The sequence below is a fragment of the Loigolactobacillus iwatensis genome, from assembly GCF_003950295.1.
Classification (GTDB): Bacteria; Bacillota; Bacilli; order Lactobacillales; family Lactobacillaceae; genus Loigolactobacillus; species Loigolactobacillus iwatensis.
Window position 1 is genome coordinate 1 of the sequence record NZ_RHNP01000003.1, and the last position, 57,671, is coordinate 57,671.

At 41.2% G+C, this 57,671-nt stretch carries 46 protein-coding genes; 27 read left to right on the plus strand and 19 right to left on the minus strand.

Going from position 1 to position 57,671, the window contains the following annotated elements; genetic code table 11:
- The first annotated feature begins 374 nt into the window (after positions 1-374).
- The 3 genes from EKM98_RS01285 to EKM98_RS01295 all read left to right on the plus strand — a co-directional run bounded on the left by EKM98_RS01285 (position 375) and on the right by EKM98_RS01295 (position 9,066).
- Positions 375-1,184: an ABC transporter permease subunit gene (locus EKM98_RS01285; protein ID WP_404802932.1), complete on the plus strand. Its 810-nt coding sequence runs from the start codon at positions 375-377 to the stop codon at positions 1,182-1,184.
- A gap of 10 nt (positions 1,185-1,194) precedes the next feature.
- A complete protein-coding gene (locus EKM98_RS01290) occupies positions 1,195-1,935 on the plus strand; it encodes an ABC transporter ATP-binding protein (protein WP_125980128.1) in 741 nt (246 codons plus the stop codon).
- Positions 1,936-2,163: 228 nt separating this feature from the next.
- Entirely contained in the window at positions 2,164-9,066 is a 6,903-nt protein-coding gene (locus EKM98_RS01295; protein ID WP_125980130.1) for a mucin-binding protein, read from the plus strand.
- A gap of 541 nt (positions 9,067-9,607) precedes the next feature.
- Here the strand turns inward: EKM98_RS01295 and EKM98_RS01300 are convergent.
- Positions 9,608-10,798, minus strand: a complete 1,191-nt coding sequence (locus EKM98_RS01300) for an NAD(P)/FAD-dependent oxidoreductase (protein WP_125979966.1) — start codon at positions 10,796-10,798, stop codon at positions 9,608-9,610.
- Between the two features lie 229 nt (positions 10,799-11,027).
- On the opposite strand from EKM98_RS01300, the gene EKM98_RS01305 reads away from it, so the two are divergent.
- The 4 genes from EKM98_RS01305 to menC all read left to right on the plus strand — a co-directional run bounded on the left by EKM98_RS01305 (position 11,028) and on the right by menC (position 16,817).
- Complete coding sequence (locus tag EKM98_RS01305) at positions 11,028-12,347, plus strand: isochorismate synthase (protein ID WP_164512645.1); 1,320 nt, start codon at positions 11,028-11,030, stop codon at positions 12,345-12,347.
- An 800-nt stretch (positions 12,348-13,147) separates the two neighbouring features.
- Positions 13,148-14,881, plus strand: coding sequence for a 2-succinyl-5-enolpyruvyl-6-hydroxy-3-cyclohexene-1-carboxylic-acid synthase (gene menD / locus EKM98_RS01310; RefSeq protein ID WP_125979970.1), 1,734 nt, complete (start codon positions 13,148-13,150; stop codon positions 14,879-14,881).
- The gene (gene menH, locus EKM98_RS01315; RefSeq protein ID WP_125979972.1) at positions 14,878-15,687 is read left to right on the plus strand and encodes a 2-succinyl-6-hydroxy-2,4-cyclohexadiene-1-carboxylate synthase; all 810 of its coding nucleotides are present in this window, start codon (positions 14,878-14,880) and stop codon (positions 15,685-15,687) included. The genes menD and menH overlap by 4 nt, the downstream gene beginning before the upstream one ends.
- Positions 15,688-15,689: 2 nt before the next feature.
- Positions 15,690-16,817, plus strand: a complete 1,128-nt coding sequence (gene menC / locus EKM98_RS01320) for an o-succinylbenzoate synthase (RefSeq protein WP_125979974.1) — start codon at positions 15,690-15,692, stop codon at positions 16,815-16,817.
- Positions 16,818-17,502: 685 nt separating this feature from the next.
- On the opposite strand, the gene mazE is transcribed toward menC, so the two are convergent.
- The 3 genes from mazE to EKM98_RS01335 form a co-directional block, all read right to left on the minus strand.
- Entirely contained in the window at positions 17,503-17,727 is a 225-nt protein-coding gene (mazE, locus tag EKM98_RS01325; protein ID WP_191983359.1) for a type II toxin-antitoxin system PemI/MazE family antitoxin, read from the minus strand.
- Between the two features lie 186 nt (positions 17,728-17,913).
- Positions 17,914-18,312: a hypothetical protein gene (locus EKM98_RS01330; protein ID WP_125979976.1), complete on the minus strand. Its 399-nt coding sequence runs from the start codon at positions 18,310-18,312 to the stop codon at positions 17,914-17,916.
- A gap of 15 nt (positions 18,313-18,327) precedes the next feature.
- Positions 18,328-19,320, minus strand: a complete 993-nt coding sequence (locus EKM98_RS01335) for a hypothetical protein (RefSeq protein ID WP_125979978.1) — start codon at positions 19,318-19,320, stop codon at positions 18,328-18,330.
- A gap of 823 nt (positions 19,321-20,143) precedes the next feature.
- Here EKM98_RS01335 and EKM98_RS01340 point away from each other — a divergent pair.
- Complete coding sequence (locus EKM98_RS01340; protein ID WP_125979980.1) at positions 20,144-22,531, plus strand: phosphoketolase family protein; 2,388 nt, start codon at positions 20,144-20,146, stop codon at positions 22,529-22,531.
- A 347-nt stretch (positions 22,532-22,878) separates the two neighbouring features.
- Complete coding sequence (relB, locus tag EKM98_RS01345; protein WP_125979982.1) at positions 22,879-23,106, plus strand: type II toxin-antitoxin system RelB family antitoxin; 228 nt, start codon at positions 22,879-22,881, stop codon at positions 23,104-23,106.
- A 451-nt stretch (positions 23,107-23,557) separates the two neighbouring features.
- Here relB and EKM98_RS01355 read toward each other — a convergent pair whose 3' ends face one another.
- From EKM98_RS01355 to EKM98_RS01380, 6 genes are all read right to left on the minus strand, one after another.
- Positions 23,558-24,391, minus strand: coding sequence for an alpha/beta hydrolase (locus tag EKM98_RS01355; protein ID WP_125979986.1), 834 nt, complete (start codon positions 24,389-24,391; stop codon positions 23,558-23,560).
- Between the two features lie 138 nt (positions 24,392-24,529).
- Positions 24,530-25,372 (minus strand): alpha/beta hydrolase, encoded by an 843-nt coding sequence (locus EKM98_RS01360; protein ID WP_225418503.1) that lies wholly within the window; start codon positions 25,370-25,372, stop codon positions 24,530-24,532.
- Between the two features lie 25 nt (positions 25,373-25,397).
- Positions 25,398-26,912, minus strand: coding sequence for a sodium:solute symporter (locus tag EKM98_RS01365; protein WP_125979990.1), 1,515 nt, complete (start codon positions 26,910-26,912; stop codon positions 25,398-25,400).
- 12 nt (positions 26,913-26,924) lie between these two features.
- Positions 26,925-28,112, minus strand: coding sequence for a cation:proton antiporter (locus EKM98_RS01370; protein WP_125979992.1), 1,188 nt, complete (start codon positions 28,110-28,112; stop codon positions 26,925-26,927).
- Positions 28,109-28,855 carry a sugar phosphate isomerase/epimerase gene (locus EKM98_RS01375; protein ID WP_125979994.1) on the minus strand — a complete coding sequence of 249 codons (747 nt, stop codon included), beginning with the start codon at positions 28,853-28,855 and terminating at the stop codon, positions 28,109-28,111. The genes EKM98_RS01370 and EKM98_RS01375 overlap by 4 nt, the downstream gene beginning before the upstream one ends.
- Positions 28,856-29,352: 497 nt before the next feature.
- Positions 29,353-30,213 carry an ROK family protein gene (locus tag EKM98_RS01380; protein ID WP_125979996.1) on the minus strand — a complete coding sequence of 287 codons (861 nt, stop codon included), beginning with the start codon at positions 30,211-30,213 and terminating at the stop codon, positions 29,353-29,355.
- Between the two features lie 258 nt (positions 30,214-30,471).
- Here EKM98_RS01380 and EKM98_RS01385 point away from each other — a divergent pair, with 258 nt between their 5' ends.
- Both EKM98_RS01385 and EKM98_RS01390 read left to right on the plus strand, forming a co-directional pair.
- On the plus strand, positions 30,472-31,341 hold the full coding sequence (locus EKM98_RS01385) for an N-acetylneuraminate lyase (RefSeq protein WP_125979998.1): 870 nt from the start codon (positions 30,472-30,474) through the stop codon (positions 31,339-31,341).
- 317 nt (positions 31,342-31,658) lie between these two features.
- The gene (locus EKM98_RS01390; protein ID WP_125980134.1) at positions 31,659-32,345 is read left to right on the plus strand and encodes an N-acetylmannosamine-6-phosphate 2-epimerase; all 687 of its coding nucleotides are present in this window, start codon (positions 31,659-31,661) and stop codon (positions 32,343-32,345) included.
- A 176-nt stretch (positions 32,346-32,521) separates the two neighbouring features.
- Here EKM98_RS01390 and EKM98_RS01395 read toward each other — a convergent pair whose 3' ends face one another.
- A complete protein-coding gene (locus EKM98_RS01395; protein WP_125980000.1) occupies positions 32,522-33,283 on the minus strand; it encodes a DeoR/GlpR family DNA-binding transcription regulator in 762 nt (253 codons plus the stop codon).
- Positions 33,284-33,563: 280 nt separating this feature from the next.
- On the opposite strand from EKM98_RS01395, the gene EKM98_RS01400 reads away from it, so the two are divergent.
- From EKM98_RS01400 to rpe, 6 genes are read left to right on the plus strand one after another with little or no spacing between them, the layout of a single operon-like run.
- On the plus strand, positions 33,564-34,655 hold the full coding sequence (locus EKM98_RS01400) for an alcohol dehydrogenase catalytic domain-containing protein (RefSeq protein WP_125980002.1): 1,092 nt from the start codon (positions 33,564-33,566) through the stop codon (positions 34,653-34,655).
- Between the two features lie 37 nt (positions 34,656-34,692).
- Positions 34,693-35,112: a PTS sugar transporter subunit IIA gene (locus EKM98_RS01405; RefSeq protein WP_125980004.1), complete on the plus strand. Its 420-nt coding sequence runs from the start codon at positions 34,693-34,695 to the stop codon at positions 35,110-35,112.
- A gap of 23 nt (positions 35,113-35,135) precedes the next feature.
- A complete protein-coding gene (locus tag EKM98_RS01410; RefSeq protein ID WP_125980006.1) occupies positions 35,136-35,612 on the plus strand; it encodes a PTS sugar transporter subunit IIB in 477 nt (158 codons plus the stop codon).
- Positions 35,613-35,632: 20 nt separating this feature from the next.
- Complete coding sequence (locus EKM98_RS01415; protein WP_125980008.1) at positions 35,633-36,397, plus strand: PTS mannose/fructose/sorbose/N-acetylgalactosamine transporter subunit IIC; 765 nt, start codon at positions 35,633-35,635, stop codon at positions 36,395-36,397.
- A complete protein-coding gene (locus EKM98_RS01420) occupies positions 36,394-37,263 on the plus strand; it encodes a PTS system mannose/fructose/sorbose family transporter subunit IID (RefSeq protein WP_125980010.1) in 870 nt (289 codons plus the stop codon). The genes EKM98_RS01415 and EKM98_RS01420 overlap by 4 nt, the downstream gene beginning before the upstream one ends.
- Positions 37,264-37,290: 27 nt before the next feature.
- Positions 37,291-37,941: a ribulose-phosphate 3-epimerase gene (gene rpe / locus EKM98_RS01425; RefSeq protein WP_125980012.1), complete on the plus strand. Its 651-nt coding sequence runs from the start codon at positions 37,291-37,293 to the stop codon at positions 37,939-37,941.
- A 317-nt stretch (positions 37,942-38,258) separates the two neighbouring features.
- Here the strand turns inward: rpe and EKM98_RS12280 are convergent, their stop codons facing one another.
- On the minus strand, positions 38,259-38,588 hold the full coding sequence (locus EKM98_RS12280; protein ID WP_125980014.1) for an SdpI family protein: 330 nt from the start codon (positions 38,586-38,588) through the stop codon (positions 38,259-38,261).
- Positions 38,589-38,840: 252 nt separating this feature from the next.
- On the opposite strand from EKM98_RS12280, the gene EKM98_RS01435 reads away from it, so the two are divergent.
- Genes EKM98_RS01435 through EKM98_RS01465 form a run of 7 tightly spaced genes read left to right on the plus strand, consistent with a single transcriptional unit; the run spans position 38,841 to position 45,766 of the window.
- Complete coding sequence (locus EKM98_RS01435; RefSeq protein ID WP_125980015.1) at positions 38,841-40,913, plus strand: BglG family transcription antiterminator; 2,073 nt, start codon at positions 38,841-38,843, stop codon at positions 40,911-40,913.
- Positions 40,914-40,930: 17 nt separating this feature from the next.
- Positions 40,931-41,548: a bifunctional 4-hydroxy-2-oxoglutarate aldolase/2-dehydro-3-deoxy-phosphogluconate aldolase gene (locus EKM98_RS01440; RefSeq protein WP_125980017.1), complete on the plus strand. Its 618-nt coding sequence runs from the start codon at positions 40,931-40,933 to the stop codon at positions 41,546-41,548.
- A gap of 17 nt (positions 41,549-41,565) precedes the next feature.
- Positions 41,566-42,027, plus strand: a complete 462-nt coding sequence (locus EKM98_RS01445) for a PTS sugar transporter subunit IIA (protein ID WP_225418504.1) — start codon at positions 41,566-41,568, stop codon at positions 42,025-42,027.
- Positions 42,028-42,032: 5 nt separating this feature from the next.
- Positions 42,033-42,335 carry a PTS sugar transporter subunit IIB gene (locus EKM98_RS01450; RefSeq protein WP_125980021.1) on the plus strand — a complete coding sequence of 101 codons (303 nt, stop codon included), beginning with the start codon at positions 42,033-42,035 and terminating at the stop codon, positions 42,333-42,335.
- Positions 42,336-42,375: 40 nt separating this feature from the next.
- The gene (locus EKM98_RS01455; RefSeq protein WP_125980023.1) at positions 42,376-43,659 is read left to right on the plus strand and encodes a PTS galactitol transporter subunit IIC; all 1,284 of its coding nucleotides are present in this window, start codon (positions 42,376-42,378) and stop codon (positions 43,657-43,659) included.
- A gap of 37 nt (positions 43,660-43,696) precedes the next feature.
- Positions 43,697-44,842, plus strand: coding sequence for a galactonate dehydratase (gene dgoD, locus EKM98_RS01460; protein WP_125980025.1), 1,146 nt, complete (start codon positions 43,697-43,699; stop codon positions 44,840-44,842).
- 18 nt (positions 44,843-44,860) lie between these two features.
- Positions 44,861-45,766, plus strand: a complete 906-nt coding sequence (locus EKM98_RS01465) for a phosphotriesterase family protein (RefSeq protein ID WP_125980027.1) — start codon at positions 44,861-44,863, stop codon at positions 45,764-45,766.
- A 163-nt stretch (positions 45,767-45,929) separates the two neighbouring features.
- Here the strand turns inward: EKM98_RS01465 and EKM98_RS01470 are convergent, their stop codons facing one another.
- Positions 45,930-46,694 carry a MurR/RpiR family transcriptional regulator gene (locus tag EKM98_RS01470; protein WP_125980029.1) on the minus strand — a complete coding sequence of 255 codons (765 nt, stop codon included), beginning with the start codon at positions 46,692-46,694 and terminating at the stop codon, positions 45,930-45,932.
- Between the two features lie 138 nt (positions 46,695-46,832).
- Between EKM98_RS01470 and EKM98_RS01475 the strand changes: the two genes are divergently transcribed.
- The 3 genes from EKM98_RS01475 to EKM98_RS01485 are packed head-to-tail and all read left to right on the plus strand — an operon-like array spanning position 46,833 to position 52,431.
- On the plus strand, positions 46,833-48,830 hold the full coding sequence (locus EKM98_RS01475; protein ID WP_125980030.1) for a fructose-specific PTS transporter subunit EIIC: 1,998 nt from the start codon (positions 46,833-46,835) through the stop codon (positions 48,828-48,830).
- The gene (locus tag EKM98_RS01480) at positions 48,827-51,424 is read left to right on the plus strand and encodes a glycoside hydrolase family 38 N-terminal domain-containing protein (protein ID WP_125980032.1); all 2,598 of its coding nucleotides are present in this window, start codon (positions 48,827-48,829) and stop codon (positions 51,422-51,424) included. Before EKM98_RS01475 ends, EKM98_RS01480 begins: the two co-directional genes overlap by 4 nt.
- Positions 51,425-51,447: 23 nt before the next feature.
- Positions 51,448-52,431, plus strand: a complete 984-nt coding sequence (locus EKM98_RS01485; RefSeq protein WP_125980034.1) for a Gfo/Idh/MocA family protein — start codon at positions 51,448-51,450, stop codon at positions 52,429-52,431.
- A 742-nt stretch (positions 52,432-53,173) separates the two neighbouring features.
- Here EKM98_RS01485 and EKM98_RS01495 read toward each other — a convergent pair.
- The 6 genes from EKM98_RS01495 to EKM98_RS01520 all read right to left on the minus strand — a co-directional run bounded on the left by EKM98_RS01495 (position 53,174) and on the right by EKM98_RS01520 (position 57,359).
- Entirely contained in the window at positions 53,174-53,416 is a 243-nt protein-coding gene (locus EKM98_RS01495; protein ID WP_125980038.1) for a DUF2922 domain-containing protein, read from the minus strand.
- Between the two features lie 242 nt (positions 53,417-53,658).
- Complete coding sequence (locus tag EKM98_RS01500) at positions 53,659-53,874, minus strand: hypothetical protein (RefSeq protein WP_125980040.1); 216 nt, start codon at positions 53,872-53,874, stop codon at positions 53,659-53,661.
- Positions 53,875-54,436: 562 nt separating this feature from the next.
- On the minus strand, positions 54,437-54,844 hold the full coding sequence (locus EKM98_RS01505) for a hypothetical protein (RefSeq protein ID WP_125980042.1): 408 nt from the start codon (positions 54,842-54,844) through the stop codon (positions 54,437-54,439).
- Entirely contained in the window at positions 54,834-55,031 is a 198-nt protein-coding gene (locus EKM98_RS01510) for a type II toxin-antitoxin system Phd/YefM family antitoxin (protein WP_125980044.1), read from the minus strand. Before EKM98_RS01510 ends, EKM98_RS01505 begins: the two co-directional genes overlap by 11 nt.
- A 137-nt stretch (positions 55,032-55,168) precedes the next feature.
- Positions 55,169-56,506, minus strand: coding sequence for a DnaB-like helicase C-terminal domain-containing protein (locus tag EKM98_RS01515; RefSeq protein ID WP_125980046.1), 1,338 nt, complete (start codon positions 56,504-56,506; stop codon positions 55,169-55,171).
- A complete protein-coding gene (locus EKM98_RS01520) occupies positions 56,496-57,359 on the minus strand; it encodes a conserved phage C-terminal domain-containing protein (RefSeq protein WP_125980047.1) in 864 nt (287 codons plus the stop codon). Before EKM98_RS01520 ends, EKM98_RS01515 begins: the two co-directional genes overlap by 11 nt.
- Positions 57,360-57,671: the final 312 nt, after the last annotated feature.

The following is a 57,671-nucleotide window of genomic DNA, read 5'->3' on the forward strand; positions in this document are numbered from 1 at the left end:
ATCGCAGCCTAGCTTGCCGAATGATTCGCGCAGCGGATCGTTTGGTGAGCGTAGCTAAGCACAGGGGGCTGCCTTTTAACGCACGTTCCAGAATAGAAGGAGTGGCACAAAAAGGCGTTTAGGCTCCGAGCATTACTGACGATGTCGATCGGACTAGGATGAACCAAAGTCCGAATCGCAGCCTAGCTTGCCGAATGATTCGCGCAGCGGATCGTTTGGTGAGCGTAGCTAAGCACAGGGGGCTGCCTTTTTAGCGCACGTTCCAGAAAAGAAGGAGTGTTTGGAAAGGCGCCCAGGTTCCGAGCATTAACCAAAAGATACGACTAAAAGTATTTCCAGATCTAGCGCCAAATAACCCCCAAAAAAGCAAGGAGATGATGAGTATGCAAACATTAACGGCGACGGAACACGCACCAGTTAAAAAAGTACACTTCACCGGTCGGAAATTATTACCGTGGTTGGTGCCAGGCCTACTAATTATCGGTTGGCAGGTTGCCAGCATGTTAAACGTTTTACCGGCATCAATTTTGCCTTCACCGGTGGATGTTTTGAAGCAAGGTGTGAAACTTTGGCAAACAGGTGATTTGCAGACTAACTTAAGTATTAGCCTGTACCGTGCCAGTATTGGATTTTTGATTGGTGGGAGCCTTGGCTTTGGTTTAGCGTTACTCACGGCTTTGTCGAAAACCGCCCGGGCACTTTTGGATTCTTCAATTCAAATGTTGCGGAATATCCCTCATTTATCGTTAATTCCGTTAATTATTATCTGGTTTGGAATTGGGGAGACAGCCAAAATTTCGTTGGTCGCAATTGGCGTGCTATTTCCAATCTACATTAATACTTACCAAGGGTTAACCACCGGCGATAAATCGCTGCTAGAGATGGGTCGTTCTTACGGCTTGTCGAAAACGAAGCTGTTTACCCGAATTATTTTCCCCGGGGCACTACCGAGCATCTTAAACGGGGTACGGTATGCGCTGGGCGTGATGTGGACGACGTTGATTGTTGCCGAAACAATCGCTTCAAGTTCTGGCATTGGCTATATGTCAACGAACGCACAGGATTTTCTCGATATGAAAACAATCTTGCTCTGTATAGCGATTTACGCACTACTTGGCAAATTATCCGATTTGATGGCCAAATGGTTGGAAGGCATCTTACTCGATTGGCAACAGAAGGGATAGTGAGTTAATGTTGCAAAAAAATTTAATTGAAGTACGTCACATTCAAAAAGTTTACAGTGAGCGCCTTGTTTTGAATAACATTGACTTCACCATTGCGGCCGGTGATTTTGTCGCCTTAGTCGGGATGAGTGGCGGTGGTAAAAGTACCTTGCTACGCTTGTTGGCAGGACTAGAAGCGCCAACTAGTGGTGAAATTTTGCAAAATGATGTTGCGGTAACTGGTCTGAATACGAAGTGCCGCGTGATGTTTCAGGAGGACCGTTTGCTGCCGTGGTTCAATGTTTTAGAGAACGTTACGCTAGGTGATAAGCAACCTGAACAAATTGCCAAGGCCACTGAATTATTGGATTTAGTCGAGCTGGCCGATTTTTTGGCGGCTTATCCACAAAGTCTTTCTGGTGGTCAAAAACAACGAGTGGCCTTGGCTCGTGCATTAATGGCTGATCCAGAATTGCTTCTTTTAGACGAACCACTGGGAGCTTTAGATGCGCTGACCCGCCAGAAAATGCAAAAATTAATTCTAAAAATTTGGCAGAAACGGCAAGTGACAATTGTTTTAGTTACCCACGATGTCACCGAAGCAGTCAGAATGGCCACCAAGGTATTGGTCATTAAGGACCAAAAAATTGCTTGGCAAACGGCGATTGATCTGGCTTATCCAAGGGAAAATCTGGTTGAAGTTGATCAGGCTGCCCAGCAGATAACCCAAGTGATTTTGAACGAACATGAACATCAGGAAAAAGAAGCTTAGGTAAAAAATTAAAACTGAAACTCACACAAAAATAACTCAGATCATATCTGAGTTATTTTTATGTCTACTAAATCAGGAAAGTCAGATTTTGTAAGAAAGCGCTCAAAAGTTGGGATTAATTTATATAATTATTGGTATATAATTTAATTGTGTATACGTTATTTTATTTTAATGAGATAAATGAACAATAAATGACATAATTACAAAACAAAAGGGGAGTGCGTTTAAATGGTGAGTCGTTATAGGATGTATAAAGCTGGTAAATTTTGGGTCTTTGCTGGAATTACAACGGCTGGCCTATTAAGCGGCATGATTCTTGGCGGAACTAAGGCCGATGCGGCGACGGTCCAAGCTAGTTCGACTGCTGCACAAGAAGTAACGGCTGGCTCGGCGGCCACATCTGGTAATACCTTGATCTTAGCTAACTCAACAGCAACTAATTCAGTGAGCAATACTTCAGCGGAAACTAGCAGTGCTGTTACGTCTACTAGTAGTGCGGCCGCCAGTCCAAGCACGGCTGGTACTGGTAGTTCTGCGGCGGCCACAAGTAGCGAAAGTTCTGCGGCGAAATCCGACAGTAATACAATCGCCAGTATAAATTCGGCGAGTGATAGTAGCTCTGCAACGGCAAGCAATAGTGGTACCGCGACCAAATCGGCTGCCAGTACTGCATCTGGAGCGGTGGCGACAAGCACGGCCACAAGTGATTCAAGTACGGCAGCTAGTCAAGCAGGTACTGGCGTAGTAGATTCAAATCCGACTAAGCAGGAAACTTCGGCCGGTAGTGCAACTCCAGATAGCACGGCTTCTAATAGCACAACTTACGATGGTGCAACAACTGGTAGTACCACAACTGACGCTACTTCATTAGCAGGTTCAACTAACTCAGCAACAAATTCTGCACCAAAAGCAGTTACTGGGCAAACTAGTGCGATAAACGCTAAGTCAACAGCAGTTTCAGCAGCCATGGCGGCCAGAATTTTAGCGCCACAGCTGTTAGCGGCGGCAGTTAAACAAGCAACCGACGTTGATTTGAAGTTATTAAGCAATAAATCAACAACGACGGATTTTCCAGCTACTTATACTGCGCCAAACTATAATTCATACGTTTTTTTAGGGGTTTCTGGCACCTTTGATATTGATAGCACCGATTTAGCTAAAGGTGATACAGTTCTAATTCAAACGTTGACCCATGACCTAGATAATACGTTGTCTGGTTTTAAGGCGGATGGACCAAAGCCAGCAGTGACCTTAAAAGATGGTACGGAAATTGGTTATTTGACTTATGATGCAACGGCCGGTGGAATCGTGCTTAAAGTTGATAATGATGTGACTAGTATTGGTACGCAAGCCTTCACAATTTCAGCGCCTTGGCTCGCTTATTATCAGCAAACAAGCGCATCTTACGCAACTGGTTCAACTGATACGTTACATTTCGGAGATACAAATTATACCGTAATCTATAACAAAATTAACTTAACGGATGCGCAAAAATTAACGGGTAATTATTTAAGCGTAGCAACATCAGCGACTGGTGCAAGCTTACTGGCTAATAATTTTCAAATTTCGATTGCGACAGATACTGATTTTACCACTTTGCAAAACAGTGAGGGACAGACTGGAACTGTTGCTAGTGGGCCAGTCGAGTTTGCTCAAAAAATTAATAACTCAAGTGCCTACACAATGGGTTCCCGGGTAGGCTATTCCTTATCTTATGGAACGGTTGGTCAAGATGGCAAACTACAAGGTACGCCTGCTAATACCGTTTTAGCGAGTATGGTCAAAGGTGGGTATGTTTACATAACAAATACCAACTATGGTGCAGGATTAACGCTGGATCAAATGCGTGCGAGGGCCGAGGCAACACCTGATGTCAGCACTGCCGGTTACTCTTTGCAAGCAGATGGCAGCTACTTGACGTTTACATATATTGCCGCGGCGGACCTTAAGCTTGATCAGGCGGCCTTTAGTGCATTAATGACGGCCAGCTCTCCATTGGCGGAGACTGATTCAGGATTGCAAGATGCGCTTGACTATCATTATGGTGTCTTAGACGGCCGAGCGTTAGGGGTAACTATTTCTAATTCGATCAACTTTGCCGATTCTACCATTGCTAATGACGCGACAGAAGAAACGATAAACCCAGTAACCGGGGCACCCCTTCTTAATGCTACTGGAACTTCAACGCCTAACACAGTCAGTGTAACTGGTAAATCTAGCGTCATTGTCCATTACGTTGATGAACAAGGCAATGATTTGACTGTACCAGTCACGACTACTGGTGCGCCTGGAATTGCAAACACGGCTGAAGTTCAACCTTTTGCTGGTTATGAAGTGACGCAAGTTGCGACGATTCCTGGGGCGAACGTTGTCAGCGGTTCGATTAATGGTGGGACTACTAATTATGAAGATGTTTTTCCGGCCGATGGCACTGAAATGAATATTTACTACGTTTATAAGGCTCTTCCCCAAGCGGCAACAATCACTTATATTGATGACACGACTAAAGAGACATTGGATGACGTTGATACGGTTGATGGTGTGACTGGGGCTGCTATCGATTATTCAACGGCTGATCGGATTACTGACTATGAAACAGCTGGCTATGTGCTGGTCAGCGATGGTTTTTTGACAGGGGCAACGTTTGATACTGATACAGCAACGGATCAGGCTTTTGTAGTGCATTTGAAACACGATACTACGAGCAAAGATGAAACTGCCCAAGTGACGCAAACTGTTCATTATCAATACGCTGATGGCACGCCGGCTTTTGATGACGTGACTGATGCGGTTAATTTTAGCTGTGTTGCAACCACTGATAAAGTGACTGGCGAAGTTAGTTACTCAGATTGGATAGCTGCCAATGGTGACACTAGTTTTGCGGCCAAATCATCACCAGAGTTGGTTGGGTACACGCCTAGTCAAAGCGAGATTGCAACGGTCACTGGGATAACTGCGACTGATAAAGATTATGAGTCAACAGTAATTTATACAGCCGACCTGCAAAAGGCCAGTGTTACTTACATTGATGACACAACTGGAGACATCCTAGCAACTGTTCCTTTACAGGGTGACAGTGGTAGTACCAGCGATTATCAAACAACGGCTGCTAAAGATACTTATGTAGCGCAAAATTATAAAGTTGTCAGCGATGATTTTCCAGCAGCTGGATTAACTTTTGATACAGATAAAGATACGGATCAGGCTTATGTAGTGCATTTAGCTCATACCTTCACTACCGCGGACGAAAATCAGACTGTCAATCGAGTAATCCATTATGTTTATGCAGATCAAACAACGGCCAAACCGGATGCGACCACTAGCGTAACTTTCACGCGAACGGTGACAACGGATGAGGTAACTGGTTTACCGACCGCTACTACTGACTGGGTTGTTACTACTGGCAGCGCTGCTTTTGCTGCAGTGGCTTCACCAACGATTGCCGGTTATACGCCTGATAAGGCAACGGTGGCGGGACAAACCGTGACCGTTGATAGTGATGATATTGAAGATACCGTGACCTATAAGGTTGACCTACAAAAGGCCAGTGTTACCTACATTGATGACACAACTGGAGACATCCTAGCAACTGTTCCTTTACAGGGTGACAGTGGCAGTACCAGCGATTATCAAACGGCAGCGACCAAGGCTACTTATGTAGCGCAAAATTATCAAGTTGTCAGTGATGATTTTCCAGTAACTGGATTAACTTTCGATACAGATAAAGATACGGATCAAACTTTTGAAGTGCATTTAGCCCATACCTTCACTACGGCGGACGAAAAGCAAACTGCCAGTCGCGTGATCCACTATGTCTATGCAAATGGCAATACGGCAGCTCCTGATGCTACTGCTAATGCCGATTTCACGCGGGTAGTGACAACGGATAAGGTAACTGGTCGCCAGACATATACTGACTGGGGGACTGCTGCATTTACTGCAGTGGTTTCGCCGGCGATCACTGGCTATACGCCTGACAAGGCAACAGTCGCTGGACAAACTGTGACTGCAGATAGTGGCAAAAATGAAATCACGGTTACTTACAACGGTGCTGCACAGCGCGCCACGGTCAAATATGTTGATGACACAACGGGACAACAGTTAGGTGCTGTTGATACGATTGATGGTGTTACCGGTGCGGCTATCGATTATTCAACGGCTACCCGGATTGGCGACTATGAAGCTGCCGGCTATGTGCTGGTTGGCGATGGCTTTTCAGCTGGGGCAACGTTTGATACTGATACGGCAACCGATCAGGCTTTTGAAGTGCATTTGAAACATGGGACGGCCACTACTTCAGAAACTGATCCGGTCAAACGTGTAATCCATTATGTTTACGAAAATGGTGATAAAGCGGCCAATGATGTTACTGATAACGTCACTTTCACGCGCAATGTAACGACTGATAAGGTAACTAATGTGAAAACACCGACTGCATGGATCGTATCTACTGGTAATGCGAATTTTACTACAAAAATTTCACCAATAATTGCTGGCTATACACCTAATGAGACGGAAATAGCCGGACAAACCGTTACGGCTGGCACAGCTGATATTGAAGATACCGTGACCTATAAAATTGATGCGCAAAAAGCGAGTGTCACTTACGTTGACGACACGACTGGACAAACATTGGCAACTAAAACTTTGACTGGTGACAGTGGTAGTACCAGCAATTACCAAACGGCCGCAACCAAGGCCGCTTATGTGGCGCAAAATTATCAAGTTGTCAGTGATGATTTTCCGGTCGCTGGATTAACTTTCGATACAGATAAAGATACGGATCAAACTTTTGAAGTGCATTTAGCCCATACCTTCACTACAGCGGACGAAAAGCAAACTGCCAGTCGCGTGATCCACTATGTCTATGCAAACGGCAATACGGCGGCGCCTGATGCTACTGCTAATGCCGATTTCACGCGAACGGTGACAACGGATAAGGTAACTGGTCGCCAGACATATACTGACTGGGGGACTGCTGCTTTTACTGCAGTGGTTTCACCGGTAATCACTGGCTATACGCCTGATCAGGCAACGGTTGCGGGACAAACTGTGACTGCGGATAGTGGCAAAAATGAGATCACGGTTACTTACAACGGTGATCTGCAGCACGCCACCGTCAGCTACATTGATGACACGACTGGAAAAACACTGAAGCAAGATTTCCTTACTGGCCAGTCTGATCAGTCCGCTGATTATTCGACGGCAGCGACGAAGACGGCTTATATTACCGCCGGCTATGCAGTTGTAAGTGATAATTATCCGGGCACCGCGTTTGTTTTTGATGAAGTTACGGGGACGACCCAAAATTATGCAGTTCATTTGACTCACGCCACGACGAGCAAAGATGAGTCCGCCCAGGTGACGCAGACTGTTCATTATCAATATGCTAATGGTAAACAGGCCTTTGCCGACGTGAATGATGCGGTTAATTTTAGTTGCACTGCAACCACTGATAAAGTGACTGGCGAAGTTAGTTATTCAGTCTGGACGGCCACCAATGGTGACACTAGTTTTACGGCTAAATTATCACCGAAGTTGGCTGGCTACACCTCTAATCCAGGCGAGATTGCGGCGGTCACTGGTTTAACGGCGACTGACGCAAATCGTGAAACAACGGTTATTTACACGGCCGACCAACAAAAGGCGACGATCACTTACGTTGATGACACGACTGGAAAGACGTTAAAAGTTGATGGAATCGAGGGCGCTACTGGGACTGCGATGAACTATCAAACTGCTACACAGATCAATCAGTACACGGCCATGGGTTATAAGTTTGTTAGTGATAATTTCCCAGCCGCAGGTATGTTTGATGCTGATACGGCAGCTGATCAGGCCTATACGGTTCATTTGGCACACACGTTTAGCGAGGTTAGTGAAAATAAAACAGTTAACCGTACGATTCATTATCAATTTGCTGACGGTACGGCCGCGGCGGCTGATGTAACTGATGGTGTGACTTTCACCCGAAATGGTACGAAAGATGCAGTAACGGGTGGCACAACATTTTCAAACTGGACGACTAAAAATAATGCCTTTGCTACCAAAATTTCACCAACGATTACTGGTTATACACCAGATCTGTCAGAAGTCGCCGGGCAAACGGTTACCGCTGCTAGTGCCGATGTTGAAGTCACTGTTAAGTACACGGCCGATCAACAAAAGGCGGTGGTCAGTTACATTGATGACACCACGGGTAAGGTTTTGACGGTTGAAACGCTGACCGGCAATAGTGGCAGCACCAGCGATTATCAAACGACAGCGACTAAGGCAGCTTACGTTGCGCAAGGTTATGCAGTTAGCAGCGATAATTTTCCGGCTACTGGATTGATATTCGATCAAGACAAAAATGTTGACCAACACTATGAAGTTCATCTGGTTCACGGTACGACAGCAACGGACGAAAATAAGACGGTCAAGCAAACCATCCATTATGTTTATACCGATGGGAAAACGGCCGCTCCTGATAGCATTGATACGGTGGCATTTACGCGGACTGCAACGACGGATAAAGTAACCGGCGTCACGGTAGATACTGCGTGGACGGCCAATAATGGTGATGATCGGTTTGACGCTAAAGTTTCGCCAACAATCACTGGTTATGTTCCCGATCAGGCAGAGGTGGCCGCAGTAACTGGGCTCAATGCCGGCGATACTGACCAAACGGTGGTTGTCACGTACACGGCAACGCAGCCAGGCACCCCGGGAACGCCGACGGAACCAACAGAACCAGGTACGCCAACAACGCCAACGGAACCGGGGACACCAGCAACACCGACGGAACCGACAGAGCCAGGCACGCCAACAACACCGACGCAACCGGCAGAACCAAGTACATCGGAAACACCGACGCAACCAACAGAATCTGAAACAGCGGTAACACCGGAGACGCCAGTAACTTCTGCTAAGACGACTGAAACAGTAGCATCCGTGACGCCAGCGGCCGCAACAACATCTAATGTTAAAGCGCAAAACACGCAAAAGGTTAAACTAACGGCGGATAAAACGGTAGGTGCCGCACGGTTACCACAAACTGGTGCTGCAAACGAATCGTTCTTGACTTCGATTGGAATATTGATGTTAACGGCACTTAGTTCATTGATGTTTTGGCGAAAGCGCAAAGAATAGCTGTTATATAAGTCTAATAAAAAATTTAACCTGGTAATTTAGATTGGTGAATGTACTTCACTATTTGCCACTGTTAGAAAATGTAGAGCTGGAGTCAAAGAAAAGCATGGTGCCATTAAAATCGAAACTCAATTTTAATGGCACCATGCTTTATTTTTGCCTGCTTACTTATGGCAGGGCTCTTTGATGCTTGGAGATTTACTATATATATGGATTAGGTAGTTTTTTGATGGGGCTTTTAACTGATTTGGTGGAAACGTGCCAAAAAAGGCAGCCTCCTGTGCTTAGCTACGATCGCCAAATCATCTGTTTCACAGATAATTCGTCAATCTAGGCTGCGATTCGGACTTCGGTTCATCCTAGTCCGATCGACATCGTCAGTAATGCTCGGAGCCTGAACGCCTTTTTGGGCACTCTGGTTTAAACGTGTTTGAAAAAGCAGCTTCCTGCGGTTAGCTACAATCGTCAAATAATCCACTGCGTGAATTATTCGCCAATTTAGGCTAATCCTCAGAAGCTAAGCGCTTTTTCAAACACTCTTCTAAATTCGCAAGAAGTTGAATCGTCCGTGTTTCATTACTGTTGAAACGGTACCTTCTTCGAGTAATGAACGGTCATAAATAATGACCTTCATCACTGAAGCTGGGTAGCCGCGTAATTCAATGTTACCAAAGACTGCTGCGGCTCCGTCACGTTTGCCGAGACCAAGGACACTGCCAAGATCTTTGAAGGAGAAGTCTTGGCGCTGGTTGCCAGTTAGGTCGGCGGCGATATTCTTGGCCGCCGCAGTACCCATTTCCATAGCTAATTGGCCAGTGTTGGCAAAAGGCCATGATTTGCCGGGTTGCATAACGGTTGCGACATCACCGACCATGAAGATATTCTTATCTTCCTTGATACTAACGTCATTTTGAACAACCATTCGGTTACGGCGGTTTTCAAAGCCAGAATCACTAATAACTTGGCTGCCACTCAAACCAGTAGTTAATACAATTGTATTAGCCATGAAGACTTTATCACCACTAATTACGCGGTCAGCTTTGACTTCATCGATTGCCATACCAAGATGTAAGTTGGCGCCCTTTTTCTTCAAAGTTGCTTTAATGTAACCAGTTAACTTATCGCTGTACATGGGCAAGATTTTATCTTTAGCTTCGATACAATCAATTTTCATTTGATTAAGCGGTAGATTGTATTTTTTTGCAAGAACAGGTAAATGTTCAGCTAATTCGCCAAGAAATTCAAATGCTGACCACCAAGCACCGCAAACAACAACGTGAAGATCATTAGGGTCTTTACTAGTGTTGTAATTGGCCATTGTTTTTTCAATATGTTCTTTAAGTGCCACGGCAGTATCAACACTGACGATTGGCATCCCAAATTCTTTAGCACCTTTAATGCCGTAATCCTCGGATTTAATACCGAGAGCCACGATTAAGTAGTCAAAATGTAAATCAGCATGATCCTCTAACTCAACAGTGTGAGCTTCACGATTAATCTTGGTCACTGTTGCTTTAATAAATTTGACACTTTGGGGAAGAGAAGCTGGTAAAGGCAGCATGATTTGCTCCACCTTTGCTGTGCCAGCAGCAACACCTGCGAGGGATGTTGTTTCGTAATGATAATCGTTTTGATTGACAACAGTAATTGTTGCGTCTAAATTTTGTTTAGCAAGAACCTTAGCAGCACGAATACCCGCAATACCTGCTCCTAAAATTAAAATTTCAGTCATATAGGCCACCTCCAAAAATAATTTTGAATAATAAGTGAAAACGCTTTACCCCTTTAGGCTACCACAAACATTAAAGGGTTAAAAGAAAGCGAATTACTGAACTAGTGTTTCAACTTAAATATTAGCGGATTTATTTAATTTTTCATTGGAAATCCTAGATATTACGCGTTTTAGATTAATATGCTGTAAACTATAAAAAGATGAAAATAAATGAGGGGAAGCATAGATAGTGAGTTTACAAACAAGGGTGATTGCTTTAAATGAACCTCCCAAAGTGGCCCAGTTAATTGCCCTAGGCCAGCAAAGCGATCCTTATTTTTCCTACGAAACGCCTGAGCAAAACTTTTGCCTGTTTGGTTTTTCCAGTTGCCAAACTTGGTGGCCAACTGCATTTGGTAATGAGGTTGGCCGACTTCAGGATTGGACAACAAAAATAAAACAACAATTTCAAACGGACATCACTGGTTACGACCGTGGCCTAGGTCCACAGTTGTTAGGTGGGTTACCTTTTGTGGCAACAACCAAGCAACAATTGCGCTGGGGTATTTTTAGGCACGGCTATTTTTTCTTGCCTCGTTTTCTAGTAACCATGCAGGATGAAAAGTGGTGGTTAACCGTGACCGCGCCGCTGACTGAGGATTTGACCAAATTGGCTGAAGATTTTTTGCACCGGTTGCGGACAGTTAAGCCCTTAGTAACGGCCGATAATCAGGTGCTTAGCGAAACGGCGTTATACGCGGAGCAATGGCAGCAAGGTGTGCGGGAAACGGTTGCTCTTATTCAGCGATCTGACTTGGACAAGGTCGTTTTAGCCCGACCGTTAGTGATTAAAATGGCGCAATCCATTCAGGTGGCTAGCTTGTGGCAACAATTACGCCAAACGCAACCGGCAACTTACCACATTTGTCTCCAAGCTCATGGGCAAGCGTTTGTGAGCGCCACGCCAGAACGTTTGCTGAAATTCGAGCCAAACGAGTTTGCGACTGCGGCCGTAGCGGGAACTGTCCGTCGGGGAAAAACAGCAGCCGAAGACGAGCAGTTAGGCCAGAAGTTGTTGGACGACTCTAAGAATCGTGGTGAGCAAGCCTTTGTGGTGGCAACAATTCGCCAAAACCTCGAACAACTAGGCCTCCAGGTTAGTCATCCAGCACAGCCGCAATTATTACGCAATCCTAACGTCCAACATTTATTTACGCCAATTACTGCACGTGGTTTAGACAAAGTAACACCGCTGACAGTACTAGCGGCGCTGCACCCAACGCCGGCTCTAGGTGGTGTGCCGCGAAAGGCCGCCTTAGCGCAAATTGCCCAGGTTGAGCCAGAAGCCCGGGGACTATTTGGCGCGCCAATTGGCTACTTTGGGTTAAACGATTTAGGCGAGTTTGCGGTGGGCATTCGTTCAGCGTTACTCCAAGGCCAGCAGGCAACACTGTTTGCCGGCGCAGGAATCGTGGCGGCCTCGCAAGCCGAAAATGAATTTAAAGAAACAGCCCTGAAATTTGAGCCGATTAGAGAGTGTTTGAAAAAGCGGTTAGATTATGGAGTATAGCCTACTGCTCCGCGATAGAGGAGGAATATTGGCAAAGAACGCTAATATTCTTTGATGCTACGGACGTTGACCATTCTTGTGGCGAAAGGCCAGGGAGCACAGTTATAAAGTTCATAACTGTGTTTCCTCGACTCGGTCCGTCTCGGTCACCGCAAGAAACATGGCAGCCGGGCGAAAAGAGCCGCGCAGCGGATCGTTCGACCGGCGTAGCTATACGCAATAATCTGCTTTTTCAAACACGTTTCCAAGAACTAGAGTGTCTCAAAAAGCGGTTAGATTCTGAGGATTAGCCTAAGTAGGCGGCTTTGGCCGTGCAACGGCCGAAGTGACTGCTGTAGCTACTATTCCGCAATTGGGGATTATTACTAGCTTCGCTTACGATGTCGATCGGACTAAGATGGACCAAAGTCCGAGTCGCAGCCAAGTACGCTAATAATCTTGATGCTTCATACGTTGTCCATTCAACTAAGGCGAAAAGCGCCAAGTTGAAACATGGCAACCGCAGGAATCTGCTTTTTCAAACACGTTTCCACGAAATGAGTCAAGAAAGGCCAAGTAAAGGCCAAGTAAAGGCACTTTACAACCGCGATCTAAACAGACGAATTATCTGTGCAACGGCCAGCGTGACTGCTGTGGACATACGCAGGAATCTGCTTTTTCAAACACGTTTCCAAGAAATCAGTCAGGCAAGTACCAAATAGCTGTATTTCCCAAACACAGCCAAGATAAATTTAATTAAATCGCAGAATCCAACCCAAAGATAATGGTACTTTCTGCATTTTACATATAGGAGAAAAATAATGGCAAACGAAATTTTAACAACTTACGTCACTAAATTATTACAGGCATTGGTTAGCCAGGGGGTCACGGCCGCCGTGATTGCGCCTGGCTCCCGGTCAACGCCGGTAGCTTTGTTATTAGCAAAGTGGGCGCCAAAATGGCAGTTGAAACTTTATGTGGACGTTGATGAGCGCTCGGCCGGCTTTTTTGCGTTAGGAATTGCCAAGTCTAGCCACAAGCCAGTTTTGTTGGTGTGCACATCAGGAACGGCGGCGGCCAATTTTTACCCGGCTATTTGCGAGGCTAATTTGGCGGCCGTCCCCTTAATTGTACTGACGACTGATCGGCCGCCTGAATTAACCAACGTGGGTGCGCCCCAAGCACTTGATCAGGATCATTTTTACGGGCAGCAGGTGCGCGATTTTGTTCAATTACCACTGCCAACTGCCCAAGAGGATGCGTTGCGCTACTTAACTTTTGTGGCCCAGCGAGCTGTACTGACAGCAATGCAGGCGCCGGCCGGGCCAGTGCAACTTAATTTGCCGTTGCGCAAGCCGTTACTACCAGATATGGCTCCGGAAAATTTAAACGCAATACCAGTTTTACAGCCAAAGGAAAGCCAGCGCACCTTAGCATCGGCAGCCTTAGCAACACTGAAGCAAAAATGGGCCCAACAACGCGGGCTTATTTTGGCGGGACCAATGGAAAATACCGATGCCCGGCAAGCCTTGGTTGATTTTGCCGCTAGCGTTCACTGGCCGATTTTGGCCGATCCATTGAGTGGGTTGCGGGGATTTGAGACTGAAGCAACGATTGTTGAAAGCTATGATTTGTTGTTAAAAGCACAGTCAAAACTGGCAACTTCGTTACAACCTGATTTAATTTTACGCTGCGGCGGCACCTTTGTTGCGGCCAGTTTGGCGGATTGGTTGAAGCAGGTTACTGTGCCAATCTATTATTTAGACGAAACGCAACGGCTAGCGGATTACACCAAAACGGCGACGGTTCAATTGGCAGTGACACCAAGACCATTTTTTGAACAACTCACGGGAAACGTTACTGCTGGACCTAAAACATTTGCAACGGCTTGGCAGGGAGTTAATCAACAAATTAAGCAAACTTTACAGGCAACTTGGCGGCGTAACCAAGACCAATTAGACGAACCGCAAGTTGCCGCAATTTTGGCTACTGCGTTACCAGCAACCGCCCAGTTATTTAGCAGTAATTCAATGCCAATTCGTGATTTGGATAGTTTTTATTGGCCAACGAAGGCAAGTGGGCAACTTTATTGCAACCGCGGAGCCAATGGCATTGACGGTGTTACCTCAACTGCCTTAGGTGTGGCCAGTCAAACGTCGATGCCACATTTTTTGTTAACCGGGGATTTGGCTTTTTTTCATGATATGAACGGGCTGATGTTAACCCGGCGCTACCCACTGCAACTGACCGTCATTGTGATTAATAATAATGGTGGCGGAATTTTTTCGTTTTTACCGCAAGCTAATGCAGCCGATTACTTCGAAACTTTGTTTGGAACGCCCCAGGACTTAGAACTTGAACAAGTAGCTAAACTTTACCATGGCACTTACCAATTAGTGACCCAGGCCGAGCAATTAACGACCTTACTGCAACGGCCGCAAGTTGGGTTGCAGATTATTGAAGTCCAAACTGAGCGTGAGGCTAATGTGGCGCAGCATCAGGCATTGGTAGGCCTAGCCAAAGGAGCACTCGCAGAAATGGGTGGCAAGCAATGACAATGTTGAATGGACTTGATTATTTTGTGGCGCAAGAGGGTAATGGTGCGCCGGTTTGGCTGCTTTTACATGGTTTTATGGGCAGCCACGCCGACTTTGCAAAAATTGTACCAAAATTGGCGGGCACAGTTCTCATGCCCGATCTGTTAGGCCACGGGGCAACTACTAGCCACGCCGCGGCTGAGCGGTACCAAATTGAACAGCAAGTTGCTGACCTGGCAAGTTTGTTGACAAAACGGCAAGTTAAACAGGTGAATTTATTAGGCTACTCCATGGGCGGTCGTTTAGCACTGGCCTTTGCACTCAGCCACCCAGAATTGGTCCACTGCTTAATTCTTGAAAGCAGTTCGCCGGGCCTGGCCACGGAAACTGAACGACAAAAGCGGCGTCAGCACGATCAAATTTTAGTGGAAAGGCTCCAAAAAAATGGCCTCGCGCAATTCGTGCGGGCGTGGACGGCCTTGCCATTATTTGCCAGCCAACGCAAACTACCAACGGCGACGCAACAATTTATTCGGCAGCAACGCCTTCAACAAAATCCGGCAGGGTTAGCTTTAAGCCTGCAGCAAATGGGAACTGGCAGCCAACCGAATTATTGGCCTGCGTTGGCGAATCTTGAGTTACCCGTTCATTTAATTGTTGGGGCGGCCGACGCAAAATTTCAGGCAACGGCAGAAAAGATGTTGGCCAAGTTGCCTAACGCCAGTCGAACGGTCATTGCCAATGCTGGGCACAACGTCCATTTGGAACAACCAGCTGCTTATTTGGCCGCCGTTAACCAATTTGTGCAGAGGGAGGACAGTTAACTTTGCAAATTAAAAAAATTCGTTTGTTGCCAGTTACGTTGCCGTTAATTGGTTCGTTTAAAACTAGTGAGGACAACTTGAATACGCGGGAAGTGACACTTGTTCAAGTCGTTACCACCACTGGATTAAGCGGCCTTGGCGAACTAGAAGCCTTCGCCCACCCAACCTATACGGCAGAAACGCAAGCCACCGCCCGGCAAATAATTCAACAAGAAATTGTGCCGTTACTGACTGATTTTCAGTTTGCGTTGCCAGAAGAATTGAGCAAACATTTGGCAGTGATTCAGGGAAACCAGATGGCCAAGGCGGCTGTTGAAACCGCCGTTTGGGACCTTTACGCCCAAAGCCAGCAGAAATCTTTGGCTGCGGTATTGGCCCAGCGTTTGCAAGTTAGGCCACGGCGACAAATTGCGGTTGGCGTCAGTATTGGGCAACAGCCTTCAGTTGACCAACTATTGCAAAAAATTAAATTGTACTTAAACCAAGGCTACCAACGAGTTAAACTGAAAATTACTGGTGTAGCCGAGATAGCGATGGTTGAGCACGTTCGGCAACAGTTTCCGAAATTAAATTTAATGGTGGATGCCAACTCGGCGTTTACTCTGGCCGATTTACCAGCCTTAAGCCGGTTGGACAAATTGAATTTGGCCATGATCGAGCAACCACTGGCCACCGACGATTTTGTCCAGCACGCCCAATTACAAAAGCAGTTAACGACCAGCCTCTGTTTAGATGAAAATATTTTTAGTTTAGCTGATGTTGCGACGACAGTTACGTTAAAAAGCGCCCGGGTGATTAATTTGAAATTGGCCCGGGTCGGTGGCTTAACTAACGCCTTGGCAATTGCACAGTATTGCCAAAAACAACGGCTAGAAGTTTGGTGCGGTGGGATGCTGGAGACGGGAATTGGCCGTGCCGCTAATTTGGCCCTAGCCAGTTTGCCTTTGTTCACTTTTCCAGGGGATATTTCAGCTAGTGATCGTTATTTTAGCGAAGATGTCATTCAGAAACCATTTGAATTGGCGCAGGGCGGGCGACTTAACGTGCCGGATCAGGCTGGACTTGGGGTTAATTTGACCGCGAAATATTTGGGGAAGATGGCAGAGCAGCCTTGGATTTGGGTTAATTAGAAAAGAGTGTTTGAAAAAGCGGTTAGATTCCGAGGATTAGCCTAAGTGGGCGCTTTGGCCGTGCAACGGCCGAAGTGACTGCTGTAGCTAACCGCAGGAATCTGCTTTTTCAAACACGTTTCCACAAAACTGGAAGCGCAGCGGATCGTTCGACCGACGTAGCTATACGTAATAATCTGCTTTTTCAAACACGTTTCCACAAACTAGAGTGTCTCAAAAAGCGCCTAGGTTCCGAGCATTAGCCTAGCTTGCCGAATTATTCGCGCAGCGGATGATTTGGTGAGCGTAGCTAAGCACAGGAAGCTGCTTTTTTAGACACGTTTCCACGAAATCAGTCAGGGAAGGCCAAGTAAAGGCACTATACAATCGCGGCCTAAACAGACGAATTATCCGCGCAACGGCCGAAGTGACTGCTGTAGCTACTATTCCACTTTAAACACACTGTTTGGTCCGTTTGCCACTTAAATAAATGTTAAACACTATTGACTCAAAAATTTTTTGCAAGTAAAAAGACTAGCCTAAAACTAGTCTTTAAAGTAGCAGTCAATTAATTCACGTCGTCTGCATTTACAATATCGTTAATAATCATGCGGGTCTTTGCTAAGACTTGATTGAACTTTTCGACAAAATGCTTACTAGAATTAAAATTAATTAAAACGAGATCGTCCTTTGGAGAAAATCGTTGCTATGACCATTCACTAGCTGTTTCTTCCATATCATTACTGATATCAGTTTGCCTGAGTTCCTGATTAGACCAATTGCCCGCAAAGGGGTTACGATATTTTGGTTTAAATATGATTGATCCATCATTACGTTGTTTAACCTCAAATTCTGTACCTTTTTTAACATTGAATTCTTTTGGAATTGTTAAAACAGTTGAATTACCAACCTTTCTGGCTTTGATTTTCATTGCAATTCGTTCCTTCCGCGTATTTATAGTAGCCATTGAGTAATACTTAAAACGTGTTTAAAAAGCACCCACTTGCGCTTGTCATGTTTCAACTTGGCATTTTTTGCCACAGTTGAATGGACAATGTTTGGAGGGTAATAATCTTTAGCTGCGGAGTAGAATCTAAACGCCTTTAAACGCTCTTTTCTAATGGCCCATCTCCCAATGGCCCACGCCGTTACCGGCCAGCGTTTCAAAGTAGGCCAGTAGTTCAATCGATGCGTGGCGGTTTACGTGGGCCACGGCGTTAAAGCCTGTGCCGGTAGGAACCACGTTGGTCATGCTAGTGATTTCATTGCCGTTTTCGATGGTGACTTGGGCGAAAGTGACCGTCCAATTACTGCCCATGTTTTGCGCAAAAATGAAGAAGAGGTTGAAGCCCTCGCTGAGGTAAGCCGGCATGGCCCAAGCTTCTTCGTTCATTGCTTCCGGAAGAACGTCATCGTGGAAAGCCAGTTGCTCCAAATTATGTTTAGTGACGGGATTTTCCAGAATAAAAATGACGTTTTCAAATTCATCACTACCAGGTTCTGCGGGTAAATCCATGTGTAAAGACCTCCATTAAAAGTTTTCTTCGTAAAATTTATATTTGTTGTTGATTTCGGTGGTAGGTGCGTCCATGACGTGCTCATAGCCGGCATCATCAATTAAAAAATGTTTCCGGACCGCGGTCTGCAGCTGAATACGCAGCTTAGCGTTTTGCTGCAGTTCTTTTGGTAGCGGGGTTGTCTGAATTTCAAAACGTTCTAAGTAAGTGGGGACTAAAAGATTGAGAAAATCCTGATAAGTATCGGCGAAAACTTGTGCGTAGGCCTTATCCGCGTATTTTAGCTCCACGTTTTTGGACTTTTCATAATAATCAAAATCACTGAGATTTCGTTCGTTTTTAACTAAGTGCTGGGCGTCGTATTCGTGAGTTAGATAAGCGTCCCAGTCACGAAAAGCGTAGGCCGTCATCCGTGCCACTAGGTGTTGGCCTTTTTTGGTCACGTTTTTTCGTTTCATTTCGTGGTCGTTCGTCAAAAAGTAGGGCTGCGCCAATTGACGAATAACCAAGTCGTAAAATGTGTCCGGAATAATCTCCCGGGCGCTGTCAGCATCATACAAAGGGCCAGTACCAGTGTGTGTTGGCAACTTTTGCAGATCGCGGCGGGTTGAATTAACCGCGAAAATTAAATCTTCAATATCAGTATCAATCGCGGTCGTTCGACTGATTACTTGCAAAACGTGCGTGTAAAGGCGAATTAAATCGTTAACTTCCGTTTTTTGATTAGCGTAAACAAACGTTTGTTGTTCATATTTTCGCGTTTCCCGTTCCATTTGTTCCTCTAAAGCGACCGCCATTCGTTCAATTTTAACGGGCAGTACTGGTTGATCAAAGGACTCCGCCGCAACGGTGTGAACAGCGCTGCGCAATTGGGGCCGCATTTCAACAAAATCTGGGAAATCAAAGACATTTTGAAATTCAGCCTTTGGTGGTGTTTGTTCTGCTGCTTTAGTTTTATCAGGTGATTCACCCACTAACGCTGAGTGATCAATGTGAAAATGTGCCATGGTATACCTCCTAAAAATATCGAGTGTCCAAAAAGGCGTTCAGGCTAACTAATTATATGTGAAATACGCATAAAAGTTCTGAACTATCTAAGAATAGTCTTACATATAATATACAAGTTTAATTGCCAGAAGAGTATGGGTGAAAGACCTAATTATTAAGAGTGCTTGAAAAGACGGTTAGATTCTGAGGATTAGCCTAAGTAGGCGCTTTGGCCGTGCAGCGGCCGAAGTGACTGCTGTAGCTACTATTCCGCAATTGAGGATTATTAGCACAGTTCGCTAATAATCTTGATGCTTCATACGTTGTCCATTCAACTAAGGCGAAATACGCCAAGTTGAAACATGGCAACCGCAGGAATCTGCCTTTTCAATCACGTTTCCACAAATTAGAGTGTCTCAAAAAGCGCCCAGGTTCCGAGCATTACTGACGATGTCGATCGGACTAGGATGAACCAAAGTCCGAATCGCAGCCTAGCTTGCCGAATTATTCGCGCAGCGGATAATTTGGTGAGCGTAGCTAAGCACAGGAATCTGTTTTTTTAGACACGTTTAAGCCAAAAATAGAAAAAAACAATCTCCCAAACGTAATCCAAGACACCTCAACTCAATAAAGCCGCAAAACACCAAACAATTAAACAAAATTCTTTGCATTTATTTGCAAATGTAAATTAGTGCAAAACTTGATTTTTAGCTGTTCTAAGGCGGTTGACATTAAATGCTAGCCTAAATAATCGAAAAAGTCGCTTGACTTGCCAATAGAAAACGATATCATAGGGAGTGTAAAAAAGATATAAGCATATAAATGCAAAGGGGAATGCCAATTATGGATCAAACAGTAGAAAAGACAACAGACTATTCATCTAAAGACTATTTGGCAAAAGTTGACGCGTACTGGCGTGCCGCTGATTATTTATCAGTTGGTCAGTTATATTTAAAGGATAATCCGTTATTAAAACGTACATTGAAGGCATCAGACGTTAAAGTTCATCCAATCGGCCATTGGGGCACCATTGCCGGCCAGAACTTTATTTATGCTCATTTAAACCGGGTCATTAATAAGTACAACTTAAATATGTTCTACATTGAAGGCCCCGGTCATGGTGGCCAAGTCATGGTTTCTAATTCCTACTTAGATGGTAGCTATACTGAAACTTATCCAAAAATTACGCAAGATGAATCTGGGATGCAAAAATTGTTCAAACAATTTTCATTCCCAGGTGGTGTTGCTTCTCACGCTGATCCTAAGACACCTGGCTCCATCCATGAAGGTGGCGAACTTGGCTACTCAATCTTACATGGTGCCGGTGCTATTCTCGACAACCCTGGTTTGATTTCAGCCGTTGTTGTTGGTGATGGTGAATCTGAAACTGGCCCATTAGCAACTTCTTGGCAAGTTAATAAGTTTATCAACCCAATCACTGACGGAACTGTTTTACCAATCTTGAACTTAAATGGTTTCAAGATTTCTAACCCAACCATTCTTTCACGTGAATCACACGAAGAATTAGAAGATTACTTTAAGGGCTTAGGCTGGGATCCTCATTTTGTTGAAGGTGACGATCCTGCCAAAATGCACCCATTAATGGCTAAAACTTTGGATACTGTTGTTGAAGAAATCGCAGCTATTCGCAAGAACGCTAAAGACAACAACGATACAACTCGTCCAGCTTGGCCAATGATCGTATTCCGTGCACCAAAAGGCTGGGGCGGACCTAAAGAATGGGACGGGGAACCAATTGAAGGCTCATTCCGTGCCCATCAGATTCCGATTCCGGTTGACCAATTACACATGGAACACGCTGACGATTTAGTTGCTTGGTTAAAATCATACAAACCTGATGAATTATTTGATGAAAACGGCGACTTAAAGCCAGAAATCAAAGAAATTATTCCTAAGGGCCAGCACAGAATGGCAATGAACCCCGTAACAAACGGTGGTGCTTTGACCAAAGACCTTATTTTGCCAAACATTCAAGACTATGCCTTAGACAACACTGAACATGGTGGTGCGATGGCACAAGATATGACTGAACTTGGCAAATATATCCGTGATGTTGTCAAATTAAACGATAAGAATAAGAACTTCCGTGGCTTTGGCCCAGATGAAACTTTATCAAATCGTTTGAACTCAGTCTTTGAAGCCACTAAACGTCAATGGTTGGAACCAATCAACGAACCTAATGATGCTTTATTAGCACCAAATGGCCGGATCATTGACTCAATGCTTTCTGAACATATGGATGAAGGCTTGTTAGAAGCTTATACGTTAACTGGTCGTCATGGCTTCTTTGCCAGCTACGAATCCTTCTTACGAGTTGTCGATTCAATGTTGACTCAGCACTTCAAATGGTTGCGTAACGCCCACGAAGAAGCTGAATGGCGTCGTGATGTTCCTTCATTGAACATCATTGCTTCATCAACTGCCTTCCAGCAAGACCACAATGGTTATTCACATCAGGACCCTGGTGTCATTACTCATTTGGCTGAAAAGAAGACGAAGTACATCCGTGAGTATTTACCAGCTGATGCTAATACTTTAATTGCGACTTTCGACAAAGTTTTGCAAAGCCGTCAGGTGATTAATTTAATCGTTGCCAGCAAGCATCCACGACCACAATGGTTTACGATGGCTGAAGCTAAGCAATTGGTTAAAAATGGCTTGAGCATTATCGACTGGGCAAGCACGGATGATGGCGTTGAACCAGACGTTGTTTTCGCCGCTGCTGGTTCAGAACCAACACTTGAAAGCTTAGCCGCAATTTCAATCTTGCATGATCGTTTACCAGACCTTAAAGTTCGCTTCGTTAACGTTGTTGATCTTTTACGCTTGAAGAAGAACGATCCACGGGGACTTAGCGACAAAGAATTCGACATGTACTTCACTAAGGACAAACCAGTTATCTTTGCTTATCATGGCTACGATGACCTAATCAAAGATATCTTCTTCGATCGTCACAATCACAACCTTCACGTACACGGTTACCGTGAAGAAGGGGACATCACAACGCCATTTGACATGCGTGTTCGTAACGGCCTTGATCGTTTTGACATTGCCAAAGAAGCTATTCTTGATGTACCTGAATTCACTGAAAAAGGTGCTGAAATCGTTCAAGAAATGGATGACGAAATTCAGAAACACAACGAATTTATTCGTGAAGAAGGTACTGATTTACCAGAAGTTGACGACTGGGAATGGAAACCTTTGAAATAAGGAAGTGCGTTTTAAAAAGGCGCTTAGATTCTGAGCATTAGCCTAGCTCGCCGAATGATTCGCGCAGCGGATCGTTTGGTGAACGTAGCTAAGCGCAGGAATCTGCCTTTTTAAACACGACTACAATGCTTAATCGTTAAATATAAAAGATACCCCCAAGGCTGGAAATGGCTTTGGAGGTATTTTTGTGTTGGTTTCAATAGTGCTGTTTACCCATTTGAGTATATAATCGAAAAACGTTAAATTCGCCTGATACAAAGCCTAATATAAACGCCAATCCAACCCTTATCTTATAGTTTACTTTTTCCATGATCTATCGCACAATAGCAGTCAAAGAGGTGGTTGCAATGGCAGTAATTAGGGTTCAGGTCGATGCAGCGGAGAAGGAATGGCTGCAGTATCTGGCAGGTTTTCACGGTGTTAGTCTTTCAGATTTAATAAAGGAATATTCAATTGCCCAACTTGAAGATGAATACGACAGGCAAACCGCTGCCATTGCGATGAAGCGTTGGCGTGAGGATGGTAGGAAAACTGTTTCGATGCAGGAAATCTTGGCCAAATTTGGTGGTTTATAGTGGGCCATTGAATCACTAACCAGTTCTTATCTAAATCACAAAAAAACAACCAGCTAACGGCGTAAACCGTGGCTGGTTGTTTAGGTTAACAAATCAATTGACTGTCTTCGTACAATCAACGTTGAAGATAGCGTGTGGTGGTAGTTTTTCCAGATCACTTAACCGATGCAGGCAGACTGTGTAACAGTGGCTAGAGCTTTCAAATATTCGGACAGTAACGTTAGTGAATTCGCCTAGATCAGTTAAGTAGTGTTTGAGGCCGTTAAAGCTAAAGCTGCGCATGTTAAGGACTTCCTATCTAAGTGTTAGGAAAAATTCGGAAGTTGCCTAGCCTAATATGTTTAACCTAAAAAGGCTAGGTCGCGTTAAAAATACTTTTATTATTTTCCTGACCAGTTTATTGTAAACGTGTTTGAAAAGGCAGAAATCCAAACGTTTTTCCAAACACTCCCTAGAAATCAACACGTGTTAAATCAAATTGTTCATCCAGCCAACTTGTGGCCAGTTCAAACCAATTAGCGGCACGTGGCTCAATATCTTCAGGATGATTGAAGCGGGAGGTTTCAATCGTACTTAGCACTAATCCGTGCTTACCTTTGGTGAACGTATGATAATCAAAGGGAACGTGCTGATCGGCCAGTGCTTCAGCGTAAACGAGACCATTTTTTACGGGAACGACAGCGTCAGAATAGGTATTCCAAATGAAGGTTGGCGGTGTTGTCGCGGTCACTAATTTTTGGGTTGCCCAGTATTGGCGCTCTGGGCAGATTGCTAGTGCTTCCGTATCAGTTTTTGGAAAGCCCATTGCCAGATCAATGACAGGATAACCTAATATCTGTGCGGCGGGGCGTAGGTCGTCAGTTTTAAATTGATGAGCAGTTAGATAATCCTTGTCGTTGCTTAATGCATTCATTAAGGTCACAATATGTGCGCCTGCTGAAAGGCCCAAGGTAACCAATTTATCTGGATCACCATTGATTGCGGCCGCGTGTTCTTTTACATATTGAATTGCAGTTAGGCCAATGTCAATTGCGTTGGGATAAATTGGACCTTGGTCTAGCAGATTATATTGGACAACGGCGGCCTGATAACCTTGTGCATTAAGTGCCAGGGCGACTGGCTCTCCTTCACGTTGAGTCATCTTTATAAAAGCGCTACCAGAAAAAATTAAAACAATCGGCCATTGCCGGGGATCGTTGTCCTCGGCTAATTGCTCTTTCCAATAATAGTCCAGTGTGAATTTAAATTTAAGCGGTGTTTCTAATTCAACTGTTCCACACTTCAATGATGCCCGCCTTCTTTCTACGGAAGTGGGACAAAAGTCGGTTTTGGATTTACTACATAACTTAAGCTAATCCAAAGGCCAATTTTTGTCCCGCTCTCTACTTTGGTATTATGAGCAACAATTACTTACAAACTGTTCCTACAAGATAGTAGGATTTTCTGATTTAAAGCATTCCTTCAACCAATTTAGTGCCAATGGGAACCAGCCAGCCGCTTGTGGTTCAACGTCTTCAGGGTGAGTATAACGTGACGTTGCAACGTTGCTGAAGGCAAGCCCGTGGACACCTTGAGCATAGATATGGCTTTCAAAAGGAACTTTGTGTTCAATCAATGCTGTAATGTAGGCGGCAGTGTTGGCCACGGGAACTAGTTCATCAGTAGCAGTATGCCAAATGAAAGTGGGTGGGGTCTGCGCTGTAACTAATTTTTGGGCGTGCCATAAATGCTGGTCAGAACTAATTTGTTTTGCCACTGCCAAATCTTCGGGAAAGCCCATTGTCAAATCGATGACTGGATAACTGAGGATTTGTGCTGCTGGCTGAATCGGTTGCTCTTTAAAATTATGGGCCTCTAAAAACTTTTGGTTGTTGCCTAATGCGTTCATAACGGAAACTAAATGCCCACCGGCTGAAAAGCCAACCGTAATAATTTTATTAGGATCGGCGTGCAATGCAGCTGCATTTTTCCGAACGTAATTGATGGTAGTCAATCCGATCGTTGCCGCATTTGGGTAAAAAGGACCAGCCGCTAATAAATTATAGCGAACAACGATGGCTTGATAGCCCTTAGCCAGAAATGGCAAGGCGGCTAATTCTTCTTCACGCTCGGAAATACCGGCAAAGCCACCGCCAGGGAAGATTAAGACTATTGGCCATTGCCGCTGATCAGGAAAATCAGTGAATTGTTGGCGGCAGTAAACTTTGATTGTGAATGCCAATTCCTGAGGCGTTTGTAAAGTTAATTTTTCAAATTTCAATAGCATCTGCCTCCTGAATATTACTTAGTATCTATCTATCCTGTTTTTTGACGTAGTCTTCGTTAATTGTTGCGGCGGTCAAACCAGTAACGTCTTTAGTGTGACTTGGCGTAAATAAACTAACAATATAACTGATAACAAATGATGAGATAAACGCGACACAGGCAACAAGCAGTGAAGAAATATTCAACGAATCAACCCAGAACGATAAGATGACACTGATAATTAGGCCAGTTAGAACACCAACAGTATTCGCACGCTTTGTGAAAATACCCACGGCGAAAATGCCAGCAATTGGAACACCAAAGATACCAGTAACTGTTAAGAATAGATTCCAAGTACCTGAAGCATTACCTAATAATAGATAAATTGCAATACTTAGGCCTAACAAACCGGCAATGATAATGATAATCCGAGCCAAGGTAACATCTTTGATTCCCTTCAGCTTATCGCTAAAGAAGCGCTGCTTGAAATCTGAAATGGCACAGGAAGAAATTGCGTTTAAACTTGAGGCGATCGTTGATTGAGCAGCGGCAAAGATACCAGCAATAACTAAACCGGCAATTCCTGCAGGCATTTGCGTAATAATGAAGTAAGGGACAATTGCACTGGTATTAAAGTTCTTTGGTAATGTACCGGCGTGTTGGTAAAAACTGAACAGAATAGTACCCATACCGAAGAATAACGGAATTGTAATCAAGGCTAACCAACCATTAGTGTAGAGCGAACTTTTTGCTTCTTTTAAAGAGCCAGTTGTTTGATAACGCTGAACAACATCTTGGCTACCCGTATATTGATATAAGGTATTGAATATCTGGCCGGCTAAGATTAACGGCACAAACTTGGATAGATCATTGACGTTAAAGTCAGCTCCAGAAATAAATTTATGATGGATTGAGACATCCTGAACAACAGTTCCAAGACCACCATGAATATAAGCAATACCTAGGATACAGACTAACAAGGCACCACCTAAAAGTAAGAATCCTTGAATAACATCGCTCCAGATGACGCCTTCGATACCACCTAAGAAGGTGTAAAGGATACATAATCCCCCGATAGCGATAGCGATTACAATTGGATTAATATTGGAAACTGACGTGATGGCAATAATTGGTAAGTAAATGACAATTGCGATCCGACCAATATGGTAGAGCATGAATAGAATACTGCTAATAGCTCGCATTACGGGGCTAAAACGTTCTTCTAAATATTCATAGGCGGTAGTAACTTGTAATTTTCGAAAAAAAGGAACGTAATATTTAACTAATAAAGGAAGTATAATTAGAATAGAAAACGATCCGATTGCATAAGACCAATCTTGCAAGAAAGACTGTTCTGGCGTAGACATAAAAGTAATAGCACTTAAAGTTGTGGCGTAAATACTGAAGCCAGCCGCCCAAGCAGGAATTTTACCCTCTGCCTTGAAAAAGGCATCTGTATTTTTACTAGCCTTCCGCGTGAAATACGCACCAACACTAAGCATAACTAATAGATATAAGACAAGCACAATCCAGTTTAACGTACCAAATCCAACTTTACTCATAGTTTCACCTCATTAAATTTTTACAGCGTTTTTGGTCGTACTTTTCTGATTATCCGACTGTTGAATAAATATTTTCAGGACAAATGGCGCAATAATTGTTGTGACAACGGTTACAATTATCATCGCGGTATAGTGATTTTGATCAATTAAATGGCTACTTAAGGCCACGTTTGCGACGACCAACGCCATTTCACCACGGGAGATCATGCCGGCGCCGACAATGTTGGCAGCGGGCCAATCTAAGTGGAACAAACGTGCACCCAGCGCACCGCCGATTTGTTTGCCAAGAACGGCGATGACGATCAAAGAGATGATAAAAACCACGTCGTCTTGCATACCGGAAAAGCTGATGTTAAGGCCGATGCTGACAAAGAATACTGGAATGAAAACTGCGTAACCAATCGGTTCAATTTTCAAGGCCAACTTGTCTTTAAACTTGGTTTCCGAAATGGCCAAGCCGGCAAAGTAGGCACCCAGCACATCGCTCATGCCAAGGGCCACGGCAAGAGCCGCAAAGCCAAAGCATAAAATCAAGGCCGCCGTTGTTTCGTTTTCACTAGCAGTTAGTTTACTGAAAAATTGCAGAAATCTAGGTACAAACCATTTGCCTAAAACAAACATTGCACCGAAGAATAGCAGCTTGGTGAGTAACATTAACGGCAATGATTGATTGCTGGTGGATGCGCCACTACCAAAGAGCCCTACGCAAATACCCAACAAAATGACGCACATAATATCATCGGCTACGGCGGCGCCAAGTATAATGGCACCTTCACGACTGTTTAACCGGTGCATCTCCTTTAAAACTTGAACGGAGATGCTGACCGAAGTTGCACTCAGGACGAGGCCGATAAAAATTGCGGTTGTCCATTGAAAGTTAAAGCCAAAGACGCACAAGGCGGCAGCACTAGCAGTAGGGAAAATGACCCCTAAAGTGGCAACGGTGAGTGCAGGGCGCCAGTAACGCATCAATAGTCCAAGATCACCTTCCAGGCCGGCAATAAACATCAAGATGATGACGCCGAACTCGGAGAAATACTGAATGAAGGTGGTTGGTGCTAATAAATGTAGCACTGCTGGACCCGCCAAAACACCAACTAGTAGTTCACCGATCACACTAGGAAATTTAAGTAGATTGGAGACGTGCGCGCCTAATTTAGTTAGCAGTAAGATAATGACCAACTGCATTAAATAAGTCATAATGTGGCCTGTCGTTGTTGCAATAATTGATTAACTAAGTCGATTTGTTGATTTAGTTGCTCATTTGGAATGGCATATTCCAGAAAGACTGGAACGCTTGACTGCAATTGTGCCAGCATCTTCTGCCAGTTAGCTGGTTTTGCGGTCAATAGGACAGTATCTTTGTTTTGGATTGCCTTAAGGTGAAATACGCTGATTGCCGCTTGCACTTTAGTAAAGGCCGTTAAGGGCTCGGTAGCGACCCAACACCAGTTACCAGCGTCAAATGTGTAACCAAGACTTGATTGGGCCGCTTTAAGCCAAGCCAGACGTTGTTCTAGGTTGGCCAAAGTTGCATTTTCATTTGGCTGATTCTCAATGGTTACCTTAACTTTGGTGGCGGCCAGTTGTTGTTGAAGGGCGGCCAACGTTGCCGGTGAGATCTGTTGACAATCACCTAAACTAAATTTAAGTGATTTGATGTGATTTTCTTGCGCCATTTTTAGATAGGTAGTTAACTGCGAATTGACCGTTGAACCCTGGAAGAGTTCTTCCGGAACGGAATAGTAAAATTGCCAATTTTGTTGCTGGCATAGTTGATCGATTTTATGTAACTCGCTTGCCTTAGTCGCTGGCTGGAAAAATTCACCACGGACCTCAATGGCATCGATTGCCGAAGCGGATAGTCGCTGTAAACACGTGAATTGGGAAACGTGTGCCTGTAAGTCATCTAAGAATACTGCTGTATTGATTGAAACTTTCATGGGTGTGCCACCTTTCTACTACTATTGGAGAGAGTGTTGGAAAAAGCGTTCAGATTCTGAGGATTACTGACGTTGTCGATCGGACTAGGATGAACCAAAGTCCGAATCGCAGCCTAAACAGACGAATTATCTGTGAAACAGATGATTTGGCTGTTGTAGCTAACCGCAGGAATCTGCTTTTCCCAACACGTTTACACTAGATTAGTCAGAACTACTAATAAAAGTAATTTGCAAACATGGACTAGGTTGATGAATGATCGGTGCAAAACATCATTCAGTGAACGTGGTCAAGCGTAAAAATCTACTTTTCCCAACACGTTTATGCTAGGTTAGCTAGAAATTCACTAATAAAAACAATTTTCAAGCATGGTTCTAAGTGACGAAAAAAGCCGCTAACAATAACCCCCGTCAAAATACGAGGTTATTGTTAGCGGTTGAATTTTTGAGCTGATCATTACAACCAGTACCTTAGCATATAAAAATTATTTTGTAAACGCTTAATTATAAAAATTAGCTACCGCACCAAATAGTTGGGCCCGATCGGCAAGTTGTGTGACGCGCAATTCTGTTTGGCATAAATTAGGTGGTAATAGTGGTTCTAATGCCCGATTTAATAGTGTTAATAAGAAGTCACCTTGTTGGGAAACAGCGCCGCCAATTAAGAGAATTTCGGGATCAAATAACAAGATAATATTTGCCAGGCCGGTAGCGACTTCGGCCGCCCAGTTATTTATTATCGTAGTAAAGGGTGCTTCTTGCCGACGTGCTTTATCGAAGGCCGCCGGGACGCTCGTTTTCAGATCAACTAATTGATGTTCCAAAGTCAAAGTGGAGGCCCGCTGTTCGTAATTTGTCTTCGTTTTTCGGTCATAAAGGGTGTAACCAAGGGAATTGGCAGTGGCGTGGGCGCCATTAAGTAGCTGGCCGTGATTCAAATAGGCGCCACCGATGCCCGTACCTAAAGCGACGCAGTAAACGGCACCTTTGCCCTGTGCGGCACCGGCCAGTTGTTCACCTAATAACGCGGCATCAACATCGTTCACTACAACTACTGGTAGGCCACTTTGCTGGACTAAGACTTTCTTGAGTTCAGTTCCTTGGTAACCAGGGATGGTAGGGCCGGCGTACTGAATCTGGCCTTCAGCGCCAACAATGCCGGCAGTACTGATGCCAATACCGTTTAAAGTGTATTCTTTTTGGTACGCGGCCGTAATTGCCTGCAACTGCTTGAGAATATGTCCATCGCGATTATGTTCCGTTGAACAACGGTCGCCAGCACTGAAGTGAAGCCGCTCGTCCACTAGACTGTATTTGATCGTGGTACCACCGATATCGAAAGCTAAAAATAGTTTACTCATTAGATCATCCCATTTTCTATTAGATGTGTTTTTCCTTTACTGAATCGCTTTCATAGTAGCATGTAATAATTATTTTCTCAAACTAAAAAAATAATAATTGATATTTTACCAGTTGCACCAGTTCCTACAAAGGATAATGGTAATTATTACCGAAAATAATCGTTGAAATATTTTTTATCTTGCGGTATGGTTCTTGTTGAGCGGTTGGATGATTTGAGATGTTCATTACAAAATTTAAGAAGAATGAGGCTATCCATTATGAAAAAATTATATTCAGCATTAATGACAGCGTTTAACGAAGACGACACGATTAACGAACAAGGCATCCGCGAAATGGTTCGTTACAACATTGATGAAAACAAAATTGACGGCTTGTACGTTGGTGGCAGTACTGGCGAAAGTTTCATGCTCAGCACTGAAGAACGTAAACTGGTTTATAAGATTGCTTATGAAGAAACTGCCGGCAAAGTTGATTTAATCGCCCAAGTTGGTTCCGTTGATTTAAAAGAAGCAAAAGAATTAGCTAAGTACGCCGCTGACCTCGGCTACAAGACGATCTCAGCCGTACCGCCATTCTACTATCACTTCACTTTTGACCAGATCAAAGACTACTACGATCAAATTCTCGCTGGTGTCGACGTTAAATTGATTATTTACTCAATTCCAGCCTTATCTGGCGTTACGCTTTCATTGGACGAATTTGCTAAATTATTTGAAAATCCTAAAATTATCGGCGTTAAATACACAAACAACGACTTCCTACTATTACAACGTCTTCGCTCAGCATTTCCTGACAAAAAGATCTACTTTGGCACGGATGAAATGTTGATCTCTGCTTTACCACTTGGCATTGACGGCGCAATTGGTTCAACCTTCAACTTAAACGCCAAACGCGCTAAGGCTGAAATTGCTGCTTTCGAAGCCGGCGATAATAAGAAAGTCTTTGAATTACAAGATGTTAGCAATAAATTAATCCTTGCCTTGATTGACAACGACATTTACCCAAGCCTCAAGCTAGTCTTCGAAGAAATGGGCGTCCACGCAGGCTACAGCAAAGCACCAATGAGCAAACCATCACCAGCAATGAAGGCTGGAGCTAAGAAGATTTACGAGAAGTATATTAAATAGAAGAGTGTTTGAAAAAGCGCCCAGATTCTGAGGATTAGCCTAGATTGCCGAATTATTCGCGTAGCGGATAATTTGGTGATCGTAGCTAACCGCAGGAATCTGCTTTTTCAAACACGTTTCAGAAGAGAGAGTGTAAAAAAAAGCGCCCAGATTATGGAGTATAGCCTAGACAGGTGAAAAGAGACGCGCAGCGGATCGTTCGACTGGCGTAGCTATACGCAATAATCTGCTTTTTCAAACACGTTTCCACTGAATTAGTAGGTAAAATACTAATTTTCAGGAACAAATTCCAGTAAGCATAGAAGAGGGTTGTCATGATGACAAATACATTTTTAGATTCAGTAAAAGGAAAACTAATAATTTCTTGTCAGGCCTTACCTAAAGAGCCATTGCATAGTTCGTTTATCATGGCGCGGATGGCTCGGGCTGCCAAGGAAGCTGGCGCGGCAGGTATTCGTGCAAACTCGGTCGTGGATATTCAGGCGATTCAGGATGAGGCCGGCTTACCAATGATCGGTATTGCCAAAACCGATTACCCTGATTCACCAGTTTACATCACACCGACAATGAAAGAGATGCGCGCGGTTGCGGCAACTGGCGTAGAAGTAGTTGCTTGCCAGGCAACAGGTGAACCACGGCCAAACGGTGAAAATTTGGCTGATATCGTGGCCCAATTTAGACAAGAATTTCCGGATACGCTGTTAATGGCGGATACGGATACGTTGGAGAACGCTGTAGCTGCCGATGAACTTGGTTTTGATATCATCGGGACGACGATGCGCGGCTATACGCCTAGTTCAAAGGGGACCAACGTTGCCGATAACGACTTTGAATACTTGAAGGAACTATTAAAGCGCGTTAATCACCCAGTCGTTGCTGAAGGCAAGATCGATACACCGGAAAAAATGAAACGGTGCCTAGATCTTGGCTGCCAAGCAGTTGTCGTTGGTGGGGCAATCACCCGACCATTGGAGATTGCTAGCCGCTTCACTGCAGCACTTTAAGTTACGATTATTAATCGAGAGTACCGTAATCATAATGATTACGGTGCTTTTTGCGTTCAACAGTGAAGTTTCAATAAATTATAAAGGCTAGTTGCAAATTGGTTTTTTAATCAAAAAAATGGTTTAAAAGGTTCACTTTTTATAAGTTAAGAACCTTTCAACCATTTTTTTAAATTCTAATGTTCAATATCAATACCGCTATGTTGAAATTCAGTAACTAATTCTGGAGAAATTTTGTTATCAGTAATAATGGCGCTGATTTCAGAAAAATCTGCTGTTTTATAAAGAGCCGTCAACTGAAATTTATTACTATCGGCAACCGCAATTATTTTCTGACAATGTTTCATTACTCTTTTAGAAACTTCGACTTCATCCAAATAATGATTGGTAATACCAATATCAATATTAATACCACCACATCCAAAGAAACCAATATCAGCGTAAATATCATTGATTGCCTGTAGGGTTAACGGTCCAGATAACGAACTTTCAGATTGTCTCAAGTTTCCTCCTAAGAGAATGATCTGGTTAGCAGAATCACCGATTAGATTGGTAGCAATTGCTAGGGAATTAGTAATTAAGGTTAAATCATGAAGGTCACTTTGTTTAATTGCTTGGGAGATTGAAAAGGTTGTTGTTCCATAATCAAGGAATACTGAATTCCCGGATTGGATAAATTCAATTGCTTTTTTTGCAACTAAGAGCTTATCTTGGCTATTTTGTTGCAATCGTTTATCATATTTGGTTTCCTTATCAAGGGAGATTGTTGTGGCACCACCACGGACTGTTTTAAGTAAGCCCTTACTTTCTAGTGTATAAAGATCCTTTCTGATTGTTTCGCGGGTGACATTAAGCTCAGAACTTAATTGCGATATTTTTGCAAAGCTATATTCCTTAACTTTACTTAGTACAAGTGCTTGTCTTTGGTATGGATTCAATAGAATGCACCGCCTTTTATATAAGAAACAATAACTACAATTGCAATTATAGCATTAATTTTGCAAAAATGTTGGCAAAATTAGGCGTTTAAAATGCTTTAAATTAGTTATTTATGAAAATTATTATGTAATTACTGTCTCTATAGTACGCAATTTATTTTTTTACATTTTAGTCATTATGTGAAAAAAATAACTTAAATAGTACACTTGCAAATTAAATGCAAAATGCTATACTTAATTTGTTGAAAACGATTACACAAAATATATGGGGGCAATAAGAATGTCAGAAACAAAAAATGATGAAAAGCAGATTATGTCAAAGACTTACCGATTGGTTAAACCGGGCGATATTGAGGAACAAGAAATTTCACGAACACTTAAAAAAGGTTGGGTTGATGTTCAACCATTAATGGCAAGTGTTTGTCATGCTGATGATCGTTATTTTGCAGGACAACGTCGTCCAGAAGCATTGGCCAAAAAATTGCCAATGGCATTATTACATGAAGGTATTGGGACTGTAAAAGAGAGCATGAGCGATGAATTTAAGGTTGGCCAACGTGTCGTTGTTGCGCCTAACGTTCCTGGTTATGTACTAAGAGGAGAAAAGAAGACCGATACTGTACCAGATAATTACAGTAAAGATGCTGCATTTATCAGTAGTGGTCACGATGGTATCGCACAAAGTGATTTAGTTCATCCTGAAAGTTGCTTAGTTCCAATTCCAGAGAATATTCCTGATGAAATTGCAATTTTGGCCGAAGTTAGTACGGTTGGTTATCATGCTTCTAGCCACGTTAAACATATTCTATCAAAGCCAAATGTAAAAGTTGCATTATTTGGCGATGGTCCCGTAGGTTATATGGCTGCAGCAGTACTTCATTATGTTTGGGGTATTAGCAAAGAAAACTTAACTGTTTATGGAGCTATGAAGGATCGTTTAAGTAAGTTTACGTTTGCAACAAGAGAAATGGTTACTGAATATGACTTTGATAATGCAGAAGAACAATTCGATGTTATTTTTGAAGCTACTGGTGGCCATTTCAGTTCAAGCGCAATCAATGAGGGTATTAAAGTTATTAAGCGGACTGGTAGTTTTGTTTTGATGGGTGTTACTGAAGAGCTAGTTCCAATTGATACTCGTGACGTACTTGAGAAAGGCTTAACACTTTATGGCACTAGTCGTTCAACGCCAGCCGATTTCAAGGTTGTCATTAAGACAATGAGTGAAAAACTAGAATATCGCGAAGCTTTGCAAAAATTGTTGCCAGAAAAAGAAACCGTTATCAAAAATGCTGATGATTTAACAGCAGCATTTAATAAAATTGTTGCTGATAAAGCTTGGAAGAAAGCAGTTCTGAAGTTTGAATGGTAATTAAAGTAAATTAAACCCGAAATGGAGGCGATTAGTAATGGTAGGTTTCGTTATAGCAACTCATGGTAAATTTGCTGAAGGATTAATGGATGCAGTCGATTTAATAATGGGAGAACAAGAGAATACTGAAATGATTGGATTACATCATGGTGATGACGTTAGTCAATTCGGCGATAGTCTGGCAGATAAAGTCAAGAAGGTCAGCACTGGAGATGGCGTTATCGTGTTCGCAGACCTGTTCGGAGCGAGTCCATATAATCAAGCGGCATTATGTTCTAGAAAGATTGAAGGTATTCCGTACAAATTAATTACTGGAGTTAGCTTACCAATGCTGGTTCAGGCATTTAATGATCGCATGTTGGGCAAGAATATAGAGGAAATTAAGGCTTCTTCTATGGAAGCTGGTAAAAAGGGAATTATTGAATTCTTCGATGAAATGCAAACACAAAATAAATAATTAGATATTAAGGGGATGTAACTATGTCAGAAATTGTATTAGCTCGAGTTGATGATCGTTTAATTCATGGTCAGGTTATGACTGCGTGGCTTCAATATACAGATGGTAATCATATTGTGATTGTCGACGATGCTACAGCTAAAGATGATTTCTTGAAGACTGTCATGAAAATGTCAGTGCCACAAGGGGTTAAATTAGATGTACTTACAGTTGAAGAGGGCTCTGATTTCCTACAGAAGGATCAGGGTAAGGATAATATTTTAGTTTTAGCTAAAACACCTGAAGTATATTTACAATTAGTTGAGGCCGGTGTGCCTTTAAAAGAAGTAATTGTTGGTGGAATGGGTGCAAATAGTGAACGATCAAAGTTTTATAAAAATATTTCCGCAACTGATGAAGAGCGCGAAACTTTCAAAAAGATTATTGATAAAGGTGTAAATGTAAAAATTCAGATCGTACCTAGTGATAAGGCTACGGATGCGGCTGGTTTATTAAAGTAAGTTTATAAAGGAGAATGGCTATGACAATTCATTTGTGGCAGGCTTTCCTCATAGGGGTCGTATATTATCTCGGCCAAATGGGAACGCCTTGGGTATCATTAGCGGGTACCCATACGATTATGCGACCGTTAGTAAACGGTGCCTTAGTTGGTTTAATTCTAGGGGACCCTGTAAAAGGAACGATCTTTGGTGCAGCTATTCAGTTGCCTTTCCTAGCTTGGATTGGTGCTGGCGGCGCTGTTCCAATGGATACCGCTTTAGCTGGTACATTAGGAACTGCCTTAGGGATGGCATCTAATGTTTCACCTTCAGTTGCAATTACATTGGCTGTACCGATTAGTTTGATTGGAACAATGATTTGGGTACTCCATATGACTGTCGATATAACCTTTGTACATATGGCTGATACAGCAGCTGAAAAAGGTGACTTAAAACGAATTGACTTACTTCATGTTTGGCCGCCACAAATAACGATGTTTGTCTTCTCAGTTGTTCCGGCCATGCTAGCTGCTTATTATGGTGCCGGTCCAGTAAAGACGGTCATTGGTGGCTTAAGTGGGACACCACTTCATGTTTTAACCGTTATTGGTGGACTTCTTCCTGCTCTTGGTATTGCCATGAACTTACAGGCAATGACTGGTAAGGGTACGTTAATGTTCTTCTTACTTGGATTTATGTTGGCCGTATATTCTAAGTTACCAATCTTAGCAATTGCCGTCTTCGCTGTTATCATTGCATATATTTATACTACTTTGTATTTGAAGAAAGGAAGCGAGAACGCATGAGCGACAAAGAAGAAATTGAAAAAGAAGTATTGCCTTCAGAGAATAATCCTGATGCAAAAAAGATTTCAAAAAAAGAAGTTGTTAAGGCGTTCTGGCGTTGGACTTTCTTCTCACATGCAAACTATAACTATGAACGTTTACAGGCAACAGGGGTTGTTTTCGCCCTCTCACCAATTCTGAAACATTTATATGGTAATGACCAGGATGCAATGAAAGAGGCTCTTAAACGACATATGCAGTTCTTTAATACCGAACCACATTTTGGTGGTGCTATCTTAGGTATGACAATTGCAATGGAAGAGGAAAAGTCTAATGGTGCACCAATTACCAATGATACTATTAATGGTTTAAAAACAGGATTAATGGGCCCACTTGCCGGAATTGGCGATACTTTATGGCAAGGCACTTTAATTCCAATCCTACTTTCATTCACGATCGGTTTTGCATCCAAAGGTAACATTTTAATGGGACCCGTATTGTTCGCCGTTTTACATTTAGGAATCATCTGGTCAATCGGCTATTTTTCATGGATGCAAGGTTACTCTTTAGGTAAAGAAGGTATTGCAAAAGTTCTGCAAGGATCGTTACTACCAACAGTTATGACCTTTGCTCAGTGTATGGGACCGATTGTCATTGGTGCTCTATCGGCAACGTTCGTTAAGGTATCAAGTCCTTTAAAGATACAGCTGGGTAAATCCGTTCTAAAGGTCCAATCAGGAATTTTGGATAAGTTGGTACTTGGTCTTTTACCGTTAGGGATAACATTATTGGCCTATTATTTATTGAAACGTAAGTTCAAACCAACAACAGTTGTACTTATTCTAGTGTTAATTGGTGTTATTGGTGGTGCCTTCTACATCATCTAACTAATCTATTTAGGAGAGTGAGAGAACATGGTTATTGCGCCATCGATTTTAAGTGCAAATTTCGCAAATCTTGAAAAAGATATTCACGTTGTGGAAGCAGGACAGGTTAGTTATCTTCACGTTGACGTGATGGATGGACATTTTGTACCAAATATTACTTTTGGTCCTAGTGTCGTTGCAGCTATCCGTAAAGTAACTAAGCTAACGTTGGATTGCCATTTAATGATTGAAAATCCAGAGAATTTAATTCCTGAATTTGCGAAAGCAGGCGGCGATATCTTAACGATTCATGTTGAGAGTACACGGCATATCTATCGTGCTTTACAATTGATTCATGATAATGGTGCTAAAGCGGGCATTGTCTTAAATCCTGGAACATCATTAGAAGCAATTAAACCTGTTTTATCATTAGTTGATCAAGTTCTTGTTATGACCGTAAATCCGGGCTTTGGCGGCCAAAAGTTTATCCCAGAAATGGTAAACAAGGTTGCTAAATTAAATCAGATTCGTCAGACTGGAAATTATCAATTTGATATTGAAGTTGATGGTGGAATCAATGATAAGACGATTAAGTCTTGCAGTGATGCAGGTGCAAACGTCTTCGTTGCCGGTTCATATGTTTATGGAGCTGATGATCCAGTGAAACAGATTAAGACTTTAGAGAATGTAGTTAAATAAGTATTATTAATACATCGTTAATGATGTATTATGTGTTTAGTATGATTTGATTTTCAAATGTAAATTTTCAAAGTAAACTACCAAAATAAACCCTCTACCAATTATTGGCAGAGGGTTTATTTTTTATAGATTATGCGTTAGTTTTCGCGGGTCTTCATCAAAATGTATTGGTGGAGATTTTTGAAGGGTCCGGGGCATACCTCATTTCTTGTTTTTGGGCTCAAAAATTTTAGTCTAAGATATCAGAAGGACAATGAATAAGCAAAATACTGTCATATTACAACTTTAGTTGTGATTTTATTATTCGTGTAGCGTTCTTACAAACTGTGAGTTGTGATTACGGACTTTAGTTTAAGGTTTGTAATAATAATTGAAACAAAAAATAATATTATCATAATAGTAATCCAATTGGTTTCACTTTGTACAAGGTTGGGTGTTAAAAACATCAGTATAATGTAAGTTATTAAGTAAATACCCATAAAAATTGCATTAATTTTTCCAAAAAAATTATTTGCGAATTTCCAAGTTTTGTCATTTGTCATTGATCTTTTTGTTTTAAAACCGATAGCTGCTTCTGTTGATATATCAGCAAAAGCGATGTATAGGTATAACAATAGTACTAAAACTGAAAAAAAGATAATGTACATATAAGCTCATCTCCAATTATGTTTGAAGCAGAAATTCCACTTCAACTAAAATACAATATACATTCATTCCAAATTTAAAACAAATTTGATTTAAGTTTGTGTCTGCAAGTCTGATACTGAAACGGCGGCCCTTATTAAGGGTACTCACAGCGTTATACAATTACTTTGTTTATTAAAAACAAAATTGATTAGTCTGGTGAAAAAAATCACAATTTAAATCCCTATAATGAACATTGAAAGGAGGAAGAGAAGGTGCTGGATAGTAGAGAAGAACAAATAATATCAGAAATTATCAAGAATCCACAAATTAAATCAAAAGATTTGGCTAGTAAATATCAATTAAGCATAAGACAACTTACTTATTCACTTTCCAAGATTAATAGCGAATTAACTACAAAACACCTTAGATCTATAAGGCGCACACGCAATGGCCAGTTTTTAATTAATGAAAAGACCAAAACGTTTTTGCTGAATAATGTTTTGAAAGTAAATGTAAACGGTTCCGATTCACAGAATGATTTTAATGATTTCTTTGATGAATCAACTCGATTAGATTTAATAAGTATTTTGTTAATAACAAATCCAGTAAAAACTACACTTGCTTCAATTTCAGTATTTTTACAAGTTAGTGAAAATACTGCTTTAAAAGATTTGAAATCCGCAAATGTAAGGCTGAGGGAGCATGATAGCAGAATTTATCATTCTCGAAAAACCGGTTATATGATTGTTGGCAAGGAAATTAATTTATTGAATTATTTAACAAAATTAATTAGAAATTATTCCCTGAAACCGGAAAAACAACAAATTATTGACAAAGTCCCCGGTCTACCAAAAAACAAAGTCATTCATTTGATTACTGAGCTCGAAAAAAAGCTCAATATTATTTATTCCGATTCTGCATTCTCACTTTTAATTAACTTGTTGAGATTAACGCTTAACAGAATGAAATATTCTGACCCCGACCAAAGTATCCATGTAAGTAATGAGGTAAAGGAATCAATGGAATATTTGTTCTTAAAGGATTATTGCAAATTGGAAAATCTAAGTATTGGTTTATCAGATCGTATAGGATGGATTGCTCTTGTATTTTTATCAGTTAATACGCTTCAAAATAACTCAATTTCTAATGAATCGGATTTATCGGAAGCAATAAAAAAAACGATCACTAATTTTGAAAACCAAACTTACATTATTGTTCAGAATAAACGGGACTTTATTAAGCGCTTAACTTCACATCTCTTACCAGCCATATTTAGGACAAAATATGGCCTGAAATTAAATGATTTAGATTTTCCTGATGTGATCCATGATCAGAACCAGAATACATTTCTTCTAGATATTATTAAAACCTGTGTTAAGCCGATTGAAGATTTAATTGGCTTGCCACTGCCGGAAAATGAAATTCAGCTAATAACGTTTTATTTTGGTTCGGAGTTAGCTAACTATACTAATAACATTGATTCAGCAAAAAAACGAGCTGCTGTCGTTTGTACCAATGGTCTTGTGGTTGCTCGGTTAATGCTGAATACACTGGTTGGAATATTTCCAGAAATTAATTTTGTTTCGGCAACTTCTGCACGGGAGTTTGATCGTTATCAAAATGATTACGATCTTGTTTTTACAACGTCGTTGCTAAAGACAAAAATTCCCCAATATATAGTGACACCGGTGTTATCCGCAGCAGAGCAAACAATGCTCAGATTTCGAGTATTAAATGAAATGAATCCAGAATTAATTACGAACGAAACCAATGAAATTCGTAGCATAGTTGAAAACCATGCTTTGGTTAAGGATGAAAAAGGGTTAAAAAAATCTCTAACAAATTATTTAATTAATAGGGACAAACCAGATTCCAACAACAAGAAGTCATTCCAAACATTACCAGATATTACAAATTATGTTCATTTAGACTATATACAAATTGCCAAACGGCCTCTTAATTGGGACGAAGCAATACGACTCGCCTGTGAGCCCTTATTAAAAAATCACGTGGTACTTCCAAAGTATGTAGAAAAATTAGTTGCACAAAGTGCAACTAATAAAAATTACAGTTTTTTACGTGAAAAGATCGCTATTCCACATACAACTGCGGACAATGGGGCACTCAGTGATGGGTTTGGCTTCTTAGTGGCGGAAAACTATATCGACTTTCCAGGTAATCATTCTGCAATCATAATTATTCCAGTTGCACTTAAAAATACCGAATCACACCTTAGGGCCGTAAACCAATTAGTTACTTTATCAACAAATAATCAATTATTGAACGAAGTTACCACAACCGGATCGGTAACTGAAATTTATCAGATTTTGAAAAGATTAGCATAAAAAGAAGGTCATTGAGTTTGAATATTAATAATTACCCGAAAATAACAACAATCATGCGCGGATATACCCCTGAGCAGGCCCTAACAATAATCAAAATGCTGAGCGGCTTTAATCATAAAATTGGTGTGGAAGTCACCACAAACAATCCAGACTATCTAAAAATAATTGAGGAGGGCACAAAAAAGTATGGAGATACAGTCGATATTGGCGTCGGTACTGTTTTAGATATCGGACAGGCCAGAGATGCAATAATTGCAGGCGCACAATTTATGTTGGGCCCGACAAATTTTACACCCGATATTTTTGAACTAGCACGACGGAATAATGTTATTACGGTTCCTGCTGCCATGTCACCAACTGAAATTTTAAAGATGAGGTCATTGGGTGCTGATATCGTAAAGATCTTTCCAGCAGTTACTGTACAACCAAAGTTCTTCAAACAAATTCAGGGACCTTTAGGAAAAATGCGGTTGATGGCTGTTGGTGGAGTTAATATCAAAAATGCTAAAGAATTCTTTGATAACGGAGCAGGTTATTTGGGTATAGGTTCAGGTATGTTCAATAAGACTGATGTTCAAGGCCTGAATATTGAAGGTCTTAAAAAATCTGTTGATAATTATGTAAAAATTATATGAGTAGGTGGTGTTTTTTAATGGATACAGAGTTGATAGACAAGAATGATATTTTTATCAATCAGGAATTCAAATCTAACACAGATTATTTTCAAAAAACATATCAAGTTTTATTGAAGGAAGGAAAAGTAAAAAAAAAGTTTATAGACAATATACTTCAGCGAGAAAAAGATTATCCTACTGGGCTTAACACTGGTGAAATTAAAGTAGCAATTCCACATACTGATTATACCTACTCAAATACAACACAACTGGTAGTGACAACATTTAAAAGCCCGGTTGAATTTTATCAAATGGATAATTCATCAAGCAAAATTTCAGTGAATTTGGCAGTTATGATTCTTTTTAATAATCCCAAAAAACAACCAGAAACACTAAAATATATCATGAAAATAATCCAAAATCAGTCGTCTCTCAGTATGATCATGAAACAACAAAGTAAAGAATCAATGTCAAAACTTTTTAAAACATTCGGAGGTTAATTATTATGGATAATAAAAAAACTGTTATTGTGTGTTGCGCTTCATCAATGATTACATCAACTGTTGCTGCTGGTAAGGTTCGGGATGTTGCTTCGAGTAATGGTTTGCCGGAACCAAGAATTATTCAATGTAAGTTCTCAGAAGTTGAAGGTGAATTAGATACAAATAAAGTAGATTTCATAGTTCCAACGGGTAATTTAGATGAAACTGTGACACATGGTGTTAAAACAATTCTTGCTGCTGCATTTGTAACAGGTATTGGGGAAGATAAAGTTGAAAATCAAATTTTAGAAGCCCTTAAGGCTTAACAGAATTGTATAGTTTCACAATTACTTGGAGGCGAGAAGAATGCAAGTTGTTGTTAATGGCTTGAATTGGATTAGTAAACTTGGACCAATGGTAATGATGCCTATTATTATTTTTGTTCTTGGATTAATTTTTCGAGTTAAGATAAATACCTTAGTTAAATCGGCATTGACAATTGGTGTTGGGTTTGCGGGAGTAACGATTGTTATCAATTGGTTTGTTGCACAAGTAGGTCCCTCTGTTCACCTGATGGTAAAGCATTGGGGAATACAAACTTCAATCATGGATGTAGGTTGGCCTGCTCGAGCTGCCGCAACGTGGGCCTTTCCATTAGCTGCTGTGGTTGTCTTTGTTGTTCTAGGTACAAACGCTTTAATGCTGGTTACAAAAATGACAAATACGGTAATGGTTGATTTTTGGAGTTACAATCATTATATTTTTGCGGGGGCCTTGGTTTGGTATGTGACAAAGAGTGCACCAATTGCACTGATTGTTGCCGCTTTAGATGCAGGTATTAGTTTCAAATTAGCCGATTGGACGGCGCCATTGGCACAGAAGTACTTTGGGTTAGAGGGAATATCGTTTCCAACCATAAACTCGGTTGCATGGGCACCAATTGCATGGGCCTTAGATAAATTATGGGGAGTGATTCCTGGTATTAAGAATATTGATGCACGACCAGAAAAGATTCAAAAAAAATTTGGATTTGTTGGCGAACCATTGTTTATGGGCTTTATCATCGGTATTCTAATTGGGGCTTTGGCAGAGGAATCTATAGGAACTGTATTAATTGTTGGTATGAGTACTGCTGCAACAATGGTTCTTACTCCAAAAATGATGCAGATTTTAATGGAAGGTTTGATTCCATTTGCGAACTCTATTAAGGGAATGCTTAACAAAAGATTCCCTCATAATAAATTCACTATTGGTATTGATGCAGCCTTAACTGTTGCAAATTCTTCAGCTATTGCCTGTGGTATTATTATGGTTCCTATTACATTAGTATTAGCAGCAATTCTTCCAGGAAATAAGTTATTACCAATTTCTGATATTGCTTACCAAGCAATGTGGTTATCAGCATGGCCTGTTGCATTTAGCAAGGGTAATATCTTTAGAGGCATTCTTTCAACGATGGTTATTACTTGTTGTGTTCTCTGGATCGCTACTAATTTAGCACCGGTTCACACTCAGTTAGCTCTCGCAGGTGGCTTTAAACTTGCAAAAGGAATGCACTATATTTCCACTGAGGATTCAGGTACACATTTGACAGCGTGGATTTGGTACAAGTTAGCTCAGATTTTAAAAACTGTTTTTCCAGCAATTTAAATTTTAAATAATTTATCATTATAGGAGATCAATCAATATGAAGATTTCAGATTTTGTGATTTATAAAGTTAAGCCACGTTGGATTTTTGTTAAAATTTCTACTGACAACGGATTAAGCGGTTGGGGCGAAATGATTTCAGGTACCAAAACAGAAACTGTTGTTAGCGGTGCGAAAGAAATGGGAAAGACGCTCATCGGTCGTAATCCAAATAACATTGAACAGTTATGGCAAGAAATGCATCGTTCGTTTTTCCGAGGAGGACCAATAAATGGTACGATCATTTCTGGATTTGAAATGGCTCTTTGGGATATTAAAGGTAAAGCATTGGGTGTACCTGTTTATGATTTGTTAGGTGGTCCGGCTCGAGACAAAATACGAGTTTATTCTTGGATTGGTGGTGATCGTCCAAGCGACGTTGCTGAACAAGCAAAAGAGCGTGTCAAACTTGGGTTTACTGCAATAAAGATGAATGCCACCTCGGAATTACACTATATTGATTCATATAAGAAAGTACAAGCAGTTGTTGATCGTGTAGAGTCCATTCGAAATGCAGTTGGTGATGATCTGGAAATTGGGATTGACTTTCACGGTCGTGTACATCGTCCTATGGCAAAGGTCTTAGCCAAGGCTCTCGAACCTTACCACCCTATGTTTTTAGAAGAAGTTGTTCTCCCAGAAAATTGGGATTCCTTTGATGATATTGCTCGAGAAGTATCAGTACCCCTGGCAACAGGTGAAAGACTTTATACAAGATGGGGATTTAAAGAGTTATTTAACCAAGGTGCCGTTGATATTGTTCAACCAGATGTTGCTATGTGTGGTGGCATTCTTGAAGCTAGAAAAATTGCAGCTATGGCCGAAGCATATGATATGGCGGTTGCACCTCATGCGCCATATGGTCCAGTTGCACTTGCAGCGACACTACAACTTGATGCTTGCACACCAAATGTATTTATTCAAGAACAGAGTCTAGGTATCCATTATAATCAAGGCTTCGATTTGTTGGATTTTGTTGCTAATAAGGAAATCTTCCAGTATAAGGATAGTTATGTACAACTTCCAAAAAAACCCGGTCTAGGTATTGACATGGATGAAGATAAAATTAAAGATGTTGCTCAACAAGGTTTGGTATGGACTAATCCAAAATGGAAGAACTACGATGGGACCATTGCTGAGTGGTAATGAAAGTGGGAAAATCAAATGATTAATACAGTTTTAGGCCCAATCAAGAATGGTTCTTTAGGAACAACATATATACACGAACATCTGTATGTGTACCCCGATGCACAAGTTATGCACCAGGACTACACACTGGATGATCTTGACAAAAATATTGCCGAAGTCATTTCGTTTAAAAATTCCGGCGGCGACACTTTGGTTGATTTGACTCCTATTAATTATGGAAGAAGTCCAATGCTTTTGAGAAAAATTTCTCAGGCATCAGGAGTAAATATAATTTGTATCACTGGGTTCCACAAAGAAGAGTTTCAGCCAAAGTGGTTAGAAAATATGTCAAATAAGGACGTTTATGATTTTCTAACACACGAAATTATCGATGGAATTGGAACAAATAAAATTTTACCCGGAGCAATGAAATTGGGGACTAGCAAAAATACTATTACTGATTCCGAAAAACGCGTTATCGACGTTGAAGGTAACGTTCAACGTGATACACATATTCCAATTGTCACACATTGTGATCAAGGCACAATGGGCCTTGATCAGCTTGCTGGTTTAAAAGCAGCTGGTGCAGATCTAACGCACGTGTGTTTAAGTCACGTAGATTTATCTGAAGATGTTGATTATATAAAACGTATTTGCGACACTGGCGCAAGTATTAGTTTTGACCATATTGGTCGACACTTAAAAAACAAAGATAGTTTAAGAATCAATATGATTACTAACTTAGTAAATAGTGGATATTCTGATAACATTTGTTTGGCCGGGGATATGGGTAGAAAGAAATACTTTATTTCTTATGGTGGTGAGCCTGGTCTAAAATATATTTTAACAGATTTAAAATCAGAGTTACTTCAACATATCTCAGAGACAGATTATGCTAAAATGGTAACTACTAACCCACATAAAGTGCTTATTCGTCAGTAATTCTATTGATTACCGTTTAAAGTATAAATGAGTATATAAACATATTTATGATTTTGTCGAACCAAATATTGTCATGAACAGAACTAGAAGCTTTTTAATTCTAGTTCTGTTTTTTATTAAAGTGATAATTCTAACTATTCATTCGTATTTTATTTGTTTAATGTTACATAAATTTTTGATTATCTGAGATTTGTATATACTGTTGGATGATCAAATCAAGAATTAAAAATATTGAAAAATGTGGTGTGAAGTCTGAGGTATTTATCAGAAGTGGCTGTGAATAGCCATGAAGTGTCACGTCAGATAGTTTTTCTAGTGTACTGTTTGGTGTATTGACAATACTAAGAGTAGTTAAGGTTTCTGTGTTTTTAATACGTTGAATAAGTTGGACCAGTTCTTGTGACTCGCCACTATTTGAGATGAAAATAGCTAATCCGTCTGTGGTTGATAGTTGATCTAAACTCCAGATTATTTGGTGATCTGAAATAAAAGAACAGTTTTTACCTAATTGTTGCAGAGCAAGATTAAGATATTGACCGCAAGCCGTTGTTAGCCCAATTGCGAAGATGAAAATCTGTTGTTTTTGTTTAATTAGTTGAGTAGTTTTTTGAATTCTATCTGGTAAATTTTCTTTCAGGGTACTTTGAAAATTATATTTAAAGTTAATATTAAAATCGCTTGATTGAGCCTCAATCGCTAAGTCATTTTTTACTTGTTCTAAAGCAATTTTTAGTCGACTAAATTTTTGTACCCCAAGTCTCTTACATAATCTTACAACAGTGGTGGTACTGACGTTATTGTCCGTAGCAACTTTAGTAATCGTAAGAGAATCAATTTGATTAATATTATCGCCTAAATACTTTAGAATTAGTGATTCTGCAAATGTGAGTTCGGAAGTAACAGTTGGAAAATATTTGATTAAATTCATACCAATTCCTCCAATTGCATTTATTATAACCTAAATCAGGGTAAATTTTTACTCTAATTTAGGAAAAGCGCTTTCATACATTTGCTGGTATATTGGAATTGTAAGATAAATTTATATACCTAGAAGGTAGGGATAACAATGAAACTCGCGGAATTAACTTCAAGCGATCTAATTATATTGGATCAATCATACTCAACTAAAGATGAGGTCTTTGATGCGGTTGCAGAACGCCTAATAAAGGCAAAGATCATTCCGGATAAAGTTGATTTTGAGAAAGCACTTTATGCGCGTGAAAAAGAGAGCCCAACTGGTCTTGAAAATGGAATTGCCATACCACATGCCAAGTCCAGTGCTATTAGTCGACCAGTTTTTGCCGTGGTTAGATCAACAACGGTTATTGACGGCTGGGAAAGCCTGTCACCAGACAACAATGTTTCGTTAATTTTTCTATTAGCAATACCCGAGAAAAGCGCTGGTGATTTTCACGTTGAACTTTTGGCCAAGCTATCACGAGCAATGTTAAATAAAGATTTCATCACCAGTGTTAAAAATGCCACACAAGTTGAAGAAGTGATTAATGCGCTCGATAGGGTTGACGCAACAGAAAAGAATAAAGCAACCACTAATGAGCATGCTACATCCAAAAAGGGCTTAATTCTTGGTGTCACTGCCTGTCCAACTGGTATCGCACATACTTATATGGCAGCAGAAGCGATTGAAAAAACGGCCAAAGAAATGGGCTATGACGTTTATGTCGAAAAACAAGGTGCCAATGGGATTGAGGATCGCCCGTCTAAAGAACTCGTCAAAAAGGCTGATGGTTTAATTATCGCTGCCGATGTGGATTTGCATGAAATGAACTATTACGCTGGACTCCCTTATATTTCTGTACCTGTTTCAACACCAATTAAGGACGCCAAGTCTTTAATTAACCAAGTCCTTAACCATCCAGATGGTAAGTTTACAACTGTTGAAGATGATGAGGAAGAAGGCCCAAGTAATAAAAAAAAGTCAATAGGAACTGAAATGTATCAGGCATTAATGAGTGGTATTTCATATATGATTCCAATTGTTGTCGGTGCAGGGCTAATGTCGGCAATACCACAAATTGGTGGGTTGTTGTATGGTTTAAAACCAGGTACTATCAGTAATATTGCCTATGCAACGAGTTCAAATTCTATCCTGCAATTTTTATATAATTTCAATAGTTTCGGTGGCTTTATCTTTTCTTTGATGTATCCAGTATTAGCTGCGTTTATTGCTTATGCAATTGCAGGTAAAGTTGGCTTAGCCCCCGGTTTCATTGGTGGCGGCTTAGCCGGGGGTCTGATTTACACAGTTAACGGGATTAAGGATCATGTTTCCTCTGGATTCTTAGGCGCAATTTGTGTCGGCCTTGTTGCTGGTTATTTCTGTCGATTCTTAAACCAAAAAATTAAGTTATCTAAAAATATTCAATCTTTGAAGCCGATGCTTATCATTCCCTTACTCAGTATTATTTTGGTCTATGTTTTAAACCTTTATATTTTCGAACCAATCGGTGGTGGCTTAAACAAGCTACTTGTTGACATTATTGGTCAATCAACAGGTTCGTACTTTATTGCAATTGTGATTGCTTTAGCAACTGCCTTTGATATGGGTGGTCCCTTCAACAAAGCGGCTTTCGCGGTTACGCTGGCACTTGCCGCTGATCACACTTTTCCCATGACGGCAAATATCTTAGGTTGTATTATTCCACCGTTAGGTATTGGCGCTTCAGTAATTTTAAATCAACATGTATTTAAGCGTGATATTTACGATGATTCATTAGTTGCAGCGGGGTATACGTCCTTTATTTCGGGGATCATCGGAATTAGTGAAGGTGCAATTCCGTTTGCTTTACGTGATCCGTTAATTACAATTCCATTAAATATGGTTGGCTCTGCAATAGCAGCCGTTGTGGCAACGTTCTTTAAAGTAAAAATCTGGTTCCCAATTCCTCAATTCTGGGGCTGGCCACTAGTTGAAGGCTTATTGCCATATCTACTTTCGTTATTAATCGGTGTGCTCTTTGTTGCTATTGGTAATATTATGATTCGTGACCATATTGCCAAAAGAAAAATTAAAGTTTCTAAAAAGCAGTCGGTAGCAGTATGACAGAAGGCTATATAGTCAATTTAACTCATTGGGATCGAGAGTGGTATTTTTCCAATCAAGATGCAGTGGTTTTGAGCGACGAATTATTTTCTGATGTACTTGATGAATTGGAAAAACGGCCAGAAGCTAATTTTTGTTTGGATGGCCAAAGCTCAATTCTAGACGAATATTTGCAAATTCATCCTGAAAATTCACGTCGGGTAAAAAAACTCGTACAAAATAAACAATTATTTATTGGGCCTTGGTTTACGCAGAGTGATTGTCTATTAGTTGATGGCGAATCTCTAATGCGTAATGTAATGATTGGTATCCGAGATTGTGAAGCCTATGGTGGTGCTATGTCAGTTGGTTATATTCCTGATAGTTTTGGATTTAATGCTCAACTACCAACGATTTTAAATCAGGTTGGTATTGATAACATCATTTTTTGGCGAGGTATTGATTATCAAGAGCAAGTCTCATCCCCTTATTTCAAATGGCAAGGACTTGGTGATACTAGCGTAACCGCAATGACTATTCCGTTAGGCTATGGCTGTGCCCCGAACATGCAAACTACATCAGAGTATATTTCGAATCGGCTAGATAAGTATATGAACTTTATTAATGATATTAGGCCACAAGACAATGTACTGGTGCCTGCGGGAGGGGATCAACAAAATATTGTCACGAATATTCAGGATAAACTGAATGTGATTAATCAGAAAAGTAAGTATCATTATCACATTAGCTCGTTTAGCGATTTCTTGAACAAACTTAAACAGAGCAAAGAGTTGCCAAGTTATCGCGGTGAGTTCAGACTTCCGGCCTATGCACGACTTCATCGGACGATTTCATCAGTTCGGATAAATATTAAACAAGCTAACCATAATGCAGAGCAAAAACTAATTAAACAAGTCGAACCTTTGATGGTCTTAGGCCGAGAATATGGGATTAATATTTCTCAAGAATTATTAGTCGACGCCTGGAAAAAAGTCCTAGCTTCACAAGCACATGACAGTCTTGGCGGTTGTGTTTATGATGCTGTGTCTGATGATATCATGCACCGCTACAAAGAGGCAGACGAGCTTTCAGACGGTATTCAGAATTTAATTTTAAGACGGTTGGCCGATAAGTTGGCGCTATCTGAAAATCAAGTTTTACTTGTGAACACTGAAGCAGAAGCTAAGGATCGCTATTACAAAGTAAATATTTTGACTAATAGGAAAAATATCAAATTCAAAGGTATTACAGATGCGTTTATCGTTAACGAGCACTATTATCCTGCAAGAGAACATATCTTAATCGAAAAGCCAGAGGGTAAGAGCTATCTCACTGAACCTGCTTATTTTGAATTATCAGTGATGTTAAAAACAACTGTCCCTGGCCTAGGATATAAAGTAATTGACTTTAATGATGATCAGTTGGAGTTACCAACTTTTAAGACTGTTGAACTAAATTCAACACCAAAAATTGAGACTACTGACGTTAAAATTGAATTTTTAAACGGCAATATTTCTGCAACTTTCAATGGTAAAACAATGCCCAATTTAATAAAATTAGTTGATTGTGCGAATGATGGTGACACCTATGATTTTTCACCGTTAAAAGGAGATACGGAAGTTGAACTACCGTTTAATACAGCCAACGCACAAGTGAGTGGGAAAATTCAGCAATTAATTATCAACGGGACGACAAATCTACCTTACGATCTCATTGACCGACAAAATACGTCTGGTCAAACAAAGGCAATCAATTATAAATTAGTCCTGAGTTTAAACGATGATACCAATACTATTTCGGGTGAATTTTACGTTGATAACACAGTTTGTTCTCACCGGATGCGTTTAGTCTTAAATCCTGAAATAAAAAATGCTGACGTTTTTGCTGGCTTAACCGCAGGAGCGCTCAAAAATAATCAAATTGATATGCACGATACTGACGGCTATGATGAATACCCAGCACCTTTAAATGTGTTTGATAAAGTAGTCTCGCTTAGTAATCATGCTTCATCTTTTTCCTTTTATGGTGGTGCAAGTAAAGAATATGAATTAGCCGCAGATAAGCTCTATATCACATTGTTTGCGAGTACTGGTCAGTTTGGAAAGCCCAATTTAATGTGGCGCCCTGGGCGTGCAAGCGGCGATACCACTAACCAGGGGCACGTGATGATAGCAACACCAGAAGCACAATTACTTGGTCCGCAAGAGTTTGATTTTTCCTTGAAGCTATTTTCGCAGACATTTAATCCCTTAAAAGTTCAAAGTGTTGCCGACGAGGTCTATGCAGCAAACGTTAGTTACCAGAACCAAAGCTTGAATTATTTTATAAATAGATTAGATAATAAGATTCAAAAAAAACAAGAGAAGCCTTTAACCAAAAAGAAATCAGGGATGCTTGAACTTGATGGACTCACTGTGTCATCAATTTATCCCTCTTACAAAAATAATAATAGGTATTTAATTCGGGTAACCAATCCAACTAGCAATGCAAAGAAAATTAATACTGATCTATTTTCTAACCATAATCCAGAAATTGTTAACGCGTTAGAAGTTCATCAAGAACAAAAATTTGTTGTTGAACCCTACGATATGGTTACAATAAAGTTAGATTATTAAGTGTTATGAAAGGAAATTAACGTATGAAGATTACAAACTGGGGTATATGTGGCACTGGTTTTATTGCAAACGATTTTGCGACAAAGGTTGATCGTTCAAAGTTCAATATTTTAGGGGTATTTGATATTAATGCGAACTCTTTAGCTAATTTTGCAACCAAATATGATATTTCAAATACTTATACTGATTTTGCAAAAATGGCTTCAAATCCTGATATCCAGGGCATCTATATTGGCACACCTAATTCAACCCATTACCCATTGATGATGCAGGCCTTAAATGCCGGAAAAAATGTTCTGGTTGAAAAAGTGGCTACCCTCAATGGACAGCAATTAGATCAAGTCCAAAAATTGGCGCACAAGAAGGGCTTAGTTGTTATTGAAGGGGTCACAATGTATTACATGCCATTGTTCAAGAGAATTAAAGAAATGGTGATCCAGAATAAATTGGGTAAGCTTAGTACCGTCAACATTACTTTCGGTAGTTCTAAGGAATACGATCCAACAAATCGCTTTTTCAGTCTTGAAAAGGGGGGCGGTGTCCTGTTTGATATTGGTACTTATGCACTTTCTACGTTAGTGTATTTCATGGGTATTGAGACTAAATTATTAAATACTAAAGTCATTATGTCGGAAAGTGGCGTTGACGAAAAATCCAGTTTTATTGTAGAAAACGACAATCAGGTTCTTGGTACCGCTACAATTGCGTTCAGGGGTAAAATGCCTAAACAGATTATTGTCAGTGGAGACAAAGGGTACGTAGTGATTAAGGATTTTCCACGCGCCGAAGAAGCAACGGTTTATTGGAATAATGGCGAGAGCGAAAACATACAAACCGGTGACGAAAATCAAATTTTTAATTATGAACTGACACGGCTTAATGTCTATTCAGATAATGCAACAGGTAGCGAAGAGGACACACGTAAATTGACATCCCGTGTCATTCATATTATGGACGACGCCAGAAAAGAATGGGGCCTGAAATTTCCACACGAAGAACTTATCTAATATGGTTTGGAATAGGTCTAAGAAATAATTAATGCTTAGAAAACTGACATAAGTGATCTAAAAAGAGTTTGGTGCTAGAAAATCGGTTATCCGATTCTTTAGCACCAAACTCTTTTTACTGTCCCGGTTTTAATTTTATGCTCGGGGTGCAATGTATGGCCCGTTCATAACAAGAAATAATGATTATAAGGTATTCGCGTTAAATTTTTCTTCGATTAATATAAAAATCTTCTTCCATATAGTTATGATAATGTGCTGTAAAGTTCTGGCGCGCATTAAAACGAACTATAGCAATGGTTAGTCTCGGGTCCTACATTAAGTACTTGGGGCAACTGTCATCAAATCGATATTCTTTGTTCTTTTCATCAACCAAATACATAGAAAAAATCTCCTTTTTTTATTTTAATGTATACCAGGGGCACGTCACATAAGGCTAGTTATATTGGATTACAACATTATTTAGCACAACTCGGGGAATTTCATGATATAGAAGTGATCGTTATGGAGACAAACAGCCGATTTTACAAAGTACATTTACACAATCTACAGGATATGGAACATTTGACGCATGACGCCATCTTTAACGTTCAATGTAATGATCAGTGATGAATACAAATAACGCCCCTGCCAACTATTGGCAAGGGCGTTATTTATTTCCGCTCATTATTCTAGAACGTACGCCAAAAGTCTGGATTAACTTACGTTACGCAGTAAACCCAAAAGCGACTTTTGTCCCACTCCACTATGCATCAGTTTTCGCTGGCTTTTCGGCCTTGAAAATTGGTGTAACGGTTCGTTCAGTATAATTGGCACCAACTGGATGCGCGTAAGGATTGGCAAAATCGACTTCGAACATTTTGAGTTCAGCGATTGCCTGCATCGCTGTCTTGACCGTTGTTTCGTCAAGATTCTGTGAGGCGTAGTTCATGCGCAAGTGCTTTTCCTTACCATTTTCACTGGTAAATTCCATGTCTAGTTGTTTCATAGGTTGAATTCCTCCTTAATAGTTAAGTGTTTACTTGGTAAATATTGGTAACTATGATCGTAGTGACAGACATTGTTTTTAACGTGCGCCTAAAGTCATATTCCTGCGGTTAGCTACAACGGCCAAATCACCTTTTTCAAAGGTAATTTGTCTGTTTAGGCTGCGATTCGGACTTCGGTCCATCTTAGTCTGATCGACAACGTTAGTAATCCTCAGAATATAACCGACTCTAGTCCCACTTCTTAGATCTCTTCTCCAGGGAAGTCCTGGCGGCGGTAATTCACGATCACACCAGCATTGGCGCGGTGGCCGGAAAGTGCTTCAACCACTTTACCGAGACTGATAAGTTGCTCAGAAGTAACTTCTTCCTTACAATCGTGAAAAACACGAGTTGCTTCATTAGCAATATCAGGGCCAGTTACCTTAATTTCAACGTTCGTTTTAATCCAATCATCCATGAGTATGTCCTCCAATTTTGGGTATTGTGAATTAACTTCACATTAATTAATTCAATTAAACCCTTATTTTGTAAGTCAGTCGGTGGCCACCTGTTTTCTGCCTACATAGATATAAAACCCTCAGCATGCCAAAAAGTGTCACTAAAATTGAAAATAAATAAAATATTTTTTGAGAGTGTTTAAAAAGGCGATTAGATTCTGAGCATTAGCCTAAATTGGCGAATAATTCACGTAGTGGATTATTCGACGATTGTAGCTAAGCGCAGGAATCTGCCTTTTTAAACACGTTTCCGCTAAATTGGTTGGGAAAATAAGAACAAAAGTATTTTCAAAACACGATCTAAACAGATGATTTGGCTGTTGTAGCTACTATTCCGCAATTGAGGATTATTAGCTTAAATACGCTAATAATCTTGATGCTCCATACGTTGTCCATTCAACTACGGCGAAAAGCGCCAAGTTGAAGCATGGCAACCGCAGGAATCTGCATTTCCAAACACGTTTCCACTAAATTAGTCAGAGAAATACTAACAAAAGTATTTTCCAAACACGTTTCTGCAATTCATTTCACCTTACGACTCCCAAGCAAATGTAAAATACCCACAGCACTAGACTGGTGTAAGGTTAGGTAGTGCAAATACTGAAGAAAGTCCGCAGCGTGTTCTTCGCGGTAGAGTAAGGAGCCTAATTGATAAATTTGATCGTCTAAATAGAGAGTTTGACCAAGGTAGTCCCGCTTTGTACAAGTTGGCGTATGTCCTTGAGCAGTCTCGTTTTTAGTTATTTCGGGATCAAGCTTGGCTGCGGTAATCAGTGCGGCCTGGCGACTAAGTTTTTCTAGGCCAGTCATGGCAGTTTCTTTTTCCTGCTCTGCCACTAGGTGCTGTTTTGCTGCCGTTAGATGTTCAGTGGCAGTGTCTGCCTTAAAAACAATCAGCGAATCTTGGGAAAAATAAGGATCATTTTGCATAGTTAGTTGCCTCCAATTCTTTGGGTAAAAAGTGTTCCAACTGAGCCTGCCACTGACTGGCAGAAATTAATAAAAGTGCCGCGCCAGTGCGTTCATTGCGGACAAGTAAATAACTGCCAGTTTTATCAAGATCACGAACATAGCGATTTAAATGAGCCTTAGCTTCAGTAACGTTTATTTCTTTCATAGTTTTTCTCCTTGTTATGTTGAGAGTGTTTTAAAAAGCGCCCAGATTCTGAGCATTAGCCTAGATTGACGAATAATTTGCGAAGCGAATTGTTTGGCAATCGTAGCTAAGCGCAGGAATCTGCTTTTTAAACACGTTTAACGTACATCGTTTTGCATCTTAATTAAGCCATCACCGCAGGGGACGTCAACGCTAGTAGGGCGTTTTGTCGCATGGTTAATCGGTGTAAATTTCATCTGTTGCGTATCAAATTTCAGAGCGATCTCGGCCAACTTGCCGGAGCGATTTTTGCGGAAGAGTAGGTTGATATTGCGAATTTTACTCCGTTCTTGAATTTGATCTTCCAAATAGAGGAAGGACACAATGTTGGAATCTTGTTCGATACTGCCGGACTCCCGTAGGTCGGCTAATTGTGGCTTACGATCAACGCGTTTTTCCAGTTCACGATTAAGTTGCGAAAATAGAATAATTGGAATATCTAATTCATTGGTTAATAATTTTAATTCACGGGTAATCGCCTCGATTTCCAAACGACGATCGGTGACGCGGGCTTTCGTTCGCGTCAGGCTAACGATTTGAAGGTAGTCCACGATGGCAAAATATTTAACGCCTTTTTCGGCGGCTTTCTTGGCGTTTTCCCGAATCACTTTAATAATCTGAGGTAGGACCAGAATTTTGTCGTGTAAATTGACGTGTTGGGCCGTGATTTTAGGTAATACCTGATTAATTTGTTCTTTTTGCGCCGCAGATAATGAATTTTTCGGATTTCGTAGTTGGTTAACCGGAATACCAGTATGAAAGGCAATTGTGCGGTTGAAATTATCTGCGCCGGTCATTTCCAGTGAAAAATGATCGACAATAATTTCGGGATCAAGCGCTAAGGCACTTTGAATGAAACTTAAGCCAAAGGCCGATTTACCGATGCCTGGTCGAGCACCAATTGTCCAAAGAACACCACCACACAGGCCGTTGCCCAGGACACTGTCTAATTGCTGGTAGGCCTTGATTCCGGCCGATCGTGAATGAGTCATGTAATAGCGCAAATCGTCCGCGTACTCACTTAATTTTTTGGTTGGTAATTCAGGTAAATTTAAAACGCGGACTAATTGCGTTAATTGACTAAGTTCCTCCAAATTTTCGGTGGTAGGGAATTTGGCGTAACGATTTGCCAACTCCTCTAATTCACCTTGATAATACCAAGCCTTCAGTCCTTGTAGGACTGACTTGAACGTTTTGGTGGTGACACTGGTATCATGCAGTTTAACCCATTCGTCGTCCGCAAAATCCAATGGGTGAACCAGGAAGAAACGGCGTTTAACGTCCACCCAGTCCTTAAAATCACCGTTATTTTCTAGAATAACTTGGATGAGGTGTTGAAATTTAATCACGTGGAACCAACGAGCTTCAATTTCGGTACTTTTACAGACTTCTGGATGGTCCACTAAGTAAGCAACTGCGTCTTGTTCAAATTCCATCAACGACCACCGCCATTTCTTCTTTGGTAATTTCGATATCCTCAACCTTCATATGGCGGAAGGTTTCGTCCAAATCACGATCGCAGTCAAGATAAATCGCCTTAATTACTTCCGTTTCGGAGATTGGTTCGACATGGTGCACCACCGTTACCGGCCGTTCCGGGACAATATCGTTAACGTAATTAATAAATTTTGGCCCAAACAGTGTGCGCGGTCGAACAAATTTGCGCATTTCAATTTGAGTGCCCCATTCAGCCGACTTGGCCAAACTGACTTGCTTGAACTGCTCTGGTTGATAACCTCGTTGAAGCCAGGCAACAACATAATTTTCGTGGCGTTCGGTTTGGGGGAAAGTCTTGCCGCTGATTTGTGCCAGTTCAGTGACGATTTGTTGGGCCCGTTTTTGTTCAAGCGTGGTAGCGGGGTGCTTGAGATTCGGCGTTTTTGAAACTTTGGATGGCACCACTACTTTGGTTGATTTAACTGTTTTAGTAGTGGTGGTGGGTTCTGTTTTGGTCGTTGTTGCATTTTCTGGGCAAAATTGTTGCCAGTTGGCGATGTATAAAGCGTGCTTGTCATTTTCACGAAGGAGGCCAACTTTGAGGAGTAACTGGCACAGCGATTTGATATGCCGTGCGTTGGCTATGCCACAGACTTGCTTGATTTCGTTATTTGTATAGGCCTGTTGCGCCGAAGCCGAGATACGACCCCGATCGTCATTAATGGCGGCCTGATTCAATAAAAAATGCCAAAAACGAAAGCCAGCGTAATAAGTGTTGATTTGTTCTCGAGCAAGTTTACGGAACTCAGGTTGTGAATAAAGATTTACCGGAATATTAATTGAACTAAACATGTTTACCACTTCTTTCTTAATTAGGTTCTATAGATATAAAACCCGTAGCCTCCCAAAAAGTGTCACTAAAAAACAACAATTATTTTTGACCTTAGGCAAAAGCTGATAAGGACGGGAATAATTGCTGTTATTTTTTTTGAAGTTTTTTTATTTTTTTGTCTTTTTAATTCGACTATGTCGGCGAAGTGGTACTCGAGTTCGTACTCGAAGTGGTATTCGCGGACATTGATGAGTAACCGCGAGTGGGTACTCGCCGACAAGCTGACGGTAGCTGTTTTTTTGTTTGGGAAACACTTTTATTTAGTAGTTTTC

Coding starts and splice junctions, on each gene's coding strand:
- EKM98_RS01510 (WP_125980044.1), bottom strand. CDS start 55,031: ATGAAAGAAATAAACGTTACTGAAGCTAAGGCTCATTTAAATCGCTAT.
- EKM98_RS01475 (WP_125980030.1), top strand. CDS start 46,833: ATGAAACTCGCGGAATTAACTTCAAGCGATCTAATTATATTGGATCAA.
- relB (WP_125979982.1), top strand. CDS start 22,879: ATGGCAGTAATTAGGGTTCAGGTCGATGCAGCGGAGAAGGAATGGCTG.
- EKM98_RS01410 (WP_125980006.1), top strand. CDS start 35,136: ATGTCAGAAATTGTATTAGCTCGAGTTGATGATCGTTTAATTCATGGT.
- EKM98_RS01335 (WP_125979978.1), bottom strand. CDS start 19,320: ATGGCACATTTTCACATTGATCACTCAGCGTTAGTGGGTGAATCACCT.
- dgoD (WP_125980025.1), top strand. CDS start 43,697: ATGAAGATTTCAGATTTTGTGATTTATAAAGTTAAGCCACGTTGGATT.
- EKM98_RS01480 (WP_125980032.1), top strand. CDS start 48,827: ATGACAGAAGGCTATATAGTCAATTTAACTCATTGGGATCGAGAGTGG.
- EKM98_RS01370 (WP_125979992.1), bottom strand. CDS start 28,112: ATGACTTATTTAATGCAGTTGGTCATTATCTTACTGCTAACTAAATTA.
- EKM98_RS01515 (WP_125980046.1), bottom strand. CDS start 56,506: ATGGAATTTGAACAAGACGCAGTTGCTTACTTAGTGGACCATCCAGAA.
- EKM98_RS01415 (WP_125980008.1), top strand. CDS start 35,633: ATGACAATTCATTTGTGGCAGGCTTTCCTCATAGGGGTCGTATATTAT.
- EKM98_RS01385 (WP_125979998.1), top strand. CDS start 30,472: ATGAAAAAATTATATTCAGCATTAATGACAGCGTTTAACGAAGACGAC.
- EKM98_RS01390 (WP_125980134.1), top strand. CDS start 31,659: ATGACAAATACATTTTTAGATTCAGTAAAAGGAAAACTAATAATTTCT.
- EKM98_RS01330 (WP_125979976.1), bottom strand. CDS start 18,312: ATGGATTTACCCGCAGAACCTGGTAGTGATGAATTTGAAAACGTCATT.
- EKM98_RS01520 (WP_125980047.1), bottom strand. CDS start 57,359: ATGTTTAGTTCAATTAATATTCCGGTAAATCTTTATTCACAACCTGAG.
- EKM98_RS01365 (WP_125979990.1), bottom strand. CDS start 26,912: ATGAGTAAAGTTGGATTTGGTACGTTAAACTGGATTGTGCTTGTCTTA.
- EKM98_RS01470 (WP_125980029.1), bottom strand. CDS start 46,694: ATGAATTTAATCAAATATTTTCCAACTGTTACTTCCGAACTCACATTT.
- EKM98_RS01445 (WP_225418504.1), top strand. CDS start 41,566: ATGGATACAGAGTTGATAGACAAGAATGATATTTTTATCAATCAGGAA.
- rpe (WP_125980012.1), top strand. CDS start 37,291: ATGGTTATTGCGCCATCGATTTTAAGTGCAAATTTCGCAAATCTTGAA.
- EKM98_RS01465 (WP_125980027.1), top strand. CDS start 44,861: ATGATTAATACAGTTTTAGGCCCAATCAAGAATGGTTCTTTAGGAACA.
- mazE (WP_191983359.1), bottom strand. CDS start 17,727: ATGAAAATCAAAGCCAGAAAGGTTGGTAATTCAACTGTTTTAACAATT.
- EKM98_RS01340 (WP_125979980.1), top strand. CDS start 20,144: ATGGATCAAACAGTAGAAAAGACAACAGACTATTCATCTAAAGACTAT.
- EKM98_RS01485 (WP_125980034.1), top strand. CDS start 51,448: ATGAAGATTACAAACTGGGGTATATGTGGCACTGGTTTTATTGCAAAC.
- EKM98_RS12280 (WP_125980014.1), bottom strand. CDS start 38,588: ATGTACATTATCTTTTTTTCAGTTTTAGTACTATTGTTATACCTATAC.
- EKM98_RS01300 (WP_125979966.1), bottom strand. CDS start 10,798: ATGACTGAAATTTTAATTTTAGGAGCAGGTATTGCGGGTATTCGTGCT.
- menD (WP_125979970.1), top strand. CDS start 13,148: ATGGCAAACGAAATTTTAACAACTTACGTCACTAAATTATTACAGGCA.
- EKM98_RS01285 (WP_404802932.1), top strand. CDS start 375: ATGATGAGTATGCAAACATTAACGGCGACGGAACACGCACCAGTTAAA.
- EKM98_RS01400 (WP_125980002.1), top strand. CDS start 33,564: ATGTCAGAAACAAAAAATGATGAAAAGCAGATTATGTCAAAGACTTAC.
- menH (WP_125979972.1), top strand. CDS start 14,878: ATGACAATGTTGAATGGACTTGATTATTTTGTGGCGCAAGAGGGTAAT.
- EKM98_RS01420 (WP_125980010.1), top strand. CDS start 36,394: ATGAGCGACAAAGAAGAAATTGAAAAAGAAGTATTGCCTTCAGAGAAT.
- EKM98_RS01380 (WP_125979996.1), bottom strand. CDS start 30,213: ATGAGTAAACTATTTTTAGCTTTCGATATCGGTGGTACCACGATCAAA.
- EKM98_RS01455 (WP_125980023.1), top strand. CDS start 42,376: ATGCAAGTTGTTGTTAATGGCTTGAATTGGATTAGTAAACTTGGACCA.
- EKM98_RS01500 (WP_125980040.1), bottom strand. CDS start 53,874: ATGGATGATTGGATTAAAACGAACGTTGAAATTAAGGTAACTGGCCCT.
- EKM98_RS01405 (WP_125980004.1), top strand. CDS start 34,693: ATGGTAGGTTTCGTTATAGCAACTCATGGTAAATTTGCTGAAGGATTA.
- EKM98_RS01295 (WP_125980130.1), top strand. CDS start 2,164: ATGGTGAGTCGTTATAGGATGTATAAAGCTGGTAAATTTTGGGTCTTT.
- EKM98_RS01495 (WP_125980038.1), bottom strand. CDS start 53,416: ATGAAACAACTAGACATGGAATTTACCAGTGAAAATGGTAAGGAAAAG.
- EKM98_RS01505 (WP_125980042.1), bottom strand. CDS start 54,844: ATGCAAAATGATCCTTATTTTTCCCAAGATTCGCTGATTGTTTTTAAG.
- EKM98_RS01375 (WP_125979994.1), bottom strand. CDS start 28,855: ATGAAAGTTTCAATCAATACAGCAGTATTCTTAGATGACTTACAGGCA.
- EKM98_RS01360 (WP_225418503.1), bottom strand. CDS start 25,372: ATGCTATTGAAATTTGAAAAATTAACTTTACAAACGCCTCAGGAATTG.
- EKM98_RS01450 (WP_125980021.1), top strand. CDS start 42,033: ATGGATAATAAAAAAACTGTTATTGTGTGTTGCGCTTCATCAATGATT.